Source organism: Bacillus mojavensis (assembly GCF_012648005.1).
GTDB classification, from domain to species: Bacteria; Bacillota; Bacilli; order Bacillales; family Bacillaceae; genus Bacillus; species Bacillus mojavensis.
Window position 1 is genome coordinate 235172 of record NZ_CP051464.1, and the last position, 57671, is coordinate 292842.

59 protein-coding genes, 2 pseudogenes and 1 other annotated feature (2 of these 62 running past the window's edge) are annotated in these 57671 nt (G+C 45.6%); of the genes and pseudogenes, 44 read left to right on the forward strand and 17 right to left on the reverse strand.

All coding sequences use genetic code 11. From position 1 onward, the window contains the following. From HC660_RS01315 to trhO, 12 genes are all read left to right on the forward strand, one after another. Positions 1-647 carry the 3' portion of an iron-containing alcohol dehydrogenase family protein gene (locus tag HC660_RS01315; protein WP_168746830.1) on the forward strand. The gene continues 412 nt to the left of window position 1, outside the view, so only the last 647 of its 1059 coding nucleotides appear in the window; its start codon lies off the left edge, out of view; the stop codon is at positions 645-647. A 99-nt stretch (positions 648-746) separates the two neighbouring features. After that, positions 747-1901: a phosphoribosylglycinamide formyltransferase 2 gene (purT, locus tag HC660_RS01320; RefSeq protein ID WP_168746831.1), complete on the forward strand. Its 1155-nt coding sequence runs from the start codon at positions 747-749 to the stop codon at positions 1899-1901. A 150-nt stretch (positions 1902-2051) separates the two neighbouring features. Then, a complete protein-coding gene (locus HC660_RS01325) occupies positions 2052-2990 on the forward strand; it encodes a trypsin-like serine peptidase (RefSeq protein ID WP_168746832.1) in 939 nt (312 codons plus the stop codon). After that, entirely contained in the window at positions 2953-3357 is a 405-nt protein-coding gene (locus tag HC660_RS01330; protein ID WP_010332860.1) for a DUF2606 family protein, read from the forward strand. The genes HC660_RS01325 and HC660_RS01330 overlap by 38 nt, the downstream gene beginning before the upstream one ends. Before the next feature lie 173 nt (positions 3358-3530). After that, complete coding sequence (locus HC660_RS01335; protein ID WP_168746833.1) at positions 3531-4427, forward strand: alpha/beta fold hydrolase; 897 nt, start codon at positions 3531-3533, stop codon at positions 4425-4427. 187 nt (positions 4428-4614) lie between these two features. After that, positions 4615-5154, forward strand: a complete 540-nt coding sequence (gene pssA / locus HC660_RS01340; RefSeq protein ID WP_010332863.1) for a CDP-diacylglycerol--serine O-phosphatidyltransferase — start codon at positions 4615-4617, stop codon at positions 5152-5154. Further along, positions 5145-5633, forward strand: a complete 489-nt coding sequence (locus tag HC660_RS01345) for a DedA family protein (protein WP_010332864.1) — start codon at positions 5145-5147, stop codon at positions 5631-5633. The genes pssA and HC660_RS01345 overlap by 10 nt, the downstream gene beginning before the upstream one ends. After that, the gene (locus HC660_RS01350; RefSeq protein ID WP_168746834.1) at positions 5626-6417 is read left to right on the forward strand and encodes a phosphatidylserine decarboxylase; all 792 of its coding nucleotides are present in this window, start codon (positions 5626-5628) and stop codon (positions 6415-6417) included. Before HC660_RS01345 ends, HC660_RS01350 begins: the two co-directional genes overlap by 8 nt. 57 nt (positions 6418-6474) lie before the next feature. Further along, positions 6475-6750, forward strand: a complete 276-nt coding sequence (locus HC660_RS01355) for a hypothetical protein (protein WP_168746835.1) — start codon at positions 6475-6477, stop codon at positions 6748-6750. A gap of 101 nt (positions 6751-6851) precedes the next feature. Further along, a complete protein-coding gene (locus HC660_RS01360) occupies positions 6852-8192 on the forward strand; it encodes an erythromycin esterase family protein (protein ID WP_168746836.1) in 1341 nt (446 codons plus the stop codon). A 114-nt stretch (positions 8193-8306) separates the two neighbouring features. After that, on the forward strand, positions 8307-9188 hold the full coding sequence (locus tag HC660_RS01365) for a helix-turn-helix domain-containing protein (RefSeq protein ID WP_168746837.1): 882 nt from the start codon (positions 8307-8309) through the stop codon (positions 9186-9188). Positions 9189-9402: 214 nt separating this feature from the next. Continuing rightward, on the forward strand, positions 9403-10371 hold the full coding sequence (gene trhO / locus HC660_RS01370; protein ID WP_010332869.1) for an oxygen-dependent tRNA uridine(34) hydroxylase TrhO: 969 nt from the start codon (positions 9403-9405) through the stop codon (positions 10369-10371). Between the two features lie 38 nt (positions 10372-10409). Here the strand turns inward: trhO and gltP are convergent, their stop codons facing one another. The 3 genes from gltP to nagB form a co-directional block, all read right to left on the reverse strand. Further along, positions 10410-11654: a glutamate-aspartate/proton symporter GltP gene (gene gltP, locus HC660_RS01375; RefSeq protein WP_168746838.1), complete on the reverse strand. Its 1245-nt coding sequence runs from the start codon at positions 11652-11654 to the stop codon at positions 10410-10412. 139 nt (positions 11655-11793) lie between these two features. Continuing rightward, complete coding sequence (ptsG, locus tag HC660_RS01380; protein ID WP_168746839.1) at positions 11794-13689, reverse strand: glucose-specific PTS transporter subunit IIBC; 1896 nt, start codon at positions 13687-13689, stop codon at positions 11794-11796. Positions 13690-13701: 12 nt separating this feature from the next. Then, positions 13702-14460: a glucosamine-6-phosphate deaminase gene (nagB, locus tag HC660_RS01385; RefSeq protein WP_168746840.1), complete on the reverse strand. Its 759-nt coding sequence runs from the start codon at positions 14458-14460 to the stop codon at positions 13702-13704. A gap of 218 nt (positions 14461-14678) precedes the next feature. Here nagB and gamR point away from each other — a divergent pair, with 218 nt between their 5' ends. The 3 genes from gamR to HC660_RS01400 all read left to right on the forward strand — a co-directional run bounded on the left by gamR (position 14679) and on the right by HC660_RS01400 (position 17024). Continuing rightward, a complete protein-coding gene (gene gamR / locus HC660_RS01390) occupies positions 14679-15386 on the forward strand; it encodes a transcriptional regulator GamR (protein ID WP_010332873.1) in 708 nt (235 codons plus the stop codon). A gap of 60 nt (positions 15387-15446) precedes the next feature. Then, positions 15447-15722, forward strand: a complete 276-nt coding sequence (locus tag HC660_RS01395) for a DUF1648 domain-containing protein (protein WP_168746841.1) — start codon at positions 15447-15449, stop codon at positions 15720-15722. Between the two features lie 234 nt (positions 15723-15956). Next, a complete protein-coding gene (locus HC660_RS01400; RefSeq protein WP_168746842.1) occupies positions 15957-17024 on the forward strand; it encodes a branched-chain amino acid aminotransferase in 1068 nt (355 codons plus the stop codon). A 35-nt stretch (positions 17025-17059) separates the two neighbouring features. Here HC660_RS01400 and mmuP read toward each other — a convergent pair whose 3' ends face one another. From mmuP to HC660_RS01420, 4 genes are all read right to left on the reverse strand, one after another. Then, a complete protein-coding gene (gene mmuP, locus HC660_RS01405; RefSeq protein ID WP_168746843.1) occupies positions 17060-18472 on the reverse strand; it encodes an S-methylmethionine permease in 1413 nt (470 codons plus the stop codon). 122 nt (positions 18473-18594) lie between these two features. Beyond that, a complete protein-coding gene (mmuM, locus tag HC660_RS01410) occupies positions 18595-19542 on the reverse strand; it encodes a homocysteine S-methyltransferase (RefSeq protein WP_168746844.1) in 948 nt (315 codons plus the stop codon). Between the two features lie 130 nt (positions 19543-19672). Next, a complete protein-coding gene (locus HC660_RS01415) occupies positions 19673-21109 on the reverse strand; it encodes an alanine/glycine:cation symporter family protein (RefSeq protein WP_168746845.1) in 1437 nt (478 codons plus the stop codon). Between the two features lie 21 nt (positions 21110-21130). Beyond that, positions 21131-22114 carry a glutaminase gene (locus HC660_RS01420; protein ID WP_168746846.1) on the reverse strand — a complete coding sequence of 328 codons (984 nt, stop codon included), beginning with the start codon at positions 22112-22114 and terminating at the stop codon, positions 21131-21133. 301 nt (positions 22115-22415) lie between these two features. Here HC660_RS01420 and glnK point away from each other — a divergent pair, with 301 nt between their 5' ends. From glnK to HC660_RS01495, 15 genes are all read left to right on the forward strand, one after another. Beyond that, on the forward strand, positions 22416-23648 hold the full coding sequence (gene glnK, locus HC660_RS01425) for a two-component system sensor histidine kinase GlnK (RefSeq protein ID WP_168749344.1): 1233 nt from the start codon (positions 22416-22418) through the stop codon (positions 23646-23648). Between the two features lie 9 nt (positions 23649-23657). Continuing rightward, entirely contained in the window at positions 23658-24602 is a 945-nt protein-coding gene (gene glnL, locus HC660_RS01430) for a glutamine utilization two-component system response regulator GlnL (protein WP_010332880.1), read from the forward strand. Positions 24603-24814: 212 nt separating this feature from the next. Continuing rightward, positions 24815-25741 (forward strand): 5-dehydro-4-deoxyglucarate dehydratase, encoded by a 927-nt coding sequence (gene kdgD / locus HC660_RS01435; protein ID WP_168746847.1) that lies wholly within the window; start codon positions 24815-24817, stop codon positions 25739-25741. A gap of 31 nt (positions 25742-25772) precedes the next feature. After that, the gene (gene gucD / locus HC660_RS01440) at positions 25773-27239 is read left to right on the forward strand and encodes an alpha-ketoglutaric semialdehyde dehydrogenase GucD (protein WP_168746848.1); all 1467 of its coding nucleotides are present in this window, start codon (positions 25773-25775) and stop codon (positions 27237-27239) included. 86 nt (positions 27240-27325) lie between these two features. Further along, a complete protein-coding gene (gene gudP / locus HC660_RS01445; RefSeq protein WP_010332883.1) occupies positions 27326-28693 on the forward strand; it encodes a glucarate transporter GudP in 1368 nt (455 codons plus the stop codon). Positions 28694-28727: 34 nt separating this feature from the next. Then, entirely contained in the window at positions 28728-30095 is a 1368-nt protein-coding gene (gudD, locus tag HC660_RS01450; protein ID WP_168746849.1) for a glucarate dehydratase, read from the forward strand. 69 nt (positions 30096-30164) lie between these two features. After that, positions 30165-30866 (forward strand): FadR/GntR family transcriptional regulator, encoded by a 702-nt coding sequence (locus HC660_RS01455; RefSeq protein ID WP_010332886.1) that lies wholly within the window; start codon positions 30165-30167, stop codon positions 30864-30866. 93 nt (positions 30867-30959) lie between these two features. After that, positions 30960-32492, forward strand: a complete 1533-nt coding sequence (garD, locus tag HC660_RS01460) for a galactarate dehydratase (protein WP_168746850.1) — start codon at positions 30960-30962, stop codon at positions 32490-32492. A 279-nt stretch (positions 32493-32771) separates the two neighbouring features. Then, entirely contained in the window at positions 32772-33695 is a 924-nt protein-coding gene (gene mphK, locus HC660_RS01465) for a macrolide 2'-phosphotransferase MphK (protein ID WP_168746851.1), read from the forward strand. 56 nt (positions 33696-33751) lie between these two features. After that, positions 33752-34001 (forward strand) — a binding site (T-box leader). 94 nt (positions 34002-34095) lie between these two features. Next, the gene (locus tag HC660_RS01470; protein ID WP_168746852.1) at positions 34096-34257 is read left to right on the forward strand and encodes an anti-TRAP regulator; all 162 of its coding nucleotides are present in this window, start codon (positions 34096-34098) and stop codon (positions 34255-34257) included. A 167-nt stretch (positions 34258-34424) separates the two neighbouring features. Further along, a complete protein-coding gene (locus HC660_RS01475; protein ID WP_168749346.1) occupies positions 34425-35105 on the forward strand; it encodes a response regulator transcription factor in 681 nt (226 codons plus the stop codon). Position 35106: 1 nt separating this feature from the next. Further along, complete coding sequence (locus HC660_RS01480; protein WP_168746853.1) at positions 35107-36042, forward strand: HAMP domain-containing histidine kinase; 936 nt, start codon at positions 35107-35109, stop codon at positions 36040-36042. A gap of 93 nt (positions 36043-36135) precedes the next feature. Next, on the forward strand, positions 36136-37059 hold the full coding sequence (locus HC660_RS01485; RefSeq protein WP_168746854.1) for an ABC transporter ATP-binding protein: 924 nt from the start codon (positions 36136-36138) through the stop codon (positions 37057-37059). Positions 37060-37073: 14 nt separating this feature from the next. Beyond that, entirely contained in the window at positions 37074-37766 is a 693-nt protein-coding gene (locus HC660_RS01490; RefSeq protein WP_168746855.1) for an ABC transporter permease, read from the forward strand. 18 nt (positions 37767-37784) lie between these two features. Further along, positions 37785-38480 carry an ABC transporter permease gene (locus tag HC660_RS01495; RefSeq protein WP_168746856.1) on the forward strand — a complete coding sequence of 232 codons (696 nt, stop codon included), beginning with the start codon at positions 37785-37787 and terminating at the stop codon, positions 38478-38480. Here HC660_RS01495 and HC660_RS20945 read toward each other — a convergent pair. Both HC660_RS20945 and HC660_RS01500 read right to left on the reverse strand, forming a co-directional pair. Then, positions 38478-38540, reverse strand: a pseudogene (locus HC660_RS20945) (hypothetical protein); the annotation flags it as partial. The gene HC660_RS01495 and the pseudogene HC660_RS20945 overlap by 3 nt on opposite strands. Continuing rightward, complete coding sequence (locus tag HC660_RS01500; RefSeq protein WP_010332895.1) at positions 38512-38898, reverse strand: YndM family protein; 387 nt, start codon at positions 38896-38898, stop codon at positions 38512-38514. The pseudogene HC660_RS20945 and the gene HC660_RS01500, both read right to left, overlap by 29 nt. Positions 38899-39199: 301 nt before the next feature. On the opposite strand from HC660_RS01500, the gene HC660_RS01505 reads away from it, so the two are divergent. The 6 genes from HC660_RS01505 to tatC all read left to right on the forward strand — a co-directional run bounded on the left by HC660_RS01505 (position 39200) and on the right by tatC (position 43502). Further along, positions 39200-39628, forward strand: coding sequence for a cell wall hydrolase (locus tag HC660_RS01505; protein WP_010332896.1), 429 nt, complete (start codon positions 39200-39202; stop codon positions 39626-39628). 95 nt (positions 39629-39723) lie between these two features. After that, positions 39724-40455: a vWA domain-containing protein gene (locus tag HC660_RS01510; protein ID WP_168746857.1), complete on the forward strand. Its 732-nt coding sequence runs from the start codon at positions 39724-39726 to the stop codon at positions 40453-40455. Between the two features lie 78 nt (positions 40456-40533). Further along, entirely contained in the window at positions 40534-40683 is a 150-nt protein-coding gene (locus HC660_RS21265) for a hypothetical protein (protein WP_324255127.1), read from the forward strand. A gap of 54 nt (positions 40684-40737) precedes the next feature. Then, positions 40738-42489 (forward strand): alkaline phosphatase PhoD, encoded by a 1752-nt coding sequence (gene phoD / locus HC660_RS01515; protein WP_010332898.1) that lies wholly within the window; start codon positions 40738-40740, stop codon positions 42487-42489. Positions 42490-42502: 13 nt separating this feature from the next. Beyond that, entirely contained in the window at positions 42503-42715 is a 213-nt protein-coding gene (tatAD, locus tag HC660_RS01520; RefSeq protein WP_010332899.1) for a sec-independent protein translocase protein TatAD, read from the forward strand. Between the two features lie 61 nt (positions 42716-42776). Continuing rightward, the gene (gene tatC / locus HC660_RS01525) at positions 42777-43502 is read left to right on the forward strand and encodes a sec-independent protein translocase protein TatCd (protein ID WP_010332900.1); all 726 of its coding nucleotides are present in this window, start codon (positions 42777-42779) and stop codon (positions 43500-43502) included. On the opposite strand, the gene pcp is transcribed toward tatC, so the two are convergent. Then, on the reverse strand, positions 43499-44146 hold the full coding sequence (pcp, locus tag HC660_RS01530) for a pyroglutamyl-peptidase I (RefSeq protein ID WP_168746858.1): 648 nt from the start codon (positions 44144-44146) through the stop codon (positions 43499-43501). The two genes, tatC and pcp, sit on opposite strands and share 4 nt — an antisense overlap. 78 nt (positions 44147-44224) lie before the next feature. On the opposite strand from pcp, the gene HC660_RS01535 reads away from it, so the two are divergent. Then, a complete protein-coding gene (locus HC660_RS01535) occupies positions 44225-45340 on the forward strand; it encodes an aminotransferase class V-fold PLP-dependent enzyme (protein WP_168746859.1) in 1116 nt (371 codons plus the stop codon). Positions 45341-45445: 105 nt separating this feature from the next. Here HC660_RS01535 and lmr(B) read toward each other — a convergent pair whose 3' ends face one another. After that, the gene (gene lmr(B), locus HC660_RS01540; RefSeq protein ID WP_168749348.1) at positions 45446-46882 is read right to left on the reverse strand and encodes a lincomycin efflux MFS transporter Lmr(B); all 1437 of its coding nucleotides are present in this window, start codon (positions 46880-46882) and stop codon (positions 45446-45448) included. A gap of 57 nt (positions 46883-46939) precedes the next feature. Continuing rightward, positions 46940-47506 carry a transcriptional regulator LmrA gene (lmrA, locus tag HC660_RS01545; RefSeq protein ID WP_010332904.1) on the reverse strand — a complete coding sequence of 189 codons (567 nt, stop codon included), beginning with the start codon at positions 47504-47506 and terminating at the stop codon, positions 46940-46942. Positions 47507-47723: 217 nt separating this feature from the next. On the opposite strand from lmrA, the gene HC660_RS01550 reads away from it, so the two are divergent. Both HC660_RS01550 and estA read left to right on the forward strand, forming a co-directional pair. After that, complete coding sequence (locus tag HC660_RS01550; RefSeq protein WP_168746860.1) at positions 47724-48857, forward strand: type II asparaginase; 1134 nt, start codon at positions 47724-47726, stop codon at positions 48855-48857. 169 nt (positions 48858-49026) lie between these two features. Next, positions 49027-49665, forward strand: coding sequence for a lipase EstA (gene estA / locus HC660_RS01555; protein WP_168746861.1), 639 nt, complete (start codon positions 49027-49029; stop codon positions 49663-49665). A 37-nt stretch (positions 49666-49702) separates the two neighbouring features. Here estA and HC660_RS01560 read toward each other — a convergent pair whose 3' ends face one another. Then, a complete protein-coding gene (locus tag HC660_RS01560) occupies positions 49703-50086 on the reverse strand; it encodes an RDD family protein (protein ID WP_168746862.1) in 384 nt (127 codons plus the stop codon). A 236-nt stretch (positions 50087-50322) separates the two neighbouring features. On the opposite strand from HC660_RS01560, the gene HC660_RS01565 reads away from it, so the two are divergent. Further along, the gene (locus HC660_RS01565) at positions 50323-51402 is read left to right on the forward strand and encodes a helix-turn-helix domain-containing protein (RefSeq protein WP_168746863.1); all 1080 of its coding nucleotides are present in this window, start codon (positions 50323-50325) and stop codon (positions 51400-51402) included. A gap of 44 nt (positions 51403-51446) precedes the next feature. Here the strand turns inward: HC660_RS01565 and natK are convergent, their stop codons facing one another. After that, on the reverse strand, positions 51447-52403 hold the full coding sequence (natK, locus tag HC660_RS01570; RefSeq protein WP_168746864.1) for a two-component system sensor histidine kinase NatK: 957 nt from the start codon (positions 52401-52403) through the stop codon (positions 51447-51449). A 12-nt stretch (positions 52404-52415) separates the two neighbouring features. Further along, complete coding sequence (natR, locus tag HC660_RS01575) at positions 52416-53117, reverse strand: two-component system response regulator NatR (RefSeq protein WP_010332910.1); 702 nt, start codon at positions 53115-53117, stop codon at positions 52416-52418. Positions 53118-53260: 143 nt separating this feature from the next. On the opposite strand from natR, the gene natA reads away from it, so the two are divergent. The 3 genes from natA (at position 53261) to HC660_RS01590 (ending at position 56229) form a co-directional block, all read left to right on the forward strand. After that, complete coding sequence (gene natA, locus HC660_RS01580) at positions 53261-54001, forward strand: sodium ABC transporter ATP-binding protein NatA (protein ID WP_010332911.1); 741 nt, start codon at positions 53261-53263, stop codon at positions 53999-54001. After that, positions 54002-55162: an ABC transporter permease gene (locus tag HC660_RS01585; RefSeq protein WP_168746865.1), complete on the forward strand. Its 1161-nt coding sequence runs from the start codon at positions 54002-54004 to the stop codon at positions 55160-55162. Between the two features lie 134 nt (positions 55163-55296). Continuing rightward, positions 55297-56229, forward strand: coding sequence for an aldo/keto reductase (locus HC660_RS01590; protein ID WP_168746866.1), 933 nt, complete (start codon positions 55297-55299; stop codon positions 56227-56229). Positions 56230-56266: 37 nt separating this feature from the next. Here HC660_RS01590 and HC660_RS01595 read toward each other — a convergent pair whose 3' ends face one another. Then, positions 56267-57331, reverse strand: a complete 1065-nt coding sequence (locus HC660_RS01595; protein WP_168746867.1) for a DUF4352 domain-containing protein — start codon at positions 57329-57331, stop codon at positions 56267-56269. A 26-nt stretch (positions 57332-57357) separates the two neighbouring features. Further along, positions 57358-57447: pseudogene (locus HC660_RS01600) on the reverse strand (hypothetical protein); the annotation flags it as partial. A 202-nt stretch (positions 57448-57649) separates the two neighbouring features. Between HC660_RS01600 and HC660_RS01605 the strand changes: the two are divergent. Beyond that, positions 57650-57671: the beginning of a YcdB/YcdC domain-containing protein gene (locus tag HC660_RS01605; RefSeq protein ID WP_168749350.1), read on the forward strand. Its footprint extends 1397 nt past the window's final position; the window shows 22 of its 1419 coding nt (coding positions 1-22); it begins with the start codon at positions 57650-57652; its stop codon lies beyond the right edge, outside the window.

Consider the following 57671-nt stretch of genomic DNA (forward strand, 5'->3'; position numbering starts at 1 on the left):
ATAAACGTTCCAGCTATTTGACACTCGTTGATCCGTTATTGCTGCTTTCTTCTCCGATTGAGTATGTTAAAAGCGGAATTGGCGACACGCTTGCGAAATGGTATGAAGCGGAAGCGATTATCAGAAATACGAAGGAGCCTGTTTCATTAATGGTCCAAGCGGGGCTTAGGCAGTCTGTCTATATTCGTGATCTTTTGCTGCAAGAAAGCCTTAAGGCTGTTGAAAGTCTTGAGAAAGGGGAAGCCTCGGCTTCTTTCACAGCTGTAGCAGAAACCATTATTACTTTGGCGGGGACTGTAGGCGGTTATGCCGGACGCTTCGGCAGGATGGCGGGTGCTCATGCGGTTCACAACGGTCTGAGTTTTATACCGGAAACCCATCATGTACTGCACGGACAAAAGGTGGCGTACGGCATACTGATTCAGCTTGCGCTTGAGAAGCGAAATCAGGAAATTGAAGAGCTGATTCCGTTTTATCAGCAGCTTGGCTTCCCGGTGAAACTGAGTGATTTAGGCATCTATAAGAATCAAGAGCATGCGAAGAAAGTTGTTGCGGCTCACGCGTGCAAGCCGGAAGAATCGTTATGTTTAATGGGTTCTTATCGTGAAGCGGATGTTGTGGCGGCAATCAATGTATTGGAATCATAAGCTAAAATAAGGGTTTTCTTATTTTAGCTTTTTTATTGCGAAATTTATTTTTTAAATATTTCAGTTATAATGGTTTTTGAACAGATAGGAGGGGCAAAGATGTATCAATCAAAGAAGGTTTTATTGTTAGGCTCAGGTGAACTGGGGAAAGAGGTTGTGATTGAAGCCCAGCGTCTTGGGGTAGAGACGGTGGCGGTAGACAGCTACGAGCATGCTCCGGCGATGCAGGTGGCGCATAAAAGCTATGTCACTGACATGCTGGATCGTGAGCAGATCAGACACATTATTGAGAAAGAAAAACCTGATTTGATTGTGCCTGAGGTTGAGGCGATCGCGACGGATGAATTGCTGAAGCTTGAAGAGGAAGGATTTCACGTGATCCCAAATGCGCGTGCGGCGAAGCTGACGATGGACCGGGAAGGCATCAGGCGGCTTGCGGCAGAAACGCTGGGGCTTGCGACGGCAGGCTATGAATTTGCGAATACATATGAAGAATTTGTACAGGCTGCAGCTCATATCGGCTTCCCTTGTGTCGTCAAACCGTTGATGAGTTCTTCGGGAAAAGGCCAAAGCGTATGCCGCTCAGAAGCGGACTTGGAGAGCTGCTGGGAGACGGCGATGGAAGGCGGACGCGTAAAGAACGGACGCGTGATCGTCGAGGAGTTTATCCCGTTTGAATCAGAAATTACACTCTTAACTGTGCGTGCAGTGAACGGTACGGTATTTTGTGCGCCGATTGGCCATGTGCAAAAGGATGGAGACTATATCGAATCATGGCAGCCGCATCATATGACAGAGCAGCAAATTGAAGAGGCGAAGCATATTGCGAAAGCCATTACGGATGAGCTTGGCGGGTACGGTCTGTTTGGCGTTGAGCTTTTCCTTGCGAAAGACAAGGTGTATTTCAGTGAGGTGTCTCCTCGACCGCATGATACAGGTCTTGTGACGCTGGTGACGCAAAATTTGTCGGAATTCGCGCTGCATGTACGGGCGATTCTCGGCTTTCCGATTACAGAAATCACACAGCTTTCTCCAGGCGCCAGCCGGCCCCTCAAAGCACCGGAAGAGTCAGCGGACTACACTGTTGAAGGTTTGGAAAACGCGCTGGCAGTGCCAAAGACACAAGTGCGCGTGTTTGGAAAGCCGATAACGAAGATCGGACGCCGTATGGCGGTTGCGCTTTCTGCGGCTGACACCGTTGAAAAAGCGCGAGAAAACGTGAAGAAAGCGCTGGATCAACTATCGATTCAATAGAAATGAAATGGGCGGGCCTTGTCTTAATACATGGCCCGCTTTTTTTATCATCACATCCAAAAATTTTATCATAAGAATCGGATTCCTGATTATAATGTAAAAGTCTTCCAACGAAAGGCTGGTTGACATAAAAGGAGGGGGATGACTAAAATGAGAGTAGTCTCAAGATTCAGAAAAAAATGCATTGCAGGTTTTACGATTTTGTGTTTGGGAACGGCAGCGGCAGTATCTTTCGGAACGCCGGCAAAAGCGGCAGAGAACCCGCAAACCTCTGTCTCCAATACTGGAAAAGAAGCTGAAGTCAGCAATAACCAGACATCGAAAGCGGAATTGGTTTCTGATCCTTATGAAGGAACCGGAAAAACAAGCAAAACATTACAGGGTCTCATAGAATCAGAAAAAAACATTAAATCCTTAAAGCCTTCAAGTGTCATCGGATCTGATGAACGCGTCAGAATCTCAGGCACTACGTCATTTCCTTACAGAGCAACGGTTCAGCTATCTATCAAATATCCCAATACCTCAAGCACTTATGGGTGCACAGGCTTTTTAGTAAACCCGAATACTGTGGTAACGGCCGGACATTGTGTGTACAGCAAGGATCACGGGTGGGCTTCTTCGATAACTGCTGCGCCGGGCCGCAATGGTTCATCGTATCCATACGGCACTTATTCCGGCACGATGTTTTACTCCGTTAAAGGATGGACGGAAAGCAAAGATACCAATTATGATTACGGTGCAATAAAACTAAATGGTTCTCCTGGCAACACGGTTGGCTGGTATGGTTATAGAACAACAAACAGCAGCAGTCCCGTCGGCCTCTCTACATCAGTTACAGGATATCCGTGTGACAAGACTTTCGGCACCATGTGGTCTGATACAAAGCCGATTCGCTCTGCGGAAACGTATAAGCTGACCTATACAACTGATACGTACGGCTGCCAAAGCGGCTCGCCTGTTTACCGCAATTATAGTGATACGGGGCAGACGGCCATTGCAATTCATACCAACGGAGGATCGTCATATAACTTGGGAACAAGGGTGACGAATGATGTATTCAATAATATTCAATATTGGGCAAATCAATAAATACGGCAAACTGGCCGTTTTCATTTCTATTTTATTTTTATGCGGATGCAGCTCTCAGGCGCATTCAGATTCTGCTTCGAAAGAAACAACGATCCCTGTGACCCTTCATGTGGAAGACGATGCCGGGTTACCGATGGAAGGCGTTCAAGTGACAATTGTTAAAGCGCCGGCATCAGATCAGGAGCCGAATACAGAGATCGGTGAGATTCTCGGTTTAACAGACAAAAACGGAGACATCACATGGGATACCGGCAAAAAGGGTGACTATTCCATCGCTTTGACGAAGAATGAAACGTCTGTGACGCATCAAGTGTCATTAACAAAGGACAAAAAAGATAAAGTTATTCCATTAGTCTTTAAAGAGTAGACGGTTTTCCTTCAAGTTTAGGAAGAGCGTCTTTTTTTATTAATCTTCGTATACGATCAAACTATATACTGGAAAATTGTTATATGAGATAATAAGAATGGGTATTTTTTCTTACAAGAAAGGGCAGTCTCCTTTCTCTATTTATAAATGAAAGTCGGAGGAAAAAGAAAAAGATGAAACAGGATTCAATGCAGCTTGCCGCGGCTGAAGGCGGTACATGCTTTTACCAGGCTTATGATGAAAGCCTTTCTTTGTGGCCGATTGATTCGGAAGCTTTCTATGTTTCTACTCGTTTCGGAAAAACACATATCATGGCAAGTGGGCCAAAGGACGCACCTTCGCTTGTACTGCTTCACGGAGGGCTCTTCAGCTCTGTCATGTGGTATCCGAATATCGCCGAGTGGAGCGGTCAATATCGTACATATGCAGTCGATATAATAGGAGACAAAAATAAAAGTATACCATCAGCCTCTCTGGATACGAGAGCTGATTGCGTTCATTGGCTGAAAGATGTTTTTGATTCACTTGGGCTTAAGAACGCACATCTGGCCGGATTTTCCCTTGGCGGGCTTCATACAGTAAATTTTCTGCTTGATATGCCTGAAAGAGTGGAGAGGGCAGTGGTCATCAGTCCTGCTGAAGCGTTTATATCATTTCATCCGGATGTCTATAAATATGCCGCAGGCCTTAGTGAGCCGAACGGGGCTGATGCTTACATCAAGTGGCTGACGGCCGGCCGCTATCAGCTTCATCCCAAGCTGCAAAAGCAGATCAAGGCTGGAGTCAAGTGGCAGGATGAGAAAAGAAGCCTGACACCGAAAGAAAATGGCTTTCCCTACGTGTTCACAGACGCGGAGTTAAAGTCAATCACGGTTCCGATACTGCTGATGTTCGGCGAGCATGAAGTGATGTACCATCAGCAAATGGCTTTAGAAAGAGCTTCTGTATTAGTCGCGGGGATTCAGACGGAAATGGTCAAGAACGCGGGACACCTGTTACCTCTGGAGCAGCCGGACTATGTCAATAAACGTGTAATGTCATTTTTAGGCGAAAATGAAATGAGTACATAAATTGAAAAGACTGGCATTCATTGTTCAAAAGGTAACAAATGTTGTATAATAATAGAATTTGAGTGCTGCTTTTTTTCTGGCAGTCTATGTTATCATGTTTAATAGAGAGATTTTTCCTGTAACGCTGATTCGATATACAACGTCGTGTTGATATAAGGTTTTTTTCAATTGGAGGTTTGGTTACACTGTGAATTATATACCCAGTATGATTACGATAGGAAACTTTATTTGCGGGCTTTTGGCGGTTCATTCTTTAATATTTCACAACATCCATTCAGCAGTGATTTTCATTTTTACCGGCATGTTTCTCGATTTCTTCGATGGAATGGCTGCTCGTAAGCTGAATGCTGTATCTGATATGGGGAAAGAACTGGATTCATTTGCGGATCTGGTTACATTTGGTGTGGCGCCATCCATGCTCGCCTACAGTGTCGCTTTATATGCTCTGCCCTTTATCGGGATACTATGCGCGCTGGCTTACAGTATTTGCGGAATGCTTCGGCTCTCTAAATTTAATGTTGAACAAAGCAAACTTCCGACGTTTATCGGAATGCCGATTCCATTTGCGGCAATGTGTCTCGTCATTTTATGCTTTGTGAATAACCCGATCCTGCTGGCGCTCGGCACATGCGGACTGTCTTATCTCATGGTGAGCAAAGTGAAATTTCCTCATTTTAAAAAACACGCAGCAGAAGCAGAAAATCTGGAGTCCGAAAGATGGAATTAGTGCAGCAGCTGATAGCGGATTATGGTTATCTCGCTATTTTTTTGATGCTTGTTCTTGGGATTATAGGATTGCCGATACCCGACGAAGTCATGATGACAATCGTCGGTTATTTTACGCATATTGATGTGCTGAATTATGAGCTTGCCATTTTTATCAGCTTTGTTGGAGCCCTGTTAGGCATGATGATCAGCTACATAATCGGCAGAAAGGCCGGGCGTCCGTTTATCGATAAGTATGGCAAATGGGTCGGTTTGAAGGAAAAAAGAATGCTGAAAGTAGAAAAATGGATGAAAAAATACGGACCGTATTCTCTTATATTAGGTTATTTTATTCCAGGCGTCCGGCATGTGACGTGTTACTTTTCGGGAATCGGCAAAATGGAGCTGAAAACGTATATTGCATATGCAGCGATCGGCGCCTTTTTGTGGTGCTTTGTTTTTATTACAATCGGAAGGGTGATAGGGATTATTCATGTTTAATACGGCTGTAAAGATTCTGTACCGATCATTGATAGAACTGACGAACCATCGATTATCATCCTGCCTGATCAAAGGATTTTGTGAATCGAAAATCAGTAAGCCGGTCATTCCGCTCTTCTCTAAACACTTTCAAATTAACTGGAATGATGTAGACGGAACGGCCGCTGATTACGGTTCGCTTTCCGAATTGTTTATTCGGAATATTAATTTGGAGCGGCGCCCTGTTTCAAATGAGGCGCATGCTGTGGTCAGCCCCGTTGACGGTGTCGTTCAGACGATAGGAACAATCAATCATAATCAAACCTTTACGGTAAAGGGGAAAGACTATTCATTCGCTGAATTGACCGGCTGTAAAAGTGCTGATCATCAATACAACGGTGGATATTTCGTTGTGCTGTATTTAAGCCCGCGGCATTACCACCGCTTTCATTCGCCGATCAGCTGCACATATCAAAAGCTGGCAGAACTCGGAAACCGTTCATACCCGGTGAATCAGTTTGGGTTAAAATACGGAAAAGATGTACTGTCGAAAAATTACCGAGTTGTTTATGGGTTGAATAGCGGCAATCGAAACGTGCTGATGATTCCTGTCGGCGCGATGAATATTAACTCAATCGTGCAGACCAGCACAAGTGATCAATTGAAGATCGGCGAGGAGCTGGGGTACTTTTCATTTGGTTCAACCGTCATTTTGATCTTTGAAAAAGACGCGTTCCAGCCTTCCGCTGATTTAACAGAAGGCCAAGAAGTCCAAGTCGGGCAATTGATAGGTTATGGAGAGTAAAGAAGAGGAGCTCGCAAATGAAAGCGGCGCCTCTTTTTTTGAAGAAAGGTGAGAGTGATGGAAAAACAAATCGTCAGCTGGATCACACATTATCAGCAAACCGGAGATGGAGCGGCTCTTCACAAGGTGCAGGAAGCGTGCTGGCCGATTGTTGAAATAGTTCTGCAAGAGGCGGCAAGTAATGCAGAGCAAGTGAACGATTTGCGCCACAAAGGATTGGAGCGGTTTCCATTCATCATCAGCAAATACCAAACGGATGTGCAGCTTCCGGTTGAGACGTTTTTGAGAAATACATACCGGTTTTATTTTCATCAGGCGATGAAAGGCTCTTAACGGCTTCTATCAGTAGAAGCTTTTTTTATAACCGAAAAGGAAACTTTTTCTATATCTATCTCGTAACTACTAGAGAACCTAACAGAAAAGGGGAGATAGATTTGAAACGTAAGTTAATAAAAATAACCTTGCCGCTGCTGATCGTCTGTCTGGCGTTTTCTTCTTTTGCGGCGCCCGCCCGTGCTGCTTCTGAAGAAAAACATTGGGATCGCTGGATTGAACGGAATGCCCATCCACTGGATTCTTCCAATGCTTCAAACAAAGATCTGCGATTTCTGAAGAAAGTGCTGAAAGGAAAACGAATCGTTCAGTTAGGAGAAACCACACATGGTTCAGGTGAGATGAACGCAACAAAGGTCCGCATGATCAAATACCTCCACGAAGAACTGGGATATGATGTACTGGCCTTTGAGTCTGGCTTTCCCGAAGCAAATGCATCCTACCTTCACATGGATCAATTAACCCCGAAGAGCATAATGAAAAATTCCATTTACCCCGTATGGCACACAGAAGATGTGATTGAACTGTTTGATTATATGAAAGAGCAAAAAGAGAAAGGCGATCCGCTTATTCTCACTGGATTTGATATTCAAAGCCTCAAAAATTCATTCGACGGTGCTGCGAATCAATGGGTAAAGGCGGTGGACCCTGAAAAAGCCGAGCTGCTTTCCCAATCAGAACATGATTTTTTCAGCTTAGTGTCAAACAGCAAAACGCTGGAAGAATTTACGCAAAAGAAGGAAGCGCTTGTGAAAAACTACCGGGAGCTGATCAAGTTCGCTGAAACACATGCTTCAACGCTAAAAGCGCACCTTCCGAAAGAGCCGAAAGCTTATGAGATCTTTGTGCATTCCCTTCATCTGAGAATTGACGTAATGGAAACATACATGCTGGAAGAAATGAAAGAAAAGCTATTGGAGTATCCGGAGAATGTGGAGGATTTTTCATTCTTTATGAGAGACCGCATGATGGCTGAACAATTTCAGTGGGTTGCGGAAACGCTTTATCCAAAAGAGAAGGTCATTGTCTGGGGTCACAATTACCATCTTCGCAAACAGAATACCAAAATGATAAAGGACTGGGTACAGCTAAACGGACCTAACATGGGTGATTATTTGCCTGAGCGGCTGAAAAAACAGACCTATACCATTGGAATCTATGCGTACTCTGGAGCCAGTCTGGATAGCTCCGATAATAAGACCGTTAATCCAGTAACAAGTCCGCCGCCGGCTGGAAGTCTCGAAGACTTGCTGAAAGCTGCGAACCATCCATCGGTCTTTGTTGATTTTCTTCATACCAAAAAAAGCAAAGGAACTTCATGGATGTATACGCCGCGTACAGCGCTGTATTGGGGTTTCATGGAGGAGCAAATGATATTGAAGGAACAATATGACGGTGTGATTTGGCTGGAGCATATAACGCCTTCTGTTATTATAAAGTGAGGAAAGAAGATCCCCTGTGTAAACACACAGGGGATTTTTACATATCGCAAACATAATCAAAACATGTAAGGCGGGATCTTTTATTCTGAAACAGAAAGGAGATTAAATTGTCCCATGTATTATGAAAAAGCTGTTCAGCAAACCATTGATTGGCTTGAATCACACTTGCATGAGCCGATATCTGGCAAGGATATTGTAAACGTTTCAGGCTTTTCTAAATTTCATTTTCATCGGATTTTTCAAAAGGAAGTTGGTATGTCGGTTGTTTCTTATATTCGTTTAAGACGTCTTGCGAATGCAGCAGCTGCTTTGCTTTATACAGATGTTCGCATTATCAACATTGCCTTGCATTATCAGTTTGAATCTCAAGAGGCGTTTACCCGGGCCTTTAAAAAAATGTATCACATGCCGCCGGGAGCATACCGAACATTTATGAAACGTTTTACTGCAAAAAAGGAGGAATCTTGGATGGAGAAAAAAATGAGGGATTGGGTATTAAGCGGCAGTCATCCATTTCAATTTGAAATGGGGGTTGATCGGGAAAATGTGCATCAGGGCAAGGCGTCGGGGTATTTAAAGTCAACAATGGTTCAGGAGGCCGGGGAATTTGCGACAATGATGCAGCAATTTAAGGCGGATCGTTATCTCGGGAAAAGATTGCGTTTATCGTGTTTTATCAAAACAAAAGGCGTAAAGCATTTCGCGTCGCTTTGGATGCGGGTGGACAGTGCGGCTGAAGATGTTCTTCAATTTGATAATATGAGCAACAGACCCATAACAGGAACAACCAATTGGAATCATTACGCTATCGTATTAGATGTTCCTGAAAATAGTGCTGTCATTTCATTCGGCGTTCAGCTATCGGGACCAGGCCACGTGTGGATGGATCATGTTGTTTTTGAAGAGGTAGACGAGAGCGTTCCTTCAACAAATCTTGAAATGCCGGGAGAGCTTTTAGATGAGCCTGTTAATTTATCGTTTGAGGAAGAATTATAAGTGTAGTTATCTGAAAAATACATGGTGTATTTATTAGTAAATGAATGGAAAATACTATAGTTTTTCCGCGAACCCACTCGCTGCCTGGGTTTGTAAGAGTTTGGATATTTTTATCAGTCTGGGCGGATGTGTTCATCTTTGAGATGTTTTCCTGTATGATATAGTAAGAGTGTGCATAACAACTAACTATATCATTGAACAGGGTGTTTATATCATGGAAAAACAATACAGAGTATTACTTTACTATAAATATGTTCCGATTGAAGAGCCGGAGGTGTTTAGAGAGCAGCATCTGGCTTTTTGTAAGGAGCTTGGTTTGTTAGGCCGTATTCTTGTGTCAGCTGAAGGGATTAACGGTACGGTATCAGGTACGTTTGAGCAGACTGAACAATATATGCAAGCGATGAAAGCTGATCCACGATTTGCGGATATGGTGTTCAAGATTGATGAAGAAGAAAATCATGCGTTCAAGAAAATGTTCGTCCGTCATAAAAAAGAGCTTGTGACGCTTCGCCTTGAGGATGATGTGGACCCGAATGAAACAACAGGAAAGCATTTGAAGCCTAAAGAATTCTTTGAAAAGATGCAGGATCCTGATACAGTCGTCCTCGATGCGCGTAATGATTATGAGTATGATCTCGGCCATTTTAGAGGAGCTGTCCGTCCTGATATCGAGGCGTTCCGTGAATTGCCAGAGTGGATCGAAGAAAATAAAGAGATGCTGGAAGGCAAAAAGATTTTGACATACTGCACGGGAGGCGTGCGCTGTGAAAAATTCTCAGGCTGGCTGATGAAGCAAGGCTTTGAAGATGTATCACAGCTTGACGGCGGAATCGTCACATACGGGAAAGATCCTGAGGTGCAAGGAAAGCTTTGGGACGGCCAATGCTACGTATTCGATGAAAGAATCAGCGTGCCGGTCAACCGTGTCGAGCATGTCATTGTCGGAAAAGACTACTTTACGGGTGAACCGTGTGAACGGTATGTCAACTGTGCAAATCCATCATGCAATAAGAAAATCATATGTACACCGGAAAATGAGTACAAATATATGCGCAGCTGCAGCCACGAATGCCGCACGAACCCAAGAAACTTATATGCACAAGAACACAATATGACGGCGGAAGAAGTTAGCGCCAGACTTGCAGCGATTGAAAAAGAAGAGCACGCTGCTGCTGAATAATATGGAAAGAACACCTCTTATGCAGAGGTGTTCTTTTTTTACATGCTTTCTGTTTGTCCGTTTGCGACGGCCCATTCTTTTTGGCGGAAGGCCTTTTCCCATTTAGAAACCACGATGCAGGCGACCGCGTGTCCCGGCACATTCACACCTGTTCGGGCCATATCCATGATACGGTCCACGCCTGCAATAATCGCGACGCCTTCAGCAGGCAGCCCCACAGCGTTTGCAGTCGCCAAAAGAACGACAAGGGAGCCTGACGGAACAGCGGCGATGCCTTTGCTGGTCATGACAAGCACAAGCATCATGAGAAGCTGCTGTGACAGCGTCATGTCTACATTGAAGGCCTGTGCCAAGAAAATACAGGAAACCGATAAGTATAGGCTTGATCCGTCACAATTCAGCGATAAGCCGGAGGGAACGACAAATGATACCACCCGTTTCGGACAGCCGTATTTCTCCATTCGATCCATAAGCTGAGGAAGAATGGTTTCGGTGCTGGTTGTGGAAAACGCAATTAGAAACAGATCCCATATCATTTTCAGCACTTCAAAATACTTAAAGTGAAAAATGAGACCAACAAGCGGAAAGAGGACAAAGAGGATCAGAAACAGACCAAGAAAAACAGTACCGACTAATTTAAACATGGGGAGGAGGAGTTCGATGCCATATTGGCCTACAGAGGCGGCCATCAAGGCAAGCACGCCGATAGGAGCGGTCACCATGACGATTTGCGTCAGTTTAAACATAATCTGAGCGACTGATTCAAAAAAATTCATCACTGGTTCAGAGGCTTTGCCGATACCAGCAGCGGCAACACCGAATAAAATCGCAAAGAAAATGACAGCGAGTAAATCATTTCTGGCCATGACATCAATAATGTTTGTCGGGATAATATCGAGGATCATTTGTTTGATATCCACGACTTTCTCTGTATAGCCGGAAAGCTCATGAATATCTTTTTTCGCTAAGTGAGAAAGATCCAGCCCGACACCTGGTTTTAAGACATTTGCCAATAAAAGTCCCAGGCCCAGCACCAAAGTGGTGATCACTTCAAACCAGATTATGGTCTTTACGCCGAGGCTGCCCATCTTTTTCATACTGCCGCTTCCAGCAGCTCCGATGACAATGGTAGAAAATACAATCGGCACGACAATCATTTTAATCAGGCGGATAAACCCGTCACCGACAGGCCTGAGCGCCATTCCGAAATCAGGAAAAAAGTGGCCGATCACAGCGCCGATAGCCAATGCGATTAAAATTTGAAACGCGATAAATTTTTTCAAATGAATCCCCCTTTAGAATGATATGATGAGGCTTATTCATACCATTCGTGAATCAAATGCAAACCCCTTTTTTAAAAATTTATTTTGACAGCGCTTTCATTATGTTGGCTAAAAAGTCCCCCGCACCAGGGGGACTTTTTTACTTCATGTTCATACGGTTCATCTCTTCCTCAGATACATTGGTGAAAATAATAGGCGTTATGGCGGAAGCAGCATGCTGCTTAATGTCATTCAGATCAAAGGTTAGAAGCAGTTCGCCTTGTTTGACGGTTTGGCCGCTCGTGACATGAGCTTCAAAGCCTTTACCGTTCAGCTTCACCGTATCAATGCCGACATGAATCAATATTTCCGTGCCGCCAGCGCTTGTAAAGCCAATGGCGTGCTTTGTCGGAAATATGGATACAATCTCGCCGTCAGCGGGGGCAACGACTTTTCCTTCTGTGGGATCAATCGCAAAACCCTCACCCATCATTTTTTCTGAAAACACTGGGTCAGGCACGTCGGATAGGGAGAGTATTTCTCCCTGTACCGGATAGATAAAAGACTCTTCGGCAGGAGGCTCCTGCTGGGTCGGGGCTTCAGCATCAAGCGTCGCGGCGGCAGCCGGGATGCCTCCAGCCATAATTGTTTTGATATCGTCTTTTAAAGCATCTGACTTTGTGCCGAAAATCGCTTGGAAGTTGTTGTTCACTTCTAGCACACCTACCGCCCCAAGCTGTTTTAGTTCGTCCTTGTCCACTTGGCTTGGCTGATGAACGGTGACACGCAGCCTTGTAATACATGCGTCGAGGTTGGCGATATTTTGCTGGCCGCCCAGCGCCTGCAATACGTGGAAGGCGAGCTGCTCTTTTGAAACAGGAGATTTGGCTTCACTTTGGTCACCTTCATCTGCTTCACGGCCGGGTGTTTTCAGATTCCATTTCAAAATCGCATAACGGAACAAATAGTAATAAATGAAGGCGAAGACGATCCCGACAGGAATGACGACCCAGCCGTTTGTCGAAAGCCCATAATTCAGCACATAGTCAATTCCTCCGCCCGAGAAGGTGTAGCCGTGACGGACATGGAGTAGATCACACACGACAAAGATGACACCGGCAAGAATAGAGTTTATTAAATAAAGCACAGGCGCGACGAACAAGAAAGCAAATTCAACTGGCTCGGTAATTCCAGTGAGCATAGACGTAAGCGCTGCTGAAATCATGACGCCGGAAATCATTTTCTTTTTTTCGGGCCGCGCGGTATGGATGATGGCAAGCGCGATTGCCGGCAGACAGAAAATCATGTAAGGGAAATCCCCCATCATAAAACGTCCCGCAGTCGGGTCTCCCGCGAAGAACCTTGTCAGATCGCCGGATACGGTATTGCCTGTTGATGGATCTGTGTATTCCCCCATCATAAAATAGAAAGGTGTATAAAAAATATGATGCAGTCCAAAAGGAATCAGTAAGCGATAGATTGTTGCATAAAAGAACAGGCCGACCGTTGAATCGGCAATTAAGCTGCTGGCGGCGTTAATTCCGTTTTGAATTAGCGGCCAAACAAATGAGAAAATAACGCCGATGACCAATGAACTGACCGAAGTAATAATCGGGACAAATCGTTTTCCTGAGAAAAATCCAAGGACGGGGTGCAGCTCTATTGATGAAAAACGCTTGTACAAATATGCGGCAAGCAGCCCGATGATAATGCCGCCGAATACTCCCATATCAATCAGATGCTCGGCCCCTTCATAAGGAGGCTGAAGGCCGAGTAATTTTCCCATGTTATCCAGGGTGACGGTTAAAATCAAGTATCCGATGACAGCGGCAAGTCCGGCCACTCCTTCGCCGCCAGCTAAACCAATCGCGACACCCACGGCGAAAATCAGCGGCAGGTTATCGAATACAACGCCGCCCGCATCCTTTATAATAGGAATGTTCAGTAAATCCTTGTCACCGAAACGGAGCAGCAGACCGGCTGCCGGGAGGACGGCAACCGGAGTCATCAAAGCGCGGCCAAGCTGTTGCAGAATTTGAAATGCCTTTTTAAACATAACAGTCTCCTTCTATTTGTTTGATAAGTATGATAAGTTCTTCAGTTTTTGAGCTGCTTTTGGATCGGCGATAACGGTAACGTGATTGTGTTGTTGAAGAATCGAGGCTGGTATCTCCGGTGTCACAGGGCCTTCAGCCATTTTTTGGATCGCGTCCGCTTTTTCCTCGCCATTTGCTAATAACACAATGTGTTTGCTGAATTCCATGATCGTTTTGATGCCCATTGAAACGGCAAGTCTCGGCACAAGGACAGGATCACCGCCGAAAAATCTGGCATTTGCCTGTATCGTGCTTTCAGACAGCCTGACGATTCGTGTCCGCTCCTCAAAATCAGAGCCGGGTTCATTAAAACCAATATGGCCATTCGAGCCGATGCCAAGGATTTGCACATCAATGCCTCCCGCCTGGCGGATAAGCTCCTCATACACTTTGCACTCAGCCTCAAGCTGCGGGTTGTCTCCTTGCGGGATATGAATATGGTCAGGCTGAACATTGATATGCTGAAAAAGATGCTCGTGCATAAATTTGTTATAACTTTGTGGATGAGATGGAGAGAGGCCCGCGTATTCATCTAAATTAAATGTTATAACCTTTGAAAAATCAATTTCGCCTGCCTGATAGTCTGAAATCAGTTGCTTGTACAAGCCGACCGGCGTGCTTCCTGTTGCTAGGCCGAGAACGGCATCTTTCTTAGCCTGCACACATTCCTTAATAATGACAGCGCTTAACTTACAGAGATCTTCATAATGATCAGCAACGATGATCTTCATCTGACACCCCCTCAATGGAATAGACAAGCATCATATTTGTTATGATCAATTTATGATATTTGTCATTATGAATTTAGCACCGTTATCATAAAATTGTCAACGTTATTTTCTGAAAATTTGTTACAAAAGAGAATACAAATCTTTCAAAATAGGAAAGCAGATGGTATTATGGTTTCATTCAAAAAAGATCGGTTTACATACAGAATGGGGAGGATGAAATGGCAGCTTTATATTCTGTTATCAAATTTAAAATCATTGAATTAATCAAGTCGGGCAAGTATCAGGCGAATGATCAGCTGCCGACAGAGAGTGAGTTTTGCGAACAATATGATGTCAGCAGAACAACTGTAAGGCTGGCTTTGCAGCAGCTTGAGCTTGAAGGATATATTCAGAGAATCCAGGGAAAAGGAACTTTTGTATCGGCAGCTAAAATCCAAACGCCAATTCCGCATAAGATTACGAGTTTTGCAGAACAAATGAGGGGGCTGCGTTCTGAGTCAAAAGTGCTTGAACTTGTGGTGATCCCTGCTGACCATTCCATAGCCGAGCTGCTGAAAATGAAAGAGAATGAGCCTGTCAACAAGCTTGTCAGAGTCAGATACGCCGAGGGTGAACCTTTGCAATACCATACCTCATATATACCTTGGAAAGCGGCACCGGGATTGGTGCAGGAAGAGTGCACCGGATCTCTGTTTGAATTATTAAGAACAAAATACAATATCGAAATCAGCAGGGGTACGGAATCGATAGAACCGATTTTAACGGATGAAACGATCAGCGGACACCTGTTAACCAATGTTGGAGCGCCTGCGTTTTTATCGGAATCCCTCACCTATGATAAAAATGAAGAAGTAGTAGAATATGCTCAAATTATTACAAGAGGAGACCGAACGAAATTCACCGTAGAACAGTCATATCAATCGTAAAGCAATGGGAGATAAAGAACGTTTTATTGTTTTAGGAATGTGATGAGGAGGAATGGTTCTATGTTTCTATTGATGAATGAAAAAGTGGTGTGGGGGTCTGTCATTGCGGCTGTCATACTCTCTATGGTCTTTTATCCATTTCTTCCGGCAGATATGCCGATTCATTATGATGCAACGAACAGCCCGGATTCGACGGTCAATAAGCTGGCTGGAACAGCGATCTTGCCGGCCTTGATGATTGTTTTTGCATTGGCGCGGAAGGTCAACTGGCAGTTAGGGATCGCGGTTTATATTCTGCTGATTTGTCATGCTGTCATTTTGTTTTTAGCAGTTTAACGAAAACAGCCGGAAAAATCTCTGGCTGTTTTTTCTTTAACTTCACCTTCATCTTACACGAAATGTAGTGTATAATAGCCGGAGACGATAGAGAATATTCTGACATTTATAATTGAGCCCTCTTATATCATATGAGAACGGAAAACCGCCTGTAAAAAAGAATGGCATTACCGATCTGCAGCTCAAAATTGACAGAAAATTTAAACAAATTTATCTGGAAAGGTGTGCTAATCAGTGAACAAGCTTATTGAACGAGAGAAAATCACATCAAAGAAGGAAAAACCAGACCCATCATCCTTAGGGTTCGGCAAATATTTTACAGATTATATGTTTGTGATGGATTATGAGGAGGAAAAGGGCTGGCATCATCCTAGACTTACCCCCTATGCACCGATTATGCTCGATCCGTCTTCTTCTGTTTTTCATTACGGCCAGGCTGTCTTTGAAGGCTTGAAGGCATACAGAACTGAAGATGGCAGGGTGCTGCTGTTCAGGCCGGAGCAAAATATCAAAAGGCTGAACAGATCATGTCAGCGAATGAGTATGCCTCCTCTAGACGAAGAGCTGGTGCTGGAGGCACTGACGCAATTGGTCGAGCTGGAAAAAGAGTGGGTCCCAAGGGAAAAGGGAACGTCGCTGTATATTCGTCCGTTTGTTATTGCCACCGAACCGAGTCTCGGTGTAAAGGCGTCAAAAAACTATACATTTATGATCGTGCTTTCGCCTGTCGGCTCTTACTATGGCGATCAGCTGCAGCCGATTAACATCTATGTGGAAGATGAGTTTGTGCGGGCAGTCAATGGCGGAGTCGGAAATGCCAAGACGTCAGGAAATTACGCGGCTAGCCTTCAGGCGCAGCAGAAGGCGAATGAATTAGGCTATGATCAGGTGCTGTGGCTGGATGCCATTGAAAAGAAATACGCGGAAGAGGTAGGGAGCATGAATATCTTTTTCGTCATAAATGGAGAGGTTGTGACTCCTGCATTAAGCGGAAGCATTTTGAGCGGGATTACACGAGCTTCTGCTATTGAGCTGATCCGAAGCTGGGGCATCCCGGTCCGGGAAGAAAAGATATCGATCGATGATATTTATGCAGCCTCCGCACGAGGGGAATTGACAGAGGTATTCGGCACAGGTACGGCTGCAGTTGTTACGCCTGTCGGCGAACTCAATATTCATGGAAGAACGGTAATTGTGAACGACAGGCAAATAGGAGAAATTTCAAAAAAGCTGTATCAAACGATAACCGACATTCAGCTTGGAAAAGTGAAAGATCCGTTTCATTGGACAGTGGAAGTATGAGGATAGAAAAAGAACCTGCCTTGGGGCAGGTTCTTTTATTTTGAATGGGTCATATCGGCGGCCGGACGGCTTTTGCGGTTTTTCGTGTAATACACCGCATAGCAGATGGCCATAAACGGCACACCGCAATATAACGCGATTCTTTGATTCGGATCAAAGGCAATGCCAATTACGGATGCCAGACATAAAAGAAATGCGGCAATCGGCACAAATGGGTACCAAGGCGTTCGGTATTTCAAATCCGTGACCTTGTTTCCCGCTTCCAGATAACGTTTTCTGAACATGAATTGAGAAGCGGCGATGCCCATCCAAACAACAACGACGGCAAAGCCGGAAATCGATACGAGTATAACGTACACCGTGTCTGGCGCAAATACGCTGGACAGTAATGACAGGATGCCGCCGATCATGCTGAACACCAGCGCGTTTAGCGGAATTCCCTTTGATGTCAGCTTTGCAAATGTTGGGTGAAGCGTCTGTTCTTTTGACAGTGACCAAAGCATACGGGACGATGCGTAAAGTCCGGAATTAGCGGCTGACAGGATGGCTGTCAGAATGACAAAGTTCATGATGTCAGCTGCGTACGGTACACCGACTCTGTCAAAGACTGCAACAAATGGGCTTTTGATAACGCCCGCTTCTTGAATCGGAATCAGCCCTGAGAGTACAAAAATGGTTCCGATAAAGAAGAGTGAGAAACGCCAGACCGTTGTTTTAATCGCTTTTGGTATGGTCTTGTCGGGATCGACGCTTTCTCCCGCGGCAATTCCGATCAGCTCAGTTCCTGAGAAGGCAAAGTTGACAGACAGCATGGTCATGAAAATGGGGACAAATCCATTCGGAAAGAGCCCGCCTTCCGCTGTGAAGTTTGACAGCATCGGAGCGGCGCCCCCGTCTTTGATCGGGATGATGCCGAACATTGCGGAGCCGCCTAAAAGAATAAATAATACGATGGCTAATACTTTAATGCTGGAAAACCAAAACTCTGATTCAGCGAAAAACTTGACCGAAAACGCGTTCAGCAGGAAAATCAACAAAGCAAAAACGGCGCTCCACATCCAAACAGACGTATCGGGGAACCAGCGCTGCATCAACAGGCCTGCCGCTGTGAATTCAGATCCCAATGCAACGGCCCATGTGAGCCAGTACAGCCAAGCGACCGTAAAACCTGTGCCCGGTCCTATGTATGTTGCTGCATAGGTATGAAACGCGCCTGTCACTGGCATGGCTACAGACAATTCGCCAAGGCACAGCATGACCAAATAGACAATTCCCGCGCCGACTAAGTACGCAAGTATGGTTCCGGCAGGGCCTGCCTGCTGAATGGTATAGCCTGAGCTTAAGAACAGACCGGTTCCAATGACGCCTCCTAATGAAAGCATAAAGAGGTGTCTGCTTTTCATACTTCTCTGAAAGTTTGTCTCATTCTTGTTGTGAGCGGGTTTCATCTTTTTCCAACTTTCTATACGGCGATTTGATGTCTTCCTAATAAAAAATCTCATGTCAGCGGGGGACACGAGATTCCGGCAAGCCGGCTTTTAAGTTAGAATATACAAACAATTCCGATAAGTCAAGTGGTTTTTAAAGTCCGGGCCCAGCCGGCGATTTCTTTAATATCCTCCGGTTTTGTCCGGCAGCAGCCGCCGATCAGCTTTGCTCCGTTTTCAAACCAGAGGCGCGCGCTTTGTCCGTAAGGCTCGCCGCATGCTGCGCCGTTCCACGTTTTGGTGTCCGGATCATACTGTTCGCCTGAATTCGGATAGACGATAATCGGTTTAGATGTGTTCTTCTTTAGCTCAGCTATTAATGAAGAGATATGCTGAAGCGGAGTGCAGTTGATGCCGACCGCCGCCGCTTGGCTGTGCTGATCAAGCCATGACGCGCAGTCAGCGGCAGGGGTTCCGTCACTGATATGCAGACCGTCTTTTGCGCTGAAGCTGAACCACGCATATGTGTCAGGAAATTCTTTCAGCAAGCGGACAATTGCTTTTGCCTCAGTGAGACATGGAATCGTTTCGCATGCCAAAACATCCGCACCGGCGTCAATCAGGGCTTTCATGCGGGGGCGGTGAAATTCAGCCAGCTCATCCTCAGAGATTCCGTAGTTTCCTCGATACTCGGAGCCATCCGCAAGATAGGCGCCATACGGCCCGACAGAGGCCGCAACGATCGGTTTTGGCCGATTCAAACGGTTTTCTTTCTGTGCCCAAAATTCATCACGGGCTTCGGCCGCGATGCTGACGGACATCTGGATAAGCCGGCGGGCTTCCGCTTCGCTGAGCCCGCGTGCGGCGAAGCCTTCAAACGTAGACTGATAGCTGGTGGTGATCGCACAGTCGGCGCCTGCAGCGAAGTAATCGGCATGAACTTGTTTGATCAGCTCCGGCCGCTCCATCAGGATTTTTGCCGACCAGAGACTGTCATTCAAGTCGCAGCCTTTACGTTCAAGCTCGGTTGCCATCGCGCCGTCTAACACGATAAGCGGGTATGTATCTAATAGATGCTGAATTGGATTCATAGGCTGTTCTGATCCTTCTTTCTGATTTTTTGAAAAGATATGAAAATGGTAAAGGACGTCTTAACGTTTGTCAATCAAACGAATGATAAAGGTGTTCAGATTCCATTGATCTGAACACCTTCTGCATGCATTACGATATTTGTTTGTTATGAGGATCAGCAGAAGTTTCTGAAAGCTCCCAGCATTCAATCCGCTCATGATCTTTTATGACATCTTTGTAAAAAACAGGGTCTTTGCCCGCTTTTTTCTGCCGGGTATAGTCCTGGAGAGCCGCAAAAACCACCTTCGATAATAAGAAAATGGCGATTAAGTTGACGACGACCATCAAGCCCATAAACAAATCGGCCAAATCCCATACAAGCTGCACCTTGGCCACACAGCCAAACACAATCATTGCAAGCACGCCGATGCGATAGACGAATATCAGTTTTTTGCTTTTGTTCAAAAAGCCGATATTGGTTTCCCCGTAATAATAGTTGCCGATCAAGGCACAGAATCCGAATAAGAGGATCAGGATGGCGAGAAAGCCTGATGCCCATGGTCCGATATGGGAGCTGAGAGAGGCTTGAGTTAAGGCGATTCCGCTCAGTCCCGGGGTATGATAGGCGTCTGAAAACAGGATGATAAAGGCCGTGCTTGTACAAATGACCAGCGTATCAGTAAGCACACCAAATGCCTGGATCAGCCCCTGTTTTACAGGATGGCTTGTCGTCGCGGTGGCAGCGGCATTCGGTGCGCTTCCCATTCCCGCTTCGTTTGAAAAAATCCCCCGTCTGACACCCTGCATTAAAGCCGCTCCCAAAGCGCCGCCGGCCGCCTGGTCAAATCCAAACGCGTTTTTGACAATTAGCGTAAAAACGGCAGGTAGCTGGGTGATGTTTGTGAGAATCACGAAAAAAGCGACTCCGATATACAGGACAGCCAAAACAACAACAATATATTCAGCCAGTTTTGCGATGCGTTTGACTCCGCCAAAGATAATTGTTCCAAACACAGCAATTAAAATGAGTCCAAGTGTCAGGCGGTTTGTGCCGAACGCGTTTTCAAACGCGAGACTGACCGTATTTGATTGAACCGAGTTAAAGACAATACCGAACGACAGCGTGATTAAAACGGCGAACAAGGCGCCCATCCATCTTTTGTTCAGTCCTTTTTCCATATAATAAGCAGGACCGCCACGGAAGCCGTTTGCATCTTTCACCTTATAAATTTGAGCCAGTGTACTTTCGACAAAGCTTGACGCTGACCCGATAATGGCAATAATCCACATCCAGAAAATCGCACCGGGCCCGCCCAGCGCAATCGCAATGGCAATACCCGTAATGTTTCCGGTGCCGACTCGGGCTGCCATGCTGATACAAAACGCTTGAAACGGAGAGATGCTGTTTTTAGAGCGGGATGCAGCGCCTTCCTTTAACACCCTGACCATTTCCTTCAGCATGCGAACCTGTAAAAATTTAAGCCTGAACGTAAAATAGATTCCCAGAGAAAGAAGCAATACAATTAATAGCTTTGACCACAAAAAATCATTTGCGAAACCGACGATATGTTCCAGGAATTGCTGCATACAATCACCTCGTTTTTTATTTTAAAAAATGCTGAGTTCCCACTCCTGTGCGATGTGCTTCAGCAGCATGCCGCCAGTCAGGCTGTTGCCGTATTCATCAATGGCAGGCCCGTAAATGCCGATGCCGCATCCGTTTTGGAAAGGCTGCTCTCTTCTGGCGCTTGGGGGAACCAGCGCCATGATGCCGCCAGAGACACCGCTTTTGGCCGGCACCCCGACAAATGCCGCATATTTGCCGGAGGCGTTATACATGCCGCATGTCAGCATTAAAGCCTTGGCGAGCTTTGCTACATCTTTCGGGATCACCTGCTGGCGGTGAATCGGGTGATAACCGTCATGAGCAAGGATCAGGCCGATCAATGCAATGTCTTCTGTCGTGCCTTCCATGGCGCATTGCTTCAGGTACACCTCGAGCGTTTCTTCCACATCGGCTTCTAAAAAGTTTGTCTCTTTTAAATAGTAGGCCAGTGCTCTGTTGCGGTGGGCGGTTTCCCATTCAGACCGGAAAACTTCCTCATGTATTCTGGGCCGTTTCCCTATTAATGTTTCAATGACAGAGTACAGATACTCCAGCCTATCGCGGGCTGTCTCTCCCGGAAGAAGCGAGGCAATTGTAATGGCACCCGCGTTAATCATGGGGTTAAACGGTTTTCCGGGCTTGTGCATTTCGAGACGGATGATGGAATTAAAGGCGTCACCTGTCGGCTCGACATCGACGCGGTCAAGCACATAGGGAATGCCGCGGCTCATACACGCAGCGATAAAGCTGATGACTTTTGAAATGCTTTGCAGGGTAAAAGGGACGTTCCAATCGCCGGCATGTATCATTGCTCCATTAGGCTCCAATATACAAATGCCGAGCTGTGAGTCATTGACATTTCCTAACGCGGGGATATAATTTGCGCTTTGTCCATTGGCGGCAAAGGGGCGGTAATGTTCTACCCATTCATACAGCTGCGACGCCAGGTTCTTTTCTTCCGGGCGTTCTTTTATCAGTTCTTTCATCAAATTCCTCCTATCTGTTTTAGCTATTTGGGACTGAGGCGGAGTATAATCGAAGACAGACGAGGCGTTAAACGCTTTCATGAGTGCGGAAAGGTATCATAACTGTATAATAGAGACTACAGAATCATACAAAATACGACAAAAAATTTTCGAAAATAAGCCGTTGGTTTTATAAAAAGCTTACATACTGGGTCGAAAGAAATTTGCAGGTTTTTTGTCCTTTCCTCAAAATAAAAATGAGGATGTGATCATAATTAAACTGGAACGTTTTTTTGAGAAAGACGCATATATAATGGCGCTCATGCTGATTACTGTGCCGCTTGCAGGCGAACTGAAATTTTATCCCCTCAATGAAGAGTTCCGAATCAGCTTCGGCGCGCCGGCTTTTTTCTTTTTCTTAGTGCTGCTGCGGCATGTGTCCGCTGTATTGCCGGGGTTTTTGACTGGAACATCGGTTTTCGTATTTCGTGTCTTATTGGAATTATGGGACGGAAGACACGCTGGACTGATTCCAATCCTGTATGATCAAGCGTCAGGCTTTTTCTTTTACATGACGTTTGCATGTCTGTTTTATGTGTTGCGGGCGAACCGCTATCGTGATCGGCCGGTTATGCTCGGTTTTTACGGATTTATGATTGAAATTGCTTCCGATAGCGTCGAGCTGGTTGTTCAGTTTCTTATTTTTCATACAGTGGTGACGCCTGAGAAAATAACGGATATCGCGGTCGTTGCGATTTCTCATACATTTATTGTGATCAGCTTTTTTAACGTGCTGAAACTGTATGAAACGCAGTCCAGAGAAAAGCAGACAAGGCGGCAAAATGAGCACATGCTGATGATCGTGTCGAATTTATATGAAGAAACAGTGCATTTAAAAAAGACGCTGAAAACGACAGAGCATGTGACAAACGAATCCTATCAGCTCTACCGGGAAGTAAAGGGCAAGGACGATCAGCTCGGCGGCAGGATCTTAAGGCTGGCCGGGGAAATTCATGAAGTGAAAAAGGACAACCAGAGGATATTCGCCGGGCTTTCGAAACTGATTTCCAATGAAAGTTTTAAAGATTATATGAATGCCTCGGATCTTTTCCGGCTTGTTATTCGAATGAATGAAAAGTACGCTGAATCATTGGGCAAACAGATCAATTTTCATTGTTCAATAGAGGGAGAGCACGATGATTATCATGTATTTATCGTTCTTTCTATCATTAATAATTTGACGGCAAACGCGGTGGAGGCAATGGGGGATGAGGGAACGGTCAGCCTGAGGCTCCGAAAGCCAGATGAGAGTATGATAGAATTTCAGGTGGAAGACAATGGTCCCGGCATTTCGGAGAAAATAGGAGATATTGTGTTTGATCCGGGCTTTACCTCAACGTATGACGAGTTTGGCACGCCTTCAACCGGAATTGGGCTTTCCTACGTCAAGGAAATCGTGACAGAGCTTGAGGGAAACATTAAGTTTCACAACCAGCAGCAAGGAGTGGTCTTTACCATCAGGCTGCCTGCCAGGCATTTGATTCAGAAAGGATGAACAGATAATATGCGTTTTTTTATCGCTGATGATGACCGTGCGGTACGGTCAATTTTAAGGCAGATCATAGAGGATGAGGATCTTGGAGAGGCTGCGGGTGAAGCGGAAGACGGAAGCCAAGTGGAAGGGCATATATTGCAATTTAAGCAGATTGATATTTTGTTAATCGATTTATTAATGCCCGGGCGGGACGGAATTGAGACCATACGCCGAATCAAGGACTATTATTCTGGGAAAATCGTGATGATCTCACAAGTGGAAGCTAAAGAAATGGTCGGAGAAGCGTATTCTCTCGGCATTGAATATTTTATTCATAAACCGATAAACCGTATTGAAATTGTAACTGTTCTGCAAAAGGTGAAGGAACGGATCCAGCTTGAAAACTCGATCGGAGATATCCAAAACTCTTTAAGCCGGCTGGTCAACCGAACCGAACGAAAAGCACGGTCTCAGTATAAAAATGACAACAGCTTAAAAGAAGCGGGAACATTCTTGCTATCCGAGCTCGGCATGATGGGTGAAGGCGGCGCTCATGATATGATGGCGGTCCTTCAGTATTTAGCTGAGCATGAACAATCTGAGCCTTACGAAAAAAATATCCCTTCGTTAAAACAAATTTTCACACAAGTAGCGGAACGAAAGCTTGGGGCTGCGGCATCACAAACGGAAATCAATCGTGAAATGAAAGCCTCGGAACAACGAATCCGCAGGGCCATTATTCATTCGCTGGACCATTTTGCCTCATTGGGCACAACTGATTTTTCGAACCCTAAATTCGAAACCTACGCATCAAAATTCTTTGATTTCCCGGTCGTCAGCCAAAAAATGAAAGAAATTCAATCCAAAGATGCGAAACCCCTCGCCCCTGCCAGAGTGAATATGAAAAAATTTATCCACGTATTTTTTTTAGAAGCGAAGCTTTTGAACGAAACGATGAAAGAAAGAAGTATGTGAAAAAACAGCCGGATACCAACGGCTGTTTTTTTATGCGGAAAACGCGGCTTTCTGACTTTTTTATGAAGAGTCAGAAAATAAAGTTATTGACTTATTGTTTATTTGTCTTACAATAAAACAAAAGGATATACGGGAAGGAGAGGATATGCAGCCACACAATTTTAAAGCGCTTTCATATGAGCTGTTTACACAAATGACAGGAGGTTTTGTACATGAGCCGTATAAGAAAAGCACCTGAAGGGATTTTAGGTTTTCCGGTTGCGCCTTTTAATACACAAGGAAAGCTGGAGGAAGAAGCTCTGTTTCAAAATATCGAGTTTTTGCTGGAAGAAGGCTTGGAAGCGATTTTTATCGCCTGTGGGTCAGGGGAGTTTCAATCCCTTAGCCAGAAAGAATACGAAAACATGGTTGAAGTCGCGGTTTCGGCTGCGGGAGGAAAGGTCCCGGTCTATACGGGCGTGGGCGGCAATCTCAGCACCGCGCTTGATTGGGCGCGTATATCGGAGAAAAAAGGCGCTGACGGCTATTTGATCCTTCCTCCGTATTTGGTGTATGGCGAACAGGAGGGGCTGTATCAGTACGCCAAAACGATTATTGAAAGCACAGACTTGAATGCCATTCTGTATCAGCGCGACAATGCCGTATTTTCTCTTGAACAGATCAAGCGGCTGACGGAGCTTGAACAGCTTGTGGGTGTGAAAGACGGAGTGGGGAACATGGATTTGAATATCAACCTCGCCTATACAATCGGTGACCGCTTGGGATGGCTTAACGGAATGCCGATGGCTGAAGTGACGATGCCGTCCTACCTGCCAATCGGTTTTTACTCATATTCTTCAGCCATTTCGAATTATATTCCGCATATTTCCCGGATGTTCTATGAAGCTTTGAAAAACGGAAACAACGATGCAGTGAAGGAACTCTATCAGCATGTCATTCTGCCGATCAACGATATTCGGAAGCAGCGGAAAGGGTACGCGGTATCCTTGATTAAAGCCGGCATGGAGATTATGGGGATGAATGTGAGAAATACAGCCAGACCGCCTGTCGGGCCGGTTGAAAAAGAACATTATCAGCAATTAGAAGCCATTTTAAAGCAAGCGGCGGATCGTTTCCCGAAGAAGGCCGCGACGGTTTGACGAACATAAAAACCTGAAAGGGGCAATGGGCATGACTGTAATCACGGAAAAAAACACATATCTCAATTTTATTAATGGAGAGTGGGTCAAATCTCAATCAGGCGATATGATCAAGTCGAAAAATCCTGCCGATGTGAACGACATCGTCGGCTATGTGCAGAATTCAACGGCTGATGATGTGGACCGGGCCGTCGCCGCCGCTCATGAGGCAAAAACGGGATGGAGAAAGCTGACGGGTGCAGAACGGGGCCAATTGCTGTACAAAACTGCCGATATTATGGAACAGCGCTTAGAGGACATCGCCGCATGTGCGACGCGTGAAATGGGAAAAACCCTGCCGGAAGCAAAAGGAGAAACCGCTCGCGGCATTGCGATTCTTCGCTATTACGCCGGCGAGGGCATGCGCAAAACAGGCGATGTCATCCCGTCTACTGACAAAGACGCACTGATGTTTACAACCCGTGTCCCGCTCGGTGTCGTCGGTGTGATTTCGCCGTGGAACTTCCCGGTCGCGATCCCGATTTGGAAAATGGCGCCGGCATTGGTGTACGGCAATACTGTTGTCATCAAACCGGCAACAGAAACTGCCGTTACATGTGCGAAGATCATCGCTTGTTTTGAAGAAGCGGGACTTCCGGCGGGAGTCATCAATTTGGTGACTGGCCAAGGGTCAGTTGTCGGCCAAGGCATTGCCGAACATGACGGGGTCAATGCCATTACGTTCACGGGATCGAATCAGGTTGGAAAAATCATCGGGCAAGCCGCTTTAGCGAGAGGCGCCAAATATCAGCTTGAAATGGGCGGGAAAAACCCGGTGATCATAGCGGATGATGCTGATCTTGAAGCGGCAGCGGAAGCCGTGGTGACAGGCGCTTTCCGTTCAACGGGCCAGAAGTGCACCGCAACGAGCCGTGTCATTGTCCAAAGCGGAATTTACGACCGCTTTAAAGAAAAATTGGTGCAGCGCACAAAGGAGATTACGATTGGAGACAGCTTGAACGAAAACGTCTGGATGGGACCGATCGCAAGTAAAAATCAGCTTGATAATTGCCTATCGTATATTGAAAAAGGCAAACAAGAAGGCGCTTCCCTTTTGATTGGAGGAGAAAAGCTGGAGGATGGAAAGTATCAAAACGGATATTATGTGCAGCCTGCCATTTTTGACAACGTGACATCTGACATGGCGATTGCCCAGGAGGAAATTTTCGGACCGGTCATCGCTCTGTTAAAGGTGGACACGATGGAGGAGGCTTTAGACCTCGCCAATGATGTGAAGTTCGGATTAAGTGCATCTATTTTTACGCAAAACATCGGCCGTATGCTTTCATTCATTGATGAGATTGAAGCCGGGCTTGTTCGGGTCAATGCAGAAAGCGCAGGGGTTGAGCTTCAGGCGCCATTTGGCGGCATGAAGCAATCAAGCTCTCACTCCCGCGAACAGGGTGAGGCTGCGAAGGACTTTTTCACGGCGATCAAAACCGTGTTTGTGAAGCAATAAAAGTGCTGGAAAGAGGCGCTTGTCTCTTTCCAAGCCTTATCACCAGCCAGCATATGATTCTCTACTTTGACAAAGGAGAAGATATTATGAAAAAAGACCATGCGAATGTTTCGCCGGCGGGCAAAAAAACCTCTGTACGCTGGTTCATCGTGTTTATGCTGTTTCTTGTGACGTCTATTAACTACGCAGATCGTGCGACGCTTTCGATTACGGGAGATTCCGTCCAGCATGACCTTGGACTGGACTCGGTCGCTATGGGGTATGTGTTTTCTGCTTTCGGCTGGGCTTATGTCATCGGGCAGCTTCCCGGAGGCTGGCTGCTGGATCGGTTTGGCTCAAAGACGGTTATTGCGTTAAGCATCTTTTTCTGGTCATTTTTCACGCTGCTGCAAGGGGCGATTGGCTTTTTTTCCGCTGGCACAGCAATTATCCTGCTGTTTGCGCTGCGCTTTTTAGTCGGGCTATCTGAGGCACCTTCATTTCCCGGAAACGGCAGAGTGGTTGCTTCCTGGTTCCCAAGCTCCGAACGCGGTACAGCTTCAGCCTTTTTTAACTCAGCTCAATACTTCGCAATTGTCATTTTTTCTCCTTTAATGGGCTGGCTCACCCACTCTTTTGGCTGGCATTCCGTCTTCGTAGTGATGGGGGCCGCGGGAATTCTTCTGGCTTTTATCTGGTTAAAAACGGTATATGAACCGAAAAAACATCCGAAGGTTAACAAAGCCGAGCTTGCGTACATTGAAGAAGGCGGCGGGCTGATTTCAATGGATGACAGTCAAAGCAAGCAGGAAAAAGAATCAAAATGGCCGTATATCAAACAGTTATTAACCAACCGCATGCTGATTGGCGTGTACATCGCACAATATTGCATTACAACTCTCACCTATTTTTTTCTCACATGGTTTCCGGTATATTTGGTTCAGGCCCGCGGAATGTCCATTCTTGAAGCGGGGTTTGTGGCTTCCCTCCCGGCGCTGTGCGGATTTGCGGGCGGCGTGCTTGGAGGCATCGTGTCTGATTTTTTACTGAAAAAAGGCCGTTCTCTCACCTTTGCGAGAAAAGGACCGATCATAGTCGGCATGCTGCTGTCTTGCAGCATGATTATCTGCAACTATACAGATTCAGCATGGCTCGTCGTTGTGATCATGTCACTCGCGTTCTTCGGAAAAGGCTTTGGCGCATTGGGCTGGGCTGTCGTGTCGGACACGTCGCCAAAAGAGTGTGCGGGATTAAGCGGCGGTTTGTTCAATACATTCGGAAACATCGCCTCGATTACGACTCCGATTATTATCGGCTACATCGTGAATGCCACAGGATCTTTTAATGGCGCGCTCGTTTTTGTCGGCGCTAATGCGATTGCAGCAGTTCTCAGCTATTTGCTTCTGGTCGGGCCGATCAAACGGGTCGTATTAAAGAAACAACAGCAAGACCCCGATCAATCATTGCCTGTCTAATATTTATGAAAGCGCTTTATAAGGAGGAGAAAACATGAGTTCATCCATACAAGAACAGGTTCAAAAAGAAAAAAGATCGAATATTCCATCAATTACTGAAATGAGAGTAATTCCAGTCGCGGGGCATGACAGTATGCTGCTGAATTTAAGTGGCGCCCACAGCCCGTTTTTTACCCGGAATCTTGTCGTCTTAACAGACAGCAGCGGGAATCAGGGTGTGGGCGAGGTGCCGGGCGGAGAAGCTATTCGCCGCACGCTGGAGCTTGCAGAGCCGCTTGTTGTCGGTAAATCGATCGGCGCGTACCAGTCGATTTTGCAAACAGTCAGAAAGCAGTTTGCGGATCAAGACAGGGGAGGCCGCGGAATCCAGACGTTTGATTTGCGCACTACAGTCCATGCCATTACGGCGCTGGAAGCGGCTTTGTTAGATTTGCTTGGAAAGTTTCTTCAGGAACCAGTCGCGGCCTTGTTGGGCGAAGGACAGCAGCGGGATGAGGTCAAGATGCTTGGTTACCTATTTTACATCGGTGACCGAAGGCGGACGACATTGCCGTATCAAAGCAATCAGCAGTCAGATTGCGATTGGTTCCGCCTTCGCCATGAGGAAGCGCTGACGCCTGAGGCCATTGTACGTCTTGCCGAATCCGCACAGGAGCGCTACGGCTTTCAGGATTTCAAGCTGAAAGGCGGGGTGCTGTCAGGAGAGGATGAAATCGAAGCTGTCACTGCATTATCAAAACGTTTTCCAGAGGCAAGAATCACCCTTGATCCGAACGGGGCGTGGTCATTAGAGGAAGCCATTGCATTATGCAAAGGAAAGCATGATGTGCTCGCGTATGCAGAAGATCCGTGCGGGGCGGAATATGGTTATTCCGCACGTGAAGTGATGGCTGAGTTCCGCCGCGCGACAGGCCTGCCGACCGCGACAAACATGATAGCGACTGACTGGCGGGAAATGGGGCACGCGCTTCAGCTGCATGCGGTCGATATTCCGCTGGCTGATCCTCATTTCTGGACGATGCAGGGATCGGTGCGGGTTGCGCAGATGTGCCATGATTGGGGACTGACGTGGGGCTCGCATTCTAATAATCATTTTGATATCTCCCTTGCCATGTTTACCCATGTCGCGGCCGCTGCTCCGGGACGAATCACGGCGATTGATACCCATTGGATCTGGCAGGACGGACAGCGTTTAACCAAACAGCCTTTAGAAATTGTTGATGGCTGTGTGAAGGTGCCTGATAAGCCTGGGCTTGGCATCGACATTGATATGGAACAAGTGGAAAAAGCGCATGATCTCTATCGAAAAATGAATTTAGGCGCACGGAATGATGCAATCCCTATGCAGTTTCTGATCAGCAATTGGGAGTTTGACCGCAAGCGCCCGTGTCTCGTGCGATAAGTTTTATTCTAAATATTGTCATAACGAATATTTTGTCTTACAATTGAACAACTGAAGGGAGAGTTGTTCGTGTACGAAGGTTTAGAAGATCTGAAGGTGGATACAGTCAATCGGAAAACATTAGCTAAGCAAGTCATTGAACGGATTGTCCATTTACTGTCAAGCGGACAATTAAAGGCCGGAGACAAATTGCCCACAGAAATGGAGCTAATGGATATCTTACATGTCAGCAGACCGGTGCTTCGCGAGGCGCTTAGCTCACTAGAGACGCTGGGTGTTATCACGAGAAAAACCCGCGGCGGCACGTATTTCAACGACAAAATTGGGATGCAGCCTTTTTCCGTCATGCTTGCTTTGGCGACAGATAATCTTCCGGCTATTATTGAAGCGCGGATGGCGTTAGAGCTCGGGCTGGTGACGATCGCCGCAGAAAAAATAAATGAAGATGAGCTCGAGCGTTTACAGAAAACAATCGACGACATCGCCAGCAGCACTGACAACAATTATGGAGAAGCCGATAAAGAATTCCATCGAATTATAGCGTTAAGTGCCAATAATCCCGTTGTCGAAGGCATGATTCAATCCCTGCTGATCACTCATGCGAAAATCGACAGCCAGATTCCGTATAGGGAGAGGGATGTAACGGTCGAATACCACAAAAAAATCTATGACGCTCTTGCCAAAAGAGACCCTTACCAGGCTCATTACCACATGTATGAGCATTTGAAATTTGTCCGTGACAAAATTTTGAAGGGTATGGATGATCAATAATTGTTGAAACAGCCGCAGTTGAAACGTAAGATCTGCGGCTGTTCTTGAACCGATTTAGAAAACGCTTACTAAGTTATGAGGAGTGATTTTCTTATGGCAATGAACCTCAGGCAAAACCAAACGCCTCTTTACATCAAAGTGAATGTTACAGATAACACGGCGATTATCGTCAATGACGGAGGACTGCCAAAGGGCACTGTTTTTCCATGCGGGCTGATGCTTGAAGAAGATGTTCCTCAAGGCCATAAAGTGGCCTTAACCGATTTGAATCAGGGGGATGCCATTGTGCGTTATGGAGAAGTGATCGGATTTGCAGATCAGCCGATCAAACGCGGAAGCTGGGTGAGGGAAGCCTTGGTGAGAATGCCCGCCCCTCCGGAACTCCATGATCTCCCTATCGCAAACAAAGTGCCCAAACCGCTGCCGCCTCTTGAAGGCTATACGTTTGAAGGATATCGAAATGCTGACGGCAGTGCGGGGACGAAAAACATTCTCGGTATCACCACAAGTGTTCAGTGTGTCGTCGGTGTGCTGGATTATGCGGTAAAACGGATAAAAGAAGAGCTTCTTCCGAAATATCCAAATGTCGATGATGTCGTGCCGCTTCATCATCAATATGGATGCGGCGTGGCCATCAATGCCCCAGACGCCGTGATTCCCATCCGCACGATTCAAAATCTGGCAAAGCATCCGAACTTCGGCGGAGAAGTGATGGTGGTCGGATTAGGATGTGAAAAGCTCCTCCCGGCACGGATTGCACCTGAGAAAAAAGATCATATCATTTCACTTCAAGATCATCGAGGCTTTGCGAATATGATTCATTCGATCATGGAAATGGCGGAGGAGCGGTTGATCAGACTCAACAGCAGAGTCCGTGTAACCTGCCCTGCTTCTGACCTGGTAATTGGCTTGCAATGCGGCGGCAGTGATGCCTTTTCCGGCGTGACGGCGAATCCGGCAGTGGGATATGCGGCTGATTTATTGGTTCGGGCAGGCGCAACGGTCTTGTTTTCTGAAGTGACAGAGGTGCGGGATGCAATTCACTTATTAACACCGCGGGCTGTCAGCGATGAGGTCGGACGTTCGCTGATCGATGAGATGAAGTGGTATGACAGCTATCTGCGGCGGGGGGAAGCAGACAGAAGCGCCAATCCGTCACCTGGCAATAAAAAAGGCGGTTTATCCAATGTGGTGGAAAAAGCGTTAGGATCGGTAGCAAAGTCAGGCACAAGTCCCATTTCCGGTGTGCTCGGGCCTGGAGAAAAGGCGGAGAAGAAAGGTTTGCTGTTTGCGGCGACGCCGGCAAGCGACTTTGTGTGCGGAACCCTTCAGCTGGCGGCAGGCATGAATCTGCAGGTCTTTACGACAGGCAGAGGAACACCATATGGATTGGCTGCTGCGCCGGTGCTGAAAGTATCTACACGCCATTCATTAACAGAGCATTGGGCGGATTTAATCGATATCAATGCCGGGCGAATCGCTACCGGAGAGGCCAGTATCGAAGAAGTCGGCTGGGAGATTTTTCGGATGATCATAGATGTAGCAAGCGGCAGGAAACAAACATGGGCGGACCATTGGGGTCTTCACAATGATTTGTGTTTGTTTAATCCCGCGCCTGTGACTTGATTCATCTTTTATAGTAGATTAACACTGGAATATGATGTAAAATGAAAATCAACGTACAATGAACGGAGGGGTTCTGACATGGCATTCATTAGATTCCGATTGACACGAATTCAATAGTGAACGACTCTCGCCTGGATGCGGGGAATTGGGATGAATTTGCCTATGTATGTACCCTTATATGGTCATGAAAAGAGGGTGGCGATGCTGCCCTCTTTTTTTGTTCCTTAAAAACATCCCTTCTCTCTAACGACAGGCGGAATATGAGAAAGGGGAAAAGAGATGACAAACCCTATCGAAAGGCAGCTTATCACTGAAATTGTCGCACTTGCGCGCAATCAAGGTTTGACGGTTCACTCTGATAACGCTCAACTGAATGAAACGGGAATGGATTTTCATGTTGTATTTGCTGAGGATGATTCAGGTATGCCATGGGTGCTGCGAAAACCGCGAAGAAGCGATGTTGTTGGAAGAGCAGCTTCAGAAGGCAGAACGCTTGCCTTTCTCCGCGCGAATCTTACAGCTGATGTGCCGGATTGGAAAATTCACACGCCGGAATTGATCGCTTACCCGAAGCTTAGCGGAACGCCTGCTGCTTGGATCGATTTGGAACAGAAACAGTATGTATGGAATATGAATCATCAGCCGCCGTCAGACGGTTTTATTCATACACTTGCCGAAATACTGGCTGAATTACATGGCATGTATCAAACATCTGCCGGCCTATCCGGAATAGAAGTGGTGAAGCCAGAAGATTTTAGGCAAATGACAGCTCAATCTATGGATGATGTAAAGAATATGCTTGGCGTATCTAAGCAGCTTTGGGAAAGATGGCAAACGTGGATCAATGATGATGCATACTGGCCCGGTTTTTCCGTGCTGATACACGGCGATCTCCATCCGGCGCATATTCTTATTGATCAAACCGAACACATCACAGGCCTTCTGGATTGGACAGAAGCGAAAGTCGCCGATCCAGCCAAAGATTTTGTCTTTTACCACATGATTTTCGGAGAAAAAGAAACAGCCCGTTTGCTCGAATGCTATGATCAGGCAGGCGGCCGTGTTTGGTCAAAAATGCAGGATCACATCTCAGAGATGCAGGCGGCGTATCCGCTGGAAATTGCCAAGTTCGCTCTTCAGACACAGCAGGAGGAGCACATAAATATGGCTCTGGAAGCACTTGGCCAATCTAAATTGGATTAAGAATTGACTTCCTTGAATTGACGGAGTATTATAAATTTTAAAAAAGAAAGAGCAGATTAACAATTATGAGGAAGAGCAAGTAAGCATCAGTGAGCGGGGTTCAGAGAGTCGGTGGCAGGTGTGAACCGATCCTCCCCTGATGCCGAATGGGCTTCTGAATTGCTTTGCTGAATAGATAGTAGGCAATGCCGGGATTCTCTCCCCGTTACCAAGAGAGGAGTATCGAAACGGATGTTTTCTGTACTGATGAGCGAATGGCTTTTTAGCTGTTAATAAAGGTGGTACCGCGAGACCCTCGTCCTTTGATAGGATGGGGGTTTTTGTGTTTCTTAAAGGGGGTGACGGCCGATGGAAGAAGGCTGGTGGTCCATGTTTGATCAATGGGAAAGGAGGAATTCAAATGGTAATCGCAACTGATGATCTGGAGATTGCTTGTCCGCATTGTGAAAGAGCCGGTGAAATAGAAGGCAAACCTTGTCCGGCATGCAGCGGAAAGGGGGTCATTCTTACTGCACAAGGGAATACGCTTTTGGATTTTATCCAAAAACATATTAACAAGTAAAGGAGAAAAACTGAACTGAGATGGGCAGAGCGGCTGCAGGAGAAAGCTGAAAACAGGAAAAAAGAATAAATTTTGTAAAACACACATGTTTTTCAATTACAATAAGCGTAATGACATGTGTGTTTTTTTGACTATGAAAAAGGTTAGGTGAGAGGATGCAGCGCATATTGCTTGTGGAGGACGACCATTCAATCAGTGAAATGGTGGATCATTATTTAACAAAAGAAGGCTTTGAGATGGTACATGCCTTCGACGGTGAAGAAGGCATCCGGCTGTTTCAGCAGGGTTCATACGATTTGATTCTGCTTGATATCATGCTCCCGAAGCTGAACGGCATGGATTTTCTGAAAATCATCCGGGAAAAAAGCAAAATCCCTGTTTTAATGATTTCAGCAAAAGACGGAGATGTTGATAAAGCACTGGGCCTGGGATTCGGGGCGGATGATTATATCGCCAAACCGTTTTCGATGATTGAATTGACAGCCAGAGTCAAAGCAGCGATACGGAGGGCGACGCAATATTCGTCGAGTGAACCGGCTGAACATCAGGTGATTCGTGTTCACCAGCTTACGATCGATATAGACAATGTATCCGTTCTGAAAAACGGCGAACCGCTTCAGCTGACGTCAACCGAATGGCAGCTGCTGACACTATTCGCATCAAATCCTAAAAAGGTATTTACGAAAGAACAAATCTATCGTTCCGTATGGAATGAGGAGTACTTTGGCGACCAAAATATCATTAATGTACATATGAGACGGCTGAGAGAAAAGATTGAAGATGATCCATCGTCTCCTCAATATATCAAAACATTATGGGGCATCGGCTATAAATGGGGAGAGTTTTAGAATGACAGTATTAACGATTTCCGCTGTCATCGCTTTGGCGTGTCTAAATGTCATTCAATATATGATGAAAAAGAACCGGGACAGGAATTTGACGTATACGGCAGAAAAGCTTGGCGCCATGCTTGACAATGAATCGGCCGATCAGGTTTTACTGCATACAGATGACCGTGCGCTCAGGGACCTGCTCGTCAACATCAATCTGCTTGCCGAGGGTCATCAGCATATCAACGCCCGGTTTGCAAAAACAGAGCATTCCATGAGACGGATGCTGACCAATATGTCGCACGATCTCAAAACACCTCTGACGGTCATTCTCGGTTATATCGAAGCCATCCAAAGTGACCGGGATATGCCGGACAAAGAGCGGGAAAGGCTGCTTGAGAAGCTCCACCAAAAAACAAATGAACTCATCCAAATGATCCACTCTTTTTTTGATTTAGCCAAATTGGAATCTGAAGATAAACAAATCCCGATCACAAAAATACATATCAACGAAGTCTGCAAACGAAATATCCTGCATTACTATGATGTCGTTCAGGCAAAAGGTTTTAACACGGAGATTGATATACCGGATACGCCGGTATACGCGCATGCAAATGAAGAAGCGCTGGACCGTATCCTGCAAAATGTATTATCCAACGCGATTCAATATGGCGCGGATGGCAAGGTTATCGGATTATCACTTTCTTATGATGAGACAAGTATCGCCATCTCTGTATGGGACCGCGGAAAAGGGATCAGTGAAACAGATCAGCAGCGGGTATTTGAAAGGCTGTACACACTTGAAGAATCAAGAAACAAAGCATTCCAGGGGAGCGGTCTCGGTTTAACGATCACGAAAAGGCTTGTGGAAAAAATGGGGGGATCCATCTCTCTTCATAGCAACCCGTATGAACGGACAGCGTTTACGATTACATTAAAACGAATGACCTATTAACAATCGTAAGAATTTCTTAAGAATGAAGAAATAAAAAAGACAGGGCCCGCCGCTACAATAGAAAACAGGAACAAGAGGAAAGGAGCAACAACGTTGACTTACATTGTGCAAACAACCGGACTGACCAAAACGTTTCAAGGCAAAGAAGTCGTATCAGATGTCAGCATGCATATCAAAAAAGGTGAAATTTACGGCTTTCTCGGCCCGAACGGAGCGGGGAAAACAACCATCATGAAAATGCTGACAAGTCTTGTTAAACCGACAAGCGGTGAAATCAATATCCTCGGAAACCATTTTACCCATACGTCATATGAGGTGCTTGGCAAGATCGGCAGCATGATTGAATATCCGATTTTCTATGAAAATCTGACGGCTATCGAAAATTTAGAGCTGCATTGTGCATATATGGGATATCACAATAAAAAAGCCATTCAAGAAGTGCTCGATATGGTGAATTTAAAACAGATCGACAAGAAACCCGTCAAAACATTTTCGCTTGGAATGAAGCAGCGGCTCGGCATAGCGCGGGCCATCCTCACCAAACCTGATCTGCTTATATTGGATGAGCCGGTAAACGGCCTTGATCCTGTCGGCATTAAAAAGATCAGAAACTTATTTCAAGTATTAAGCAAGGAGTATGGAATGACACTGCTGATTTCCAGCCATATGCTTAGTGAAATCGAACAAATTGCGGACACAATCGGCGTCATTCGTGACGGCAGGCTGCTGGAAGAGGTGTCGATGGAAGATGTCAGAGGACAAAACACAGAATACATTGAACTCGTTACGACGAATCAGACAAAAGCCTGCTTTGTGCTTGAGAAAGAACTTCACATTGCCAACTTTAAAATCTTAAATGACAAAACCATCCGAATTTATGACGCTCAATTAACACAGGGTGCCATATCAAAAGCGCTGATTTTAAATGATGTAGACATCGAATCAATGAACAAAAAGTATACGTCACTGGAGGACTACTTCATCAGCCTGATCAATGGCAATCACATCAGTGCGTAAAGGAGACGGGATCGTTGCTCAAATTGATCAGAATCGAATTAAGGAAGATGAAGATGGGATGGTATGTAAGAGGAGTCATCATTGCCAACCTGATTATCCTTGGCTTTATGTGGCTGGTCAGTTACACAGAAAAAGCGGAGGGCACCGAGTCGTTCCAAAGCATGGATGAAGCATTTGTCGTCATTGGCACTTTTGTCAGAGCAGTGTTTATCGTTTTTGGCGCCGTGCTGATCGCCAAATTAGTCATTTCGGAATATAAAAACAAAACGATTCAAGTGATGTTCACGTACCCGATCAGCCGGAAAAAACTGCTCGCTGCCAAGCTTAGCATCTCAGGCGGGCTGACGACGTTTATCACCATGTTGGTCTCAAATTCGTTCGTAGCAGCCGCTTACTATATGCTGAACTCGATCTACCATGTCATTCCGGGAGAATTGAGCGCCGATGTCATGTCTCAGCATTCGGTAAAAATGGCGGTTTTCGCTTTTGGCGCCGCTGGAACCAGTTTAGTTCCCATCTTTTTTGGGATGCGTAAGCACTCTGTCCCGGCAACCATCATTTCATCTGTCGTGATTGTCATGCTGATGAGTTCAACAAGCCCGGGCCTGGCCCTTTCTTCCATTGTATATCTTCCATTATCTCTTGCGGCTGTCGGTTTGTTTTTTTCATACATGGCAGTCAGGAAAGCAGACAAACAAGATGCCTGAATACGGAGTTGAGACAACATGTTGAATGTAATGAAACTTGAATTGAAAAAAATAAAATTAGGCTGGTATTACAGAGGCGCCGTTATTGCAAATCTATGCATCCTCGGATTTATGTGTTTGATTGCTTCAGAAGAAAAAAAACTCTCGCAGCCAGAGGTGATGACTGATGCGGTATCCACGTTATTTCTGCTTGGAACGTTTGTAAGGTCTGTATTTGTTGTTTTTGCCAGTGTGCTGATTGCCAAATTGATTATCAGCGAGTACAAAAATAAAACCATTACTGTCATGTTTACATATCCCATCAGCCGGAAAAAACTGATTGCTGCCAAGCTGCTGATTACAGGCGGACTGACGTTTATCACCATTATGGTGTCTGAAATTGTGCTTGCATTCATCTTTGCGCAAATCAATCAATATTATCAACTTACACCTGCGATGTTGTCAGTCCAGACTATCGGACAAGAGATCGGCAGTATGGCGATATATGCTGCTTCGGCTGCGTGCTTGAGTTTCATTCCTTTATGGTTTGGGATGAGGAAACGCTCTGTTCCGGCTGCCATCATTTCTTCGGTTATATTGACGATTCTGATCAGTCAGCAAAGCCCCGAGTTTTCGTTGGCAACGATTATCTATATTCCGCTTTCTTTAGGTGCGATCGGCATCTTGATAGCGATTTGGTCTGTCCGAAACATAGACCGGGAAGACGTTTTATAAAAGGCCGATGCTGTCAGCACCGGCCTTTTGATTATGAATCTGTTCTTGTTTCAAGATAATGCTTTTTGCCAATTTCTTTGCTCATCATATAGAAATGGAAGCAATATTCCCCGATGGCCATGGCGATTGCTCCAAATAGAGCCGCCAGCGCAATTTCTCCTCCAGTCATTCCCATAGAAAGCGGCATGCCCATCAGCCAAATCACGAGAAATGCCAAACCGAAATCAGCCAAAGTGGCGATCATATTGTTCCACCGGGGCAAGACATAAAGGTCTCCAAGCAGATAAGAAATGACCCCTAACACAACTGTCATCAGCAGCGTATCACCAAACGTGAAACCAAAGCCAAGACCCAGCACCAAATACAAGACAATAATCGTCATAATACCTTTAATCGCGAGCGCTTTCACATGTGTCATGATAAGGTTCCTCCTTCTATTGTCTGATTTGTTATGTATGATTCCTCAAATACGGAAAGTTAAACATTATTTTGTGTTTTTCATAAAGCATAAAGGCGGCGGTTGCAAATAGGGGACTGGCCGGTCCGTGGAAGCAAGGCTTTTATCGGAAGTTCCCTAAGCTCACCCGCCCGTTTTTTATCGCACTGATATTTGGCCTCTGTAGCAATTCCGAGAATAAATTTTAAAACTTCTCCTGTCCCTCCGTCATCACTCTTTGGGTATTGCAATATGATGAAAGGAGAAAAGGGGAGGTGACGTGATGGCGGTTGTGAGAGCAACAAGTGCTGATGTCAACTTGATGGCACGGCTGCTCAGAGCGGAAGCGGAAGGTGAAGGTAAGCAGGGGATGCTGCTTGTCGGCAATGTTGGGATTAATCGGCTGAGGGCCAATTGCTCTGATTTTAAAGGCCTCCGCACCATCAGGCAGATGATTTTTCAGCCGCATGCGTTTGAAGCGGTGACCCATGGATACTTTTATCAAAGACCTCGGGAAAGCGAGCGGGCCTTGGCGCGCCGGACGATAAACGGGGAGAGGTTCTGGCCGGCAAAATTCAGCCTGTGGTATTTCAAGCCGGGAGGAAACTGCCCGTCAACCTGGTATAACCAGCCGTTTGTAGCCAGATACAAGTCACATTGTTTTTATCAGCCGACGGCCGAAACATGTGAAAACGTATATAACACTTTTTAGGGGCAGGACGCCGTTCGCATTTGAACGGTGTTTTTTCTTTATTGGAAAATATTCCTGTGAGATAATCGTAGAAAAGAACTACAGGAGATGACAAAATGGCGACAATTGACCTGCAAAAGAAGAGCATAAAAATCGTACTGGAGAAAAAGCAGTTAACCAAGGTGACGGCTCGTGTCGGACTGGTGCTGGATATTACCGGTTCAATGAGAACGCTGTACAAAAACGGGACGGTTCAAAAAGTGGTGGAGCGGATTTTGGCTGTGGCTGATCAATTTGATGATAACGGCCTGCTGGATGTATGGGTTTATGATAATGAATTCTCACGGTTAAAGCCAGTCTCTGAAAGCGATTTTTCAGGCTATGTTGATCGCGAAATTTTAAATAATGAGCTCTTGCATAAATTCGGGAGAAATGATGAGCCGCCGGTCATGAAGGATGTGTTACATAAATATGTTGTGGAAGAACCGAGTTCATATCCCGCTTTTATCGTTTTTATTAATGATGGCGGGTGTAAAAAAACGATCAAACCCATTATTGAAGCGGCCTCTGATAAACCGGTGTTTTGGCAGTTTGTCGGCATCGGTAACGGCAACTTCGATTTTCTTAATAAACTGGATACGCTAGAAGGACGTGTTGTTGATAACGCAAACTTCCTGCATATCGAAGACATTGAACGCATCTCTGATGATGAGCTTTATGATGCATTGCTTACTGAATTTCCATTTTGGCTGAAAGAAGTGAAGGAAAAAGGAATTTTAATAGAACAAGAGCCTGCTGCTGCAAAACCGGAAAGAAAGGGCTTTTTCAGCAGATTGTTTTCTAAATAACAGACAGCCTTCCCGAACACTGAGTGATTATGCAAAATCGCTCGGTGTTTTTGTTTTTTTAAGATCATGTGAAGAAAAATAGGTAAAAAGGGCGGCTTGCAAACGACAGGATTTGCAGAAAATACGCCGTTTTGCCAGCTATCGGCATGTTTCGGCGAAAGGGCTGTGAAGGAAGTCCTGTTTCCCATGTTCAGTGCTTACAAACCGTTCACACTTCTTCACAGCTAATTAACAATAGTTTCCTATAATGAAAGCGATCAATGAGAAGAGAGGGGATCTGGAATGGCATATGACAGTCGTTTTGACGAATGGGTAAAGAAATTGAAAGACGAAAGCTTTCAGAACAATACGTTTGACCGCCGCAAATTTATTCAGGGGGCTGGAAAAATTGCGGGGCTTTCTCTGGGGTTAACCATTGCTCAGTCAGTCGGAGCATTTGAAGTAAATGCTGCACCTAAGTTCTCTAGTTATCCGTTTACGCTCGGCGTTGCTTCAGGAGATCCGCTTTCTGACAGCGTTGTGCTCTGGACGCGTTTGGCGCCAGATCCGCTGAACGGCGGGGGGATGCCGAACCAGGCTGTGCCTGTCAAATGGGAAGTGGCAAAGGATGAGCACTTCCGCAAGATCGTAAGAAAGGGCACTGAAATGGCCAAACCGAGCCTCGCTCATTCTGTTCACGTGGAAGCGGACGGGCTTGAGCCGAACAAAGTGTACTATTACCGATTCAAAACCGGACATGAGCTAAGTCCTGTCGGAAAAACAAAAACACTGCCCGCCCCTGGTGCCAATGTGCCGAAAATGACCTTTGCCTTCGCTTCCTGCCAGCAATATGAGCATGGCTATTATACAGCCTACAAGCATATGGCGAAGGAAAAGCTGGACCTTGTCTTCCATCTTGGTGATTACATATATGAGTACGGACCAAATGAATATGTATCGAAAACAGGCAATGTCCGTACACACAACAGCGCAGAAATCATTACGCTTCAGGACTATCGAAACCGCCATGCCCAATACCGTTCAGACGCTAATTTAAAAGCGGCGCATGCGGCGTTTCCGTGGGTTGTCACGTGGGACGACCATGAAGTTGAAAATAACTATGCCAATAAAATCCCGGAAAAAGGGCAGTCGGTTGATGCGTTTGTACTGCGCCGTGCGGCGGCGTATCAGGCTTATTATGAGCATATGCCGCTCCGCATCTCCTCTCTGCCAAATGGTCCGGATATGCAGCTGTACCGCCACTTTACGTACGGAAATCTGGCATCATTTAATGTGCTGGATACACGCCAATACAGAGATGACCAAGCCAATAACGATGGCAATAAGCCGCCATCTGATGAATCGCTCAATCCGAATCGGACCCTGTTAGGAAAAGAACAGGAGCAGTGGCTTTTCAACAATTTGAACAGCTCGACTGCATATTGGAATGTGCTGGCACAGCAAATCTTCTTTGCAAAGTGGAATTTCGGGACAAGCTCAAGCCCGATCTACAGCATGGATTCATGGGACGGTTATCCGGCTCAGCGCGAACGGGTCGTCAATTTCATTAAAAGCAAAAATTTAAATAATGTTGTTGTGCTGACAGGAGATGTACACGCAAGCTGGGCATCGAATCTGCATGTCGATTTTAATAAAACAAGCTCGAAAATTTTCGGGGCTGAATTTGTCGGCACCTCCATCACATCCGGAGGAAACGGAGCGGATAAGCGGGCGGATACCGATCAAATTTTAAAGGAAAATCCACATATCAAGTTCTTTAACGATTACCGCGGATATGTCCGCTGTACAGTGACGCCTCACCAGTGGAAAGCTGATTATCGGGTAATGCCTTTTGTGACAGAGCCGGGAGCAGCCATTTCCACACGGGCTTCATTCGTCTATCAAAAAGACCAAACTGGATTGAGAAAGGTATCCTCGACAATGGTTCAAGGCGGAGTGAAACAATCAAATGAAGTCGAAGAGGATCGTTTCTTTGAGCACAACAAAGCCCATGAAAAACAAATGATCAAAAAGCGGGCAAAAATTACGCATTAAGGAGTGATACATGATGTTTTCAAATATTGGAATACCCGGCTTGATTCTGATCTTTGTCATCGCCCTCATTATTTTTGGCCCTTCAAAGCTTCCTGAAATCGGGCGAGCCGCCGGTCGGACTCTGCTGGAATTCAAAAGTGCCACAAAATCACTTGTGTCTGGTGATGAAAAAGAAGAAAAATCAGCTGAGCTGTCAGCGGTCAAGCAGGACAAAAACGCAGGCTGAGTGCTGATGAGGCAGACGCATGGTCTGCCTCTTTTTCTCATGAAAGGGAGGGCTTTTTTATATGGATAAAAAAGAAACTCATCTGATCGGACATTTAGAAGAGCTTCGCCGTCGGATTATTTTCACACTTGCGGCTTTTCTTCTGTTTTTAATTACGGCTTTTTTGTTTGTGGAGGACATTTATGATTGGCTGATCAGAGATTTTGACGGAAAATTAGCTGTTCTCGGACCGAGTGAAATTCTCTGGGTATATATGATGCTTGCCGGCATTTGTGCGATTGCCGCCTCCATCCCCGTTGCCGCCTATCAGCTTTGGCGTTTTGTAGCGCCGGCGCTGACAAACACGGAGCGAAAAGTGACACTGATGTACATACCGGGATTATTTGCCCTGTTTCTGGCCGGCATCTCGTTCGGATATTTTGTGTTGTTTCCGATCGTTCTCGGCTTTTTGACCCATTTGTCTGCCGGACATTTTGAAACGATGTTTACCGCTGACCGCTATTTCAGGTTTATGGTGAATTTGAGCCTGCCGTTTGGTTTTCTGTTTGAAATGCCGCTCGTGGTGATGTTTTTGACGAGGTTAGGCATCTTAAATCCATACCGGCTGGCCAAAGCGAGAAAGCTGTCCTATTTTCTGCTGATCGTGGTGTCCATATTGATTACCCCGCCAGACTTTATCTCTGATTTTCTCGTCATGATTCCGCTGCTTGTCCTGTTTGAAGTGAGCGTCACACTATCAGCGTTTGTATACAAAAAGAGACTGACCAGTGAAGCGGCCGCCGCTTAGTGCAGCGCGCCGCCGGGTGACTTCGTATCCTGATCATATTGTGCGGCCGTAACAGCGGCGATCCTCAATGCTTTGACGATCATGTCCAGGCTGAGGCTCGGCGCTGTTTTGTCGATTGTTTGCTCCGGAATGTACGGAATGTGGATAAACCCGCCGTGAATGTGCGGAGACATACGGTGAATGTGATCCATTAACCCGTAGAACAGATAGTTGCATACAAATGTGCCGGCCGTATAGGAAACAGCTGCCGGAATGCCGTTTTCCTTCATTTGAGATGTGATGCGTTTAATCGGAAGTCCTGTCCAGTAAGCAGCAGGCCCGCCGGGAACAATCTCCTCATCAATCGGCTGGCTTCCTTCATTATCCGGGATACGCGCGTCTGCAAGATTGATCGCGACCCGTTCCGGTGTTACCTGCATCCGGCCTCCGGCTTGCCCGACGCAGATCACGATGTCCGGCTGATGCTTATGAATTGATTGCCGCAAAGTGTCGAGAGCGGTTCTGAACACAGTTGGAATTTGTTCCGAAGCGATGATCACCTGATCCGTTTCAAAGCCATTCAGCTGTTTCACCGCTTCCCACGATGGATTGACAGTTTCCTGATCAAAAGGATCAAAACCTGTGAAAAGCACTTTTTTTCTCATGGTTACCATCTCCTTTTCTATTATTCTATTGTTTATTTCTGGATTTTTCATCAAAATAATAAAAAGGAGTGAATCAGAATGGAACTTTTGCCGCAGCAGTACCGACATCTGTTCCCAACCGTGCAGAGCCGCATCATGCTTGCCAGCTGCTCACAGAGCGCGTTGGCAGAGCCGGTGTCAAAGGCGATACAAGATTATCATGACAGCTTGCTGCATAGGGGGACGAACTGGAATGAAGCGATTGACAAGACAGAGAGCGCCAGAAACGAGTTTGCGAGGCTGATAGGTGCTGAGCCGGATGAGATTGCGATTGTGCCTTCAGTTTCTGATGCGCTGATTTCCGTGGCATCATCCTTGTCTGCTGTTAAAAAGAAACATGTTGTATATACGGAGATGGATTTTCCGGCGGTGTCTCATATTTGGCAGGCGCAATCTGATTATAATGTATCTGTGATCCCTTCAATAGACGGAGAGCTGCCGCTCGAACAATATGAAACATCTATCACGGAAGAGACGGTGCTGACCTGTGTTCCGCACGTTCATTACCGTGACGGCTGCATTCAGGATATAAAAGCCATCGCTGCCATCACCAAGAGAAAGGGATCGATGTTATTTGTGGATGCTTATCAATCTGCAGGGCATATTCCCATTGATGTGAAGGAATGGGGCATTGATATGCTGGCGGCAGGCACCAGAAAGTATATGCTCGGCATACCGGGCATGGCGTTTCTTTATGTGAGAAAAGAGCTGGCGAATGAGCTGAAGCCAAAAGCATCTGCTTGGTTCGGGCGGGAAAACGGGTTTGGGGTGTCGTCTTATGCAGAAGGCGCGAGACGTTTTCAAATAGGAACCCCTGCTTTTATTAGCGTGTATGCAGCGGCTGCGGCTTTATCGCTGTTGAATCAGATCGGAATGTCCCGTATCCGCGATCATATAAAAGCCGTGATTGCCGATGCGTGTCAATATGCTGCTGAAAAAGGGCTGAAGCTTGCGGGGGCACCATCAGGACAGCAGCCGGGCATGGTTTCCATTCGGGATGAACGGGCATCGGAAACGGCGGCGTTACTAAAAAAGAAAAACGTGATTTGCGCTCCGCGGGACAATGTCATCCGTCTCGCTCCTCACTTTTACAATACGAAGGACGAACTGCGTTATGCGATTGATGAAATGGCTGCAATGTTATCCGCGCGTTAAAAGCGATCATCTAAAAATAGATGTTCACCTTCTTCAGCGCCGCTCGCGTCTTGCCCGATATAGGCATAAAAAACCCCCTGACCTCAAGATCAGGGGGTTTTCTTATTAATCAACCTTTACTCGCTTCAAAAAGAAAGCGGCAATTAATCCGATAATCGCAACAATCATCGCAAAGACAAACGCATGCTGAACGCCTGCTGTCAATGCCTGCGGAATGACTGCCGGATCGGCTGGATTTTTTACGCTGCTCATGTAGTCATGCTGACCGGCAGCCATGATGCTGACCGCAACCGCTGTCCCGATCGCGCCCGCCATTTGCTGAAGTGTGTTCATAATGGCAGTGCCGTCCGGATAAAACTCACGCGGAAGCTGGTTTAAACCGTTTGTCTGGGCAGGCATCATAATCATGGAGATCCCGATCATCAAGCAGGTATGCAGCACGATAATCAGCACTGCTGTTGAAGCTGTCGTGAGATTTGAGAAGAGCCACAGAACAATAGTGACAATCAAAAATCCCGGAATAACAAGCCACTTAGGTCCGTATTTATCAAACAGACGGCCTGTGACAGGTGACATAAATCCGTTTAAAATACCGCCCGGCAAGAGAATAAGTCCTGAGGCAAATGCTGTTAGGACTAAGCCGCCTTGTAAGTACATTGGCAGAAGCAGCATGGATGACAGGATGACCATCATGCAAATAAAGACCATAATAACGCCCAAAATAAACATCGGGTATCTGAACGCACGCAGGTTCATCATCGGCTGCTTCATCGTAAGCTGACGGATTGAAAATAGAATAAGAGCGATAACACCGACAATAAGTGAAACGATCACAGTCGGGCTGGACCATCCGCCGGAGCCTTCACCCGCGTTGCTAAATCCAAACACAATGCCGCCGAAACCGATCGTCGACAGAATAATAGACAGGACATCAATTTTCGGTTTTGTGATGTCAGACACATTTTGCATGTACAGGATACCGAAAATGAGCGCAAGCACAAGGAACGGAAGAGAGATCCAGAAAATCCAGTGCCAGTTAAGGTGCTCAAGAACCAATCCGGAAAATGTAGGGCCGATTGCCGGCGCAAACATAATGACAAGTCCGATTGTTCCCATAGCCGCTCCCCGTTTATGAGGCGGGAAAATCACCAAAATCGTATTAAACATGAGCGGTAATAGGAGTCCCGTTCCAAGTGCCTGAACGATTCTCGCCGCTAATAAAAATGAAAAGCTAGGCGCAAGCGCCGCAATCAGGGTGCCTATGATTGAAAAGATCAGTGACACAGTAAAAAGCTGTCTTGTTGTAAACCACTGCAATAGCAGACCTGAAACAGGAACAAGAATACCGAGGACAAGCAAATAGCCTGTTGTTAACCATTGAACGGTTGCCGCTGTAATGTGTAACTCCTTCATAAGATCAGTTAACGCAATATTCAGCGCTGTTTCACTGAACATGCCGATAAAACCGGCCGTCAGCAAAGATATCATAATGGGCATCACTTTATATTGCTGAGATGCTTTAGCTGCTGTTTCCAAATGTATTTCTCCTCTCATTCATCTGAATGTATTCATTCAGCTTGTAGTAGTATGTCTCTTTATTTATTTCTTCAACAGAGCTGGAATGCGGCTGGAGATATGAAGAAGCGGTGTGCTGTCTTTTGCTGTTAATGATAAAAGAATGCCGCCTTCAATCATGGCGTTAATGACGATGCCTGCTTCCTTGGCATGGCTCTCGCTGTAACCTGATAGCTGCAATTTTTCCTCAAACACAAGGGACCACGCTTTGTAGGCTTCATCACAGGCTTTTCGCAAAGACTCGCTTTTCAATGATGTCTCTGCTGCAAGCAAGCCGACGGGCAGGCCTTCAATGTCCTCTGTGCATGAGAATTGACAGGAGAGCTCCTTCAAAAAGGCTTGAATGCCTTCCGCGGGATCAGGGCTCACGTCCAGGCAGTCTGTGATTTTTTGGCGGATGTATTCCTTCATTTCATTCACGGCTTCAATTGCCAGCTGTTCTTTACCGCCGGGAAAGTGGTAGTAAAGAGAGCCTTTAGGTGCACCGCTTTCTTTAATAATCTGGTTCAGTCCCGTTCCGTAATACCCCTGCAGCTGAAAAAGCCGGGTAGCTGCAGAAAGGATTTTCTCACGAGCATCTCCATAGCTCATAACATTCCCACCTTACTGAATTGCTATCATAAAATATAGTGACTGGTCTATTATCATGATTCACCCATCGAATGTCAAGATAAAGAAACTCGAATAAGAAAATAAAATAAGCATATAAAAAAGCTGAGAGATAACCTGACGCACGTTTTGACTGAATAAATGAAATATTCAATGATTAAAAGGCGTAAAGACGTTACCATCCAAAGGAGAGAAAAACATGAAAACACAACGATTCCTCTTACTGATCCTTTTTACCGCACTATTGCTTGTTTTTACCGGATGCTCTCAATCTCCTGAAGCAAAAGAATCCCCAAAAGAAAAAACGCAGACACAAAAAGTTTCTTCAGCTTCTGCTTCCAAAAAGAATGACCTTCCAACTATTAAAATACTGGCGACAGGAGGTACGATTGCCGGAGCCAATAAATCAAAAACCTCTACAACTGAATATAAAGCAGGTGTCGTTGGCGTTGAGTCTCTGATCGAAGCGGTGCCAGAGATGAAGGACATCGCGAATGTCAGCGGCGAGCAAGTGGTTAATGTCGGAAGCACAAACATTGATAACAAAACATTGCTGAAGCTCGGAAAAAGAGTCAGCAAACTGCTTTCTTCAAAAGATGTCGACGGTATTGTTGTGACCCACGGAACAGATACATTAGAAGAAACGGCTTATTTTCTGAATCTCACTGTAAAAAGTGATAAACCGATTGTTGTTGTCGGTTCGATGAGGCCGTCCACAGCCATCAGTGCTGATGGCCCGTCCAACTTGTACAACGCAGTTAAAGTGGCCGGCGCACAAGAGGCAAAAGGGAAAGGGACGCTCGTCGTTCTCAATGACCGCATTGCTTCAGCACGGTATGTTACAAAAACCAACACAACCGCAACAGATACCTTTAAATCAGAAGAAATGGGATACATCGGAACGATTGCCGATGACATTTATTTTCATAATGAAATCACACGCAAGCATACAAAGGATTCGGAGTTCTCCATTTCCAGCCTTGATAAACTGCCGCAAGTAGACATTCTGTACGGCTACCAAAATGACGGAAGCTATCTGTTTGATGCGGCTGTAAAGGCTGGCGCAAAAGGCATAGTCTTCGCGGGATCAGGCAACGGATCTTTATCTGATGCAGCCGAAAAGGGGGCAGTCAGAGCGGTCAAAAAAGGCGTCACAGTGGTTCGCTCAACCCGTACGGGAAATGGTGTCGTCACATCGAACGGCGACTATGTGAAAAACGACCTTTTGGCATCAAACTCCTTAAATCCGCAAAAAGCCCGGATATTGTTAATGCTCGCGCTCACCAAAACAGATGATCCTAGGAAAATCCAAGACTATTTTAATGAATATTAAAGAAAAGAAGGCGGAAAAGCCTTCTTTTTGTGCGTTTTCGGGATCAAAATAGCTGAAATGTTCTCTCAACCTTAAAATTTCTTTAAAAATAAGTCAAATTTACCCTTTACTTAATTAATTTGGCAAAGTATTATAATTTAAGAATTTGTTACAAAAAAAGGAGGAAATTATGAAACTTTTAAGAGGTAAGATCATTGCACTTGTAACAATTGTTGTGCTGTCAGTTACATCCATGTTTGCGATGCAGCCGTCAGCGAAAGCCGCTGAACATAATCCAGTGGTAATGGTTCATGGAATTGGCGGAGCTTCTTTTAACTTTGCCGGTATTAAAACTTATTTGGTATCACAGGGCTGGTCACGGGACAAGCTGTATGCTGTAGATTTTTGGGACAAGACAGGCAATAACTTAAACAACGGTCCAGTATTATCGCGTTTTGTGAAAAAGGTATTAGATGAAACCGGTGCGAAAAAAGTGGATATTGTCGCTCACAGCATGGGCGGCGCTAACACGCTTTACTACATAAAAAATTTGGATGGCGGTAATAAAATTGAAAACGTCGTAACACTTGGCGGCGCGAATCGTCTTGTGACAGGCAAGGCGCTTCCGGGTACTGATCCCAACCAAAAGATCTTGTACACATCCATTTACAGTAGTGCTGATATGATTGTTATGAATTACTTATCAAAATTAGACGGGGCTAAAAATGTTCAAATTCATGGTGTCGGACATATCGGCCTTCTGTACAGCAGCCAAGTCAACAGCCTGATTAAAGAAGGGCTTAACGGCGGCGGACAAAATACGAACTAATGAGAAACATAACCTTGAAGAATCCTATTCTTCAAGGTTATTCTGCTTTCAGCACAATTGTTTTCGCAGCCATATCATGAACGGCTTGTTTTTTCTTCGTAAATGCAGCTGTTAAATAGATCAGGCGGGAAAACACATGCACCCATGCTATCATGTAACGGACAATGGCCTGAGGGAGGGAGATTTTCTCGTGTGTTTCGTCTCTCACGATTTGCAGGCCGATGATTTTTTTGCCCAGCGTACCCTTCCAATTTGTCAGCGGCATCAGCAAAGGATACACAAGCAGCATCAATATGGCGACAGCGATGACGCCAGCTGACCCGTCGCCAAACATAAATCCGGATGCTAAAATCACTGCGGCCGCAATGACCACGTCAAGCACAAGAGCGCAGGCGCGCAGCATAAAACCAGCTAGTTCCAACATAAACACTTCCTTAAAAATTTTAGATAAACACCTAATGATTGTAAAAAAGAAGGGCCTAAAGCGGGAATAGGTTATAAGTCTTAAATCACAAAAGTTGATGAAAAAGTCATAGGTAAATTTACATAATGAACCAGGCTGTCACATTACCAAATTCTTTTTTAGCCCGAAACCAAGCCCTCAGAAGTTATTTTTGTTAAAATAGAAAAGTTACAACAGAATTCGGAGGGTTTATTGTGGGAAAAGTGAAAAGAAATGCCCCTTGCCCATGCGGCAGCGGTAAGAAATATAAAAAATGCTGCGGAAATAAAGTTGTCGACTTCCCGACAGAATTAGCGGCAAAAGAAGCAAAACAAATTCAGGAAGACTTAGTGGAGTATGCCTTCACAGTACATAGAGAAAGCATTTCGGGTTTTATCAACCAGCATGATTTTCTTTCTACTATGGACAGGCAGACAAAGGACATCAGTGTATTTAATTTGGGAATCTGGGGAATCTTCTTCCACCCGCTCGCTGGTGACAAAACGATCTTTGAAGAGTACCTTCAGAAAAAAGGCGATTCAATCACCCGCCCGAAAACACGTGAGATCGTTGAATCCTGGAAGAGCATGACGCCTGCTTTATTGCTGCTGAAGGATATGAAAGAAGCAGTCATTCATTTTGAAGATGTCATTACGAAAAAGCAATTCGACGTGGAAATGGACGTCACGAATCAAGACCTCCCGCCAGTAGGAAGCTTGATTCTCGGCTATCCGATCCACGAAGCCGAAAAAGCGGAATTCTTCATGCAGTTCACAATCTTCCCAGTGAAGAGAACGGAAGAGCTGATCAGCAAGGTGAAGACATATGCGGATGCTGCAGTGAAAAACGGCAAAACGCCGGAGGACTTCATGAAGCAGGAGTTCAACAACGTACTTTTCGCGCTGTTAGCGGAAAAAGATGAACAGCCGCAGCAAGCGGAGCCTGTTCAAGAAAGCAGCGTTGAGTGGGCAAACGAGATGGAGAAAGAAACAGCGGCGGCGATCGAAAAAGGCATGAGCGGAGATGAATATCCGCATGAACTGATTCCGGCAGTCATTGATATTTGGAAATCGTTTTGCGAGAAAAAGTCACCTGTCATCAGAAAGCCGGAAGCTTTTGCGGCGGCGGTTGAATATTATGTGAATGCAATCTCTCTTAACGGCGCTACCGTTTCACAAGCTAAACTGGCGAAAAAATACGGCGTAAGCGCATCTACGATTTCAAGCCGCTACAAAGAAATTGAAAGCACGCTCCAGGATGAAGCGGATCGCTTTGCACAATCATTAACATCGTAATGACAAAACAAAAAACCTTGAAAAGCCAAGCTTTTCAAGGTTTTTTATTTTTGGAACGGAATTTTGATTTCTAATCGGAAGACGGGATGGCGATATGTAAAATCAAGCTTGCCAAAAGCTTGATTCACCAGCTTTTGGATCACATAAGTGCCCATTCCTTCATGAGTGCCGCCTTTTGTCGTATGGCCGAATGACTGAAACAGTGTATCGAGCACTTTCGGTTCCATGCCGGGTGTGGTATTTTCACAAATTAGCACATAAAGCCCGCTTCGCAGTGATGTCTCCAGCTTGATCTCTGCTTTCTCGTGGGCCTCTGCAGCGCTGTCGAGCGCATTTTCTAATAGGTTGCCGGCCAGGCTGACCTGATCAGCGGGAGAGAACGGGAGGGAAGAAAGCGGCGTATGCAAATGCAGTGAAACGTTCACATTCGAAGCTTTTGCTTTTTCCAGAAAGTCATACAGCACCCCTGCAAGGTACGCATTCTCTCCTTTTAAAAAACGGTCATATTGACTGTACTGGTCTTCCCAATGGTTTATGTATGTTTGTGTGTCCGGCTCTGACTGTGCCGAGCTGAGCGCTGTGATATGCTTCATTGTATCGTGATTCCGGCTCCTGACATCCATCAGCATTCGATTGGCGTGCTGTTCAGCCTGAGTCAGCCGATCGATTTGTTCATAAAGCTTTGTCAGCGAGCGGCACAGCCCGATGCGGAGCCATTCACCTGCCGCGAATATCATCATTACAAGCAGCACCGCCAATCCAGAAGCGACGATCTGCAAAAACACCGCCGACAGAATGTGAATCACGGCGATACATAAATAGAGCTGAAGGGGACAGCGATCCTGCATAGGCTTCGTTTTCCATATGTATAAAACCGCTGCCGCCGCGCCTAAAGCAGTGGCGAGCCAAGAAACGGATGTGCTGTGTGAAAGAATGGACGCCGACTGATAAAATATGAAACTGAATAAAAACAAATAAAGACATTGAAACAGAGTCATCACAACCTGCGCTCCTCAAAAATAATAGTTTTGAAAATAATCAAGCTGCTGCTTGGTGATCATCGCTTTTTTAGATGTTCCCTCAAACGAAACCGTAAACGAATGCTTCGTATAAGCGGAAAAGTGTTTAATGTAATGAATGTTGATAATAAAGGAGCGGTGCGAACGAAGAAAATCCTTCTCCGGCAGATCGCCTTTAATATCGTTCAATGTTTGATACGTTTGCACTTCTTCAGATGTTGTCACAATCGTCGTTGACCGTCCTGTGCGTTCGGCGAAAATAATATCCTTCTTTTGCAGCACATGCATTTTAGATTTTTGTTTAATCAAAATCCGCCCGTTCAAGCTCGTTTCCGTTTTCTTTTTGAAATAACGTTCGAAGGAGGAGCTGAGACGATCGGCGTGGTACGGCTTCATAATATAGTCGTGGACGTTCAGATCAAAAGCGTGAACCGCATAGCCGCTGTTGCCGGTGACGAAAATCACATCCACATCCAGCGAATGAGATCTGATTAAATCCGCCAGCTCGTAGCCTGACATGTGAGGCATCTCAATATCGGCAAGCAGAAGATCGATGTCCTCGTTCTTCACCCGGCTGTAAGCTTCCTCAGCCGAATCGGTGGCAAAGACAATTTCGACATCCTGCATTCTGGACACGATTGCTTCCAGCTTCTCTAAATCTACTCGATAATCATCGACTAGTCCGACTTTTACCATTATCATTCCCCTAGTTAGATAGAATCATCTTTATTTTATCCCATTTCGCGACATAAAAAGAACTCTTCGCGACAACTTTATCCAACAAATCCAACTTTTCGTATATAGTCATTACTAGAAATAACAAAAAGGGAGATTGTGACATGATTACACTGACGGATTGCAGCCGCAGGTTTACAGATAAGAAAAAAGTAGTCAAAGCTGTGCGTGATGTAAGCTTAACAATTCAAAAAGGAGAAGTCGTCGGCATTCTCGGAGAAAACGGAGCCGGCAAAACAACGTTGCTGAGAATGGTCGCGACCCTGCTTGAACCGACACAGGGTACGATCACAGTGGACGGCTTTGACACGGCCAAGCAGCCGGCCGAGGTCAAGAAACGAATCGGTGTCTTATTCGGAGGAGAAACAGGACTCTATGACCGGATGACGGCAAAAGAAAATTTACAGTACTTTGGCCGGCTGTACGGGCTGAACCGCCATGAAATCAAAGCGAGAATTGAGGATTTATCAAAACGGTTCGGCATGCGTGATTATATGGACCGAAGAGTGGGCGGGTTTTCAAAAGGAATGAGGCAGAAGGTCGCCATTGCCAGGGCGCTGATTCACGATCCGGATATCATTTTATTTGACGAGCCGACGACAGGACTAGATATTACGTCAAGCAACATCTTCCGTGAATTTATTCAGCAGCTGAAAAGAGAACACAAAACCATCCTGTTCTCCAGCCACATTATGGAGGAGGTTCAGGCGCTCTGTGACAGTGTCATTATGATGCACAGCGGAGAGGTCATTTACAGAGGAGCACTTGAAACACTATACGAGAGTGAACGCAGTGACGATTTGAACTACATCTTTATGTCTAAGCTGGTCAGGGGGATTTCATAAATGGTAGGACAGATTTATAAAAAAGAGATGATCGACGCTTTACGGGACAGAAAAACAATTTTACTGACGATCTTAGTTCCGATGATTACGATGCTGGGCCTTGTGTTTTTCTACGAAAGCATGCTTTCGGACAAAGGGGAGCAGTACACGATCGCTGTCGGCCACTCCCTGCCTTCAGAGCTGGAAAACAAGCTGAATGCGATTGAGGAAATCAGTGTAAAGACATTCGCAAAACCTGAACAGGCGGTCGATGACGGGAAAGCGGATGTGTATCTGAACATCCCGAAAGAGTTTGATTCTTATATCACCAGTATGACAACTTTTAAGGTTGACGTTTACGGCAGCTCGGTCGATCAAGGGTCATCAAATGCTATGCAGCTTGTGCAATCTGCCTTAGAGCAGTACAAAAATGAAATTGTGCAAAAACGTTTAACGAGTAAACATATTGACCATTCGGTGATCCAGCCGTTCTCAGTTCAACAAAAAGAAGCAGATGAAGAGCAAGGCGTTTCTGCGATCATGCTTTCTGCCATTCTTCCGATGCTGCTTCTAACATCAATCGTTTCCGGTGCCATGCCAATCGCTCTTGACATTATTGCCGGAGAAAAGGACCGGAAATCCATAGAAGCGCTGCTGCTGACACCGGTCAGCAGAAACAAAGTGTTAATCGGCAAGTGGCTTGCGGTTTCTACCTTCGGAATAGCCTCTGGCGTATTATCACTGATCTTTCTGATTCTGTGCACCGTCTTATTTACGGAAAAGTTAAGAACAGCCTTTCAGCTGGGAGATCACTTATGGGTCATTATCGGAGCCTCAGCCTTGATCATCGTGCTTTCTGCCATGCTGATCGCCGCAATGGAGCTTTTGATCAGCATCATTTCCGGCACGGTAAAAGAAGCGCAGAGCTATATGTCTCTTGTCGTCTTTCTGCCTATATTCCCGATGTTTTTCATCTTCAATAAGGCGCCGAATCAAATCGATCTATCTTACTTTTTCATCCCGTTCCTAAATCTGCACGCCTTATTTAAACAGCTATTATTCGGGATGATAAATCCGGCTGCCATTCTATATACGTGCGGAACCATCGTCGTGCTCATCGCCATTTTCTTTTTACTGGCCAGAGCCTGCTTCTTGAAAGACAAATGGGTTCTGCCAAAATAAACTTGCAAAAGGAGAGATACACTTTCTCCTTTTTGTGTATGCTGAAAAAAGAAGGAAAATAGAAAAAGGATATCTAATACAAAAAGTGGAACCTGCGCTATTTTTCATCAAATCATTTCGGAAGGAGAAGGGACATGGATCAAACACGTGCACTTGGGAAAACGAATTTACAGGTGAAACGGATCGGATTCGGCGCAAATGCGGTCGGTGGGCATAATCTGTTTCCGAATCTGAATGATGAAACTGGCAAGGACTTGGTTCGCACGGCTTTGGACGGCGGCGTAAACTTTATCGATACCGCCTTTATATATGGATTGGGGCGATCCGAAGAATTAATCGGTGAGGTCGTTCAGGAACGCGGTGTCCGGGATCAACTCATGATCGCCTCTAAAGGAGCCCATAAAGAAGGAAACGGCCGCATTGAATTAGACAACAGCCGGGACTTTCTTCGCGGCGAGGTGGAAAAGAGCCTGAAGCGGCTGAAGACAGATTACATCGATCTGTATTATGTTCATTTTCCGGATGGCAAGACACCTCTTGCGGAAGTCGCGGGCACGCTGAAGGAACTGAAGGATGAAGGGAAAATCAAAGCGATTGGAGCCTCGAACCTCAATTATCAGCAATTGCAGGAATTTAATGCGGACGGCTACTTGGAGGTCTTTCAGTCAGAATACTCTTTAATTCAGCGTGATGCTGAGAAGGAGCTGCTCCCATACTGTGAAAAACACGGGATTTCTTTTATTCCATATTTCCCGCTCGCATCCGGGCTGCTGACCGGAAAGTTTACAAAAGATGATGCCTTTGACGACAATCGAAAGAACAACCCGCAATTCCAGGGAGAAACCTTTATTCAAAACCTGAAAAAAGTAGACAAGCTCAAAGCGGTAGCTGAAGAAAAGAAAGCAGAGACGGCTCATGTCGCCTTGGCATGGCTGTTAACGAGACCGGCTGTAGACGCCATCATTCCAGGTGCTAAGCGCCCGGAACAGCTGAAGGATAACCTAAAAACCTTAGATGTTGAACTGACGGATGATGAAGCAGATTTCATCAGCGGGATTTTTAAATAGAAAAGGAAATAGCCCTGGGGCTATTTCCTTTTGATGTTTATTCTTTAATGAATGCTTCAACTAATTCTGCTGCTCTGTAATCGTCCATATCAAGCTGCCACTGGTCGATGTCATTTTTCTTCATTTTCACTTCAACCGTTTTTTCACTTGAAGCCGGGCCAAGCTTTTTGAACTCTTCTGGATAGACTTGAAGCGCATATTTTACAGCATCTTCATAGCTCGCACCTGAATTCTTGCTGTAGTAGTCTTTCATTCTGTCCTCGATGCGGTCGGAGAGAGAAGAAGCGTCGACTGGTTTAATTGTAGCTTCTACAATGGCTTCATCTTTTGAGATAGAAGTTGTTTTCGCTTGAATCGATGAGTTTTTGCTTAATCCTGCTTTAATGCCGTTCACGATATTATCAAGCGCTTTGCTGTCCGCATATGTGCTTGAAAGGCCTGAAGCTGAGAGGTAGCCGTCTTTTGCGGACTCGTTAAAGTCGTTCACAATCTCATTTTTGTTAGCGCCGGTGATTTTTTCGAAATCTTTGTTATCTTTACCGAAAAGAAGGACATCTATATAAGCCGATAAAGCTTTCGCAGAGTCTTGGAGCTGATCTGCTGTCGCAAGGATTTTTTTGTCTTTTCCGTCAATATTGAATGTAACTGATTTTGGCTTCTTATCACCGTAAGATTCCGGCGTGTAATTCAGCTCGTATTTTTCGCCTTTATCTACAACGAAGAAAAGATTTCCTTCAACCGATTTGTCAGCGTTAATCGTGCTGCCCTGCAGCTTTTCGTTATAGTCTTCAGGATCTGTGTCAGACATTTTGGTATCACCCTGATACAAAGTGAAATCCATATGGTCTACATTAAGCGGTTCTTTCCCTGTGTTTTTCACAGCGACATTTACCTTTAACACGAGCTGATCATCTGAAGTTGACTTATCATACTGAGACGGAAGTGTATAAGAGACATCTTTGATCTTAACTTGAGCTATATCTGCGCTTTTTTCTGTTTCTGAACTTTTCTTCTCCGCGCTTGTTTTACTTCCGGAACAAGCAGCTGTAAACAGCATCAGCAGGAGAACAAGGAAAACAGCGTACGTTTTTTTCTGAAACATTCATTTTTCCTCCTCAAATGGTTTTGGGAAAGGGGAGTCTTTTGTCTTTGAGAATTGAATCTTTTTGAATGGATTGACATCATCCATCCAAAAAAATCGGTTCTTTTCTCACGGTTTTATCCATATTTCTGGAAACTCCGTCCTTCTTTGCGATTGATGACCTATAAAAAGTTGCAACGGAATTAATTTTAAGATTATTAGCTTTTATATTGAATAGGTTCATCATACTATTTTTGGTGAAAAATGTTCTGGTAAAACTGGAAAACACAGAAATTTGTGTATATTAGACTATTACTTTGTGATCAGTCGAAGGGTGACATTCGAACGAAGAAGGGGGCCG

Excerpts from the sequence above, each read along its gene's own strand:
- purT (WP_168746831.1), top strand. The coding sequence starts at position 747 with ATGTATCAATCAAAGAAGGTTTTATTGTTAGGCTCAGGTGAACTGGGG.
- HC660_RS01325 (WP_168746832.1), top strand. The coding sequence starts at position 2,052 with ATGAGAGTAGTCTCAAGATTCAGAAAAAAATGCATTGCAGGTTTTACG.
- HC660_RS01330 (WP_010332860.1), top strand. The coding sequence starts at position 2,953 with ATGTATTCAATAATATTCAATATTGGGCAAATCAATAAATACGGCAAA.
- HC660_RS01335 (WP_168746833.1), top strand. The coding sequence starts at position 3,531 with ATGAAACAGGATTCAATGCAGCTTGCCGCGGCTGAAGGCGGTACATGC.
- HC660_RS01345 (WP_010332864.1), top strand. The coding sequence starts at position 5,145 with ATGGAATTAGTGCAGCAGCTGATAGCGGATTATGGTTATCTCGCTATT.
- HC660_RS01350 (WP_168746834.1), top strand. The coding sequence starts at position 5,626 with ATGTTTAATACGGCTGTAAAGATTCTGTACCGATCATTGATAGAACTG.
- HC660_RS01355 (WP_168746835.1), top strand. The coding sequence starts at position 6,475 with ATGGAAAAACAAATCGTCAGCTGGATCACACATTATCAGCAAACCGGA.
- HC660_RS01365 (WP_168746837.1), top strand. The coding sequence starts at position 8,307 with ATGTATTATGAAAAAGCTGTTCAGCAAACCATTGATTGGCTTGAATCA.
- trhO (WP_010332869.1), top strand. The coding sequence starts at position 9,403 with ATGGAAAAACAATACAGAGTATTACTTTACTATAAATATGTTCCGATT.
- ptsG (WP_168746839.1), bottom strand. The coding sequence starts at position 13,689 with ATGTTTAAAAAGGCATTTCAAATTCTGCAACAGCTTGGCCGCGCTTTG.
- nagB (WP_168746840.1), bottom strand. The coding sequence starts at position 14,460 with ATGAAGATCATCGTTGCTGATCATTATGAAGATCTCTGTAAGTTAAGC.
- gamR (WP_010332873.1), top strand. The coding sequence starts at position 14,679 with ATGGCAGCTTTATATTCTGTTATCAAATTTAAAATCATTGAATTAATC.
- HC660_RS01395 (WP_168746841.1), top strand. The coding sequence starts at position 15,447 with ATGTTTCTATTGATGAATGAAAAAGTGGTGTGGGGGTCTGTCATTGCG.
- mmuP (WP_168746843.1), bottom strand. The coding sequence starts at position 18,472 with ATGAAACCCGCTCACAACAAGAATGAGACAAACTTTCAGAGAAGTATG.
- mmuM (WP_168746844.1), bottom strand. The coding sequence starts at position 19,542 with ATGAATCCAATTCAGCATCTATTAGATACATACCCGCTTATCGTGTTA.
- HC660_RS01415 (WP_168746845.1), bottom strand. The coding sequence starts at position 21,109 with ATGCAGCAATTCCTGGAACATATCGTCGGTTTCGCAAATGATTTTTTG.
- HC660_RS01420 (WP_168746846.1), bottom strand. The coding sequence starts at position 22,114 with ATGAAAGAACTGATAAAAGAACGCCCGGAAGAAAAGAACCTGGCGTCG.
- glnK (WP_168749344.1), top strand. The coding sequence starts at position 22,416 with ATGCTGATTACTGTGCCGCTTGCAGGCGAACTGAAATTTTATCCCCTC.
- glnL (WP_010332880.1), top strand. The coding sequence starts at position 23,658 with ATGCGTTTTTTTATCGCTGATGATGACCGTGCGGTACGGTCAATTTTA.
- kdgD (WP_168746847.1), top strand. The coding sequence starts at position 24,815 with ATGAGCCGTATAAGAAAAGCACCTGAAGGGATTTTAGGTTTTCCGGTT.
- gucD (WP_168746848.1), top strand. The coding sequence starts at position 25,773 with ATGACTGTAATCACGGAAAAAAACACATATCTCAATTTTATTAATGGA.
- gudP (WP_010332883.1), top strand. The coding sequence starts at position 27,326 with ATGAAAAAAGACCATGCGAATGTTTCGCCGGCGGGCAAAAAAACCTCT.
- gudD (WP_168746849.1), top strand. The coding sequence starts at position 28,728 with ATGAGTTCATCCATACAAGAACAGGTTCAAAAAGAAAAAAGATCGAAT.
- garD (WP_168746850.1), top strand. The coding sequence starts at position 30,960 with ATGGCAATGAACCTCAGGCAAAACCAAACGCCTCTTTACATCAAAGTG.
- mphK (WP_168746851.1), top strand. The coding sequence starts at position 32,772 with ATGACAAACCCTATCGAAAGGCAGCTTATCACTGAAATTGTCGCACTT.
- HC660_RS01470 (WP_168746852.1), top strand. The coding sequence starts at position 34,096 with ATGGTAATCGCAACTGATGATCTGGAGATTGCTTGTCCGCATTGTGAA.
- HC660_RS01480 (WP_168746853.1), top strand. The coding sequence starts at position 35,107 with ATGACAGTATTAACGATTTCCGCTGTCATCGCTTTGGCGTGTCTAAAT.
- HC660_RS01495 (WP_168746856.1), top strand. The coding sequence starts at position 37,785 with ATGTTGAATGTAATGAAACTTGAATTGAAAAAAATAAAATTAGGCTGG.
- HC660_RS01500 (WP_010332895.1), bottom strand. The coding sequence starts at position 38,898 with ATGACACATGTGAAAGCGCTCGCGATTAAAGGTATTATGACGATTATT.
- HC660_RS01505 (WP_010332896.1), top strand. The coding sequence starts at position 39,200 with ATGGCGGTTGTGAGAGCAACAAGTGCTGATGTCAACTTGATGGCACGG.
- HC660_RS01510 (WP_168746857.1), top strand. The coding sequence starts at position 39,724 with ATGGCGACAATTGACCTGCAAAAGAAGAGCATAAAAATCGTACTGGAG.
- phoD (WP_010332898.1), top strand. The coding sequence starts at position 40,738 with ATGGCATATGACAGTCGTTTTGACGAATGGGTAAAGAAATTGAAAGAC.
- tatAD (WP_010332899.1), top strand. The coding sequence starts at position 42,503 with ATGTTTTCAAATATTGGAATACCCGGCTTGATTCTGATCTTTGTCATC.
- tatC (WP_010332900.1), top strand. The coding sequence starts at position 42,777 with ATGGATAAAAAAGAAACTCATCTGATCGGACATTTAGAAGAGCTTCGC.
- pcp (WP_168746858.1), bottom strand. The coding sequence starts at position 44,146 with ATGAGAAAAAAAGTGCTTTTCACAGGTTTTGATCCTTTTGATCAGGAA.
- HC660_RS01535 (WP_168746859.1), top strand. The coding sequence starts at position 44,225 with ATGGAACTTTTGCCGCAGCAGTACCGACATCTGTTCCCAACCGTGCAG.
- lmrA (WP_010332904.1), bottom strand. The coding sequence starts at position 47,506 with ATGAGCTATGGAGATGCTCGTGAGAAAATCCTTTCTGCAGCTACCCGG.
- HC660_RS01550 (WP_168746860.1), top strand. The coding sequence starts at position 47,724 with ATGAAAACACAACGATTCCTCTTACTGATCCTTTTTACCGCACTATTG.
- estA (WP_168746861.1), top strand. The coding sequence starts at position 49,027 with ATGAAACTTTTAAGAGGTAAGATCATTGCACTTGTAACAATTGTTGTG.
- natR (WP_010332910.1), bottom strand. The coding sequence starts at position 53,117 with ATGGTAAAAGTCGGACTAGTCGATGATTATCGAGTAGATTTAGAGAAG.
- natA (WP_010332911.1), top strand. The coding sequence starts at position 53,261 with ATGATTACACTGACGGATTGCAGCCGCAGGTTTACAGATAAGAAAAAA.
- HC660_RS01585 (WP_168746865.1), top strand. The coding sequence starts at position 54,002 with ATGGTAGGACAGATTTATAAAAAAGAGATGATCGACGCTTTACGGGAC.
- HC660_RS01590 (WP_168746866.1), top strand. The coding sequence starts at position 55,297 with ATGGATCAAACACGTGCACTTGGGAAAACGAATTTACAGGTGAAACGG.
- HC660_RS01595 (WP_168746867.1), bottom strand. The coding sequence starts at position 57,331 with ATGTTTCAGAAAAAAACGTACGCTGTTTTCCTTGTTCTCCTGCTGATG.